55 protein-coding genes and 1 tRNA gene (1 of these 56 only partly in view) are annotated in these 55,125 nt (G+C 72.5%); 21 read left to right on the forward strand and 35 right to left on the reverse strand.

The window, feature by feature from the left end; translation table 11 throughout:
* Nucleotides 1–64: 64 nt before the first annotated feature.
* Nucleotides 65–739, reverse strand: a complete 675-nt coding sequence (locus ACNQOV_RS01450) for a GntR family transcriptional regulator (RefSeq protein WP_416393041.1) — start codon at nt 737–739, stop codon at nt 65–67.
* Nucleotides 740–888: 149 nt separating this feature from the next.
* Nucleotides 889–2,346, reverse strand: coding sequence for an MFS transporter (locus ACNQOV_RS01455; RefSeq protein ID WP_022907706.1), 1,458 nt, complete (start codon nt 2,344–2,346; stop codon nt 889–891).
* 321 nt (nt 2,347–2,667) lie between these two features.
* Between ACNQOV_RS01455 and ACNQOV_RS01460 the strand changes: the two genes are divergently transcribed.
* Nucleotides 2,668–4,053 carry a magnesium chelatase gene (locus ACNQOV_RS01460; RefSeq protein WP_416393043.1) on the forward strand — a complete coding sequence of 462 codons (1,386 nt, stop codon included), beginning with the start codon at nt 2,668–2,670 and terminating at the stop codon, nt 4,051–4,053.
* Nucleotides 4,046–6,058 (forward strand): vWA domain-containing protein, encoded by a 2,013-nt coding sequence (locus ACNQOV_RS01465; RefSeq protein ID WP_402267467.1) that lies wholly within the window; start codon nt 4,046–4,048, stop codon nt 6,056–6,058. Before ACNQOV_RS01460 ends, ACNQOV_RS01465 begins: the two co-directional genes overlap by 8 nt.
* A 362-nt stretch (nt 6,059–6,420) precedes the next feature.
* Here ACNQOV_RS01465 and ACNQOV_RS01470 read toward each other — a convergent pair whose 3' ends face one another.
* Genes ACNQOV_RS01470 through ACNQOV_RS01490 form a run of 5 tightly spaced genes read right to left on the reverse strand, consistent with a single transcriptional unit; the run spans nt 6,421 to nt 10,296 of the window.
* Nucleotides 6,421–7,194 (reverse strand): SCO1664 family protein, encoded by a 774-nt coding sequence (locus tag ACNQOV_RS01470; RefSeq protein WP_416393044.1) that lies wholly within the window; start codon nt 7,192–7,194, stop codon nt 6,421–6,423.
* A complete protein-coding gene (locus ACNQOV_RS01475; RefSeq protein ID WP_022907702.1) occupies nt 7,191–7,718 on the reverse strand; it encodes a DUF3090 domain-containing protein in 528 nt (175 codons plus the stop codon). Before ACNQOV_RS01475 ends, ACNQOV_RS01470 begins: the two co-directional genes overlap by 4 nt.
* Nucleotides 7,719–7,752: 34 nt before the next feature.
* Nucleotides 7,753–8,475, reverse strand: coding sequence for a histidine phosphatase family protein (locus tag ACNQOV_RS01480; RefSeq protein WP_022907701.1), 723 nt, complete (start codon nt 8,473–8,475; stop codon nt 7,753–7,755).
* Nucleotides 8,476–8,485: 10 nt separating this feature from the next.
* On the reverse strand, nt 8,486–9,211 hold the full coding sequence (locus ACNQOV_RS01485; RefSeq protein ID WP_416393045.1) for an ABC transporter ATP-binding protein: 726 nt from the start codon (nt 9,209–9,211) through the stop codon (nt 8,486–8,488).
* A complete protein-coding gene (locus ACNQOV_RS01490) occupies nt 9,208–10,296 on the reverse strand; it encodes an FtsX-like permease family protein (RefSeq protein ID WP_416393047.1) in 1,089 nt (362 codons plus the stop codon). Before ACNQOV_RS01490 ends, ACNQOV_RS01485 begins: the two co-directional genes overlap by 4 nt.
* Before the next feature lie 149 nt (nt 10,297–10,445).
* Between ACNQOV_RS01490 and ACNQOV_RS01495 the strand changes: the two genes are divergently transcribed.
* From ACNQOV_RS01495 to ACNQOV_RS01510, 4 genes are all read left to right on the forward strand, one after another.
* Entirely contained in the window at nt 10,446–11,615 is a 1,170-nt protein-coding gene (locus ACNQOV_RS01495) for a sensor histidine kinase (RefSeq protein ID WP_416393048.1), read from the forward strand.
* Complete coding sequence (locus ACNQOV_RS01500) at nt 11,612–12,232, forward strand: response regulator (RefSeq protein WP_416393050.1); 621 nt, start codon at nt 11,612–11,614, stop codon at nt 12,230–12,232. The genes ACNQOV_RS01495 and ACNQOV_RS01500 overlap by 4 nt, the downstream gene beginning before the upstream one ends.
* A 63-nt stretch (nt 12,233–12,295) precedes the next feature.
* Nucleotides 12,296–13,504: an MFS transporter gene (locus ACNQOV_RS01505; protein WP_416393051.1), complete on the forward strand. Its 1,209-nt coding sequence runs from the start codon at nt 12,296–12,298 to the stop codon at nt 13,502–13,504.
* Between the two features lie 80 nt (nt 13,505–13,584).
* Nucleotides 13,585–14,013, forward strand: a complete 429-nt coding sequence (locus ACNQOV_RS01510; protein WP_416393052.1) for a BLUF domain-containing protein — start codon at nt 13,585–13,587, stop codon at nt 14,011–14,013.
* An 18-nt stretch (nt 14,014–14,031) separates the two neighbouring features.
* Here the strand turns inward: ACNQOV_RS01510 and ACNQOV_RS01515 are convergent, their stop codons facing one another.
* Both ACNQOV_RS01515 and ACNQOV_RS01520 read right to left on the reverse strand, forming a co-directional pair.
* Nucleotides 14,032–14,643, reverse strand: coding sequence for a ScbR family autoregulator-binding transcription factor (locus tag ACNQOV_RS01515; RefSeq protein ID WP_402267489.1), 612 nt, complete (start codon nt 14,641–14,643; stop codon nt 14,032–14,034).
* Nucleotides 14,644–14,737: 94 nt separating this feature from the next.
* The gene (locus ACNQOV_RS01520) at nt 14,738–16,288 is read right to left on the reverse strand and encodes an alpha-L-fucosidase (protein ID WP_416393054.1); all 1,551 of its coding nucleotides are present in this window, start codon (nt 16,286–16,288) and stop codon (nt 14,738–14,740) included.
* A gap of 120 nt (nt 16,289–16,408) precedes the next feature.
* Between ACNQOV_RS01520 and ACNQOV_RS01525 the strand changes: the two genes are divergently transcribed.
* Genes ACNQOV_RS01525 through ACNQOV_RS01535 form a run of 3 tightly spaced genes read left to right on the forward strand, consistent with a single transcriptional unit; the run spans nt 16,409 to nt 18,848 of the window.
* Nucleotides 16,409–17,401, forward strand: a complete 993-nt coding sequence (locus ACNQOV_RS01525) for an aldo/keto reductase (protein WP_416393055.1) — start codon at nt 16,409–16,411, stop codon at nt 17,399–17,401.
* The gene (locus ACNQOV_RS01530) at nt 17,398–18,420 is read left to right on the forward strand and encodes a LacI family DNA-binding transcriptional regulator (protein ID WP_022907692.1); all 1,023 of its coding nucleotides are present in this window, start codon (nt 17,398–17,400) and stop codon (nt 18,418–18,420) included. Before ACNQOV_RS01525 ends, ACNQOV_RS01530 begins: the two co-directional genes overlap by 4 nt.
* Nucleotides 18,420–18,848: an RbsD/FucU domain-containing protein gene (locus tag ACNQOV_RS01535; protein ID WP_416393057.1), complete on the forward strand. Its 429-nt coding sequence runs from the start codon at nt 18,420–18,422 to the stop codon at nt 18,846–18,848. Before ACNQOV_RS01530 ends, ACNQOV_RS01535 begins: the two co-directional genes overlap by 1 nt.
* Nucleotides 18,849–18,872: 24 nt before the next feature.
* Here ACNQOV_RS01535 and ACNQOV_RS01540 read toward each other — a convergent pair whose 3' ends face one another.
* From ACNQOV_RS01540 to ACNQOV_RS01555, 4 genes are all read right to left on the reverse strand, one after another.
* Complete coding sequence (locus ACNQOV_RS01540; RefSeq protein ID WP_416393058.1) at nt 18,873–19,343, reverse strand: BLUF domain-containing protein; 471 nt, start codon at nt 19,341–19,343, stop codon at nt 18,873–18,875.
* A gap of 92 nt (nt 19,344–19,435) precedes the next feature.
* Nucleotides 19,436–20,809, reverse strand: coding sequence for an ABC transporter substrate-binding protein (locus ACNQOV_RS01545; protein ID WP_416393060.1), 1,374 nt, complete (start codon nt 20,807–20,809; stop codon nt 19,436–19,438).
* A 10-nt stretch (nt 20,810–20,819) separates the two neighbouring features.
* Nucleotides 20,820–21,773 carry a carbohydrate ABC transporter permease gene (locus tag ACNQOV_RS01550; protein WP_402267504.1) on the reverse strand — a complete coding sequence of 318 codons (954 nt, stop codon included), beginning with the start codon at nt 21,771–21,773 and terminating at the stop codon, nt 20,820–20,822.
* Between the two features lie 30 nt (nt 21,774–21,803).
* On the reverse strand, nt 21,804–22,748 hold the full coding sequence (locus tag ACNQOV_RS01555) for a carbohydrate ABC transporter permease (RefSeq protein ID WP_402268011.1): 945 nt from the start codon (nt 22,746–22,748) through the stop codon (nt 21,804–21,806).
* Nucleotides 22,749–22,975: 227 nt separating this feature from the next.
* Here ACNQOV_RS01555 and ACNQOV_RS01560 point away from each other — a divergent pair, with 227 nt between their 5' ends.
* On the forward strand, nt 22,976–24,247 hold the full coding sequence (locus ACNQOV_RS01560) for a Gfo/Idh/MocA family protein (protein ID WP_416393301.1): 1,272 nt from the start codon (nt 22,976–22,978) through the stop codon (nt 24,245–24,247).
* A 73-nt stretch (nt 24,248–24,320) separates the two neighbouring features.
* On the forward strand, nt 24,321–25,334 hold the full coding sequence (locus ACNQOV_RS01565) for a LacI family DNA-binding transcriptional regulator (RefSeq protein WP_402267510.1): 1,014 nt from the start codon (nt 24,321–24,323) through the stop codon (nt 25,332–25,334).
* A gap of 148 nt (nt 25,335–25,482) precedes the next feature.
* Here the strand turns inward: ACNQOV_RS01565 and ACNQOV_RS01570 are convergent, their stop codons facing one another.
* Nucleotides 25,483–25,929, reverse strand: coding sequence for a winged helix-turn-helix transcriptional regulator (locus ACNQOV_RS01570; RefSeq protein WP_416393062.1), 447 nt, complete (start codon nt 25,927–25,929; stop codon nt 25,483–25,485).
* Between the two features lie 81 nt (nt 25,930–26,010).
* Between ACNQOV_RS01570 and ACNQOV_RS01575 the strand changes: the two genes are divergently transcribed.
* Nucleotides 26,011–26,706, forward strand: coding sequence for an SDR family oxidoreductase (locus ACNQOV_RS01575; protein ID WP_022907683.1), 696 nt, complete (start codon nt 26,011–26,013; stop codon nt 26,704–26,706).
* 403 nt (nt 26,707–27,109) lie between these two features.
* Here the strand turns inward: ACNQOV_RS01575 and ACNQOV_RS01580 are convergent, their stop codons facing one another.
* Entirely contained in the window at nt 27,110–27,670 is a 561-nt protein-coding gene (locus tag ACNQOV_RS01580) for a GrpB family protein (protein WP_022907682.1), read from the reverse strand.
* An 83-nt stretch (nt 27,671–27,753) separates the two neighbouring features.
* On the opposite strand from ACNQOV_RS01580, the gene mtnN reads away from it, so the two are divergent.
* Nucleotides 27,754–28,476 (forward strand): 5'-methylthioadenosine/S-adenosylhomocysteine nucleosidase, encoded by a 723-nt coding sequence (mtnN, locus tag ACNQOV_RS01585; protein WP_022907681.1) that lies wholly within the window; start codon nt 27,754–27,756, stop codon nt 28,474–28,476.
* On the opposite strand, the gene ACNQOV_RS01590 is transcribed toward mtnN, so the two are convergent.
* From ACNQOV_RS01590 to serS, 5 genes are all read right to left on the reverse strand, one after another.
* Nucleotides 28,473–29,960, reverse strand: a complete 1,488-nt coding sequence (locus ACNQOV_RS01590; protein WP_416393064.1) for a family 20 glycosylhydrolase — start codon at nt 29,958–29,960, stop codon at nt 28,473–28,475. The two genes, mtnN and ACNQOV_RS01590, sit on opposite strands and share 4 nt — an antisense overlap.
* Nucleotides 29,961–30,043: 83 nt before the next feature.
* Nucleotides 30,044–30,577 carry a GNAT family N-acetyltransferase gene (locus ACNQOV_RS01595; protein WP_416393065.1) on the reverse strand — a complete coding sequence of 178 codons (534 nt, stop codon included), beginning with the start codon at nt 30,575–30,577 and terminating at the stop codon, nt 30,044–30,046.
* Nucleotides 30,577–30,664: transfer RNA gene (locus tag ACNQOV_RS01600), tRNA-Ser, on the reverse strand. The genes ACNQOV_RS01595 and ACNQOV_RS01600 overlap by 1 nt, the downstream gene beginning before the upstream one ends.
* 52 nt (nt 30,665–30,716) lie before the next feature.
* Nucleotides 30,717–31,571: an HAD family hydrolase gene (locus ACNQOV_RS01605; protein ID WP_416393066.1), complete on the reverse strand. Its 855-nt coding sequence runs from the start codon at nt 31,569–31,571 to the stop codon at nt 30,717–30,719.
* Complete coding sequence (gene serS, locus ACNQOV_RS01610; RefSeq protein ID WP_416393068.1) at nt 31,568–32,833, reverse strand: serine--tRNA ligase; 1,266 nt, start codon at nt 32,831–32,833, stop codon at nt 31,568–31,570. Before serS ends, ACNQOV_RS01605 begins: the two co-directional genes overlap by 4 nt.
* Before the next feature lie 174 nt (nt 32,834–33,007).
* Between serS and ACNQOV_RS01615 the strand changes: the two genes are divergently transcribed.
* On the forward strand, nt 33,008–34,078 hold the full coding sequence (locus ACNQOV_RS01615; RefSeq protein ID WP_402267582.1) for a diacylglycerol/lipid kinase family protein: 1,071 nt from the start codon (nt 33,008–33,010) through the stop codon (nt 34,076–34,078).
* Nucleotides 34,079–34,135: 57 nt separating this feature from the next.
* Here the strand turns inward: ACNQOV_RS01615 and pheA are convergent, their stop codons facing one another.
* From pheA to ACNQOV_RS01635, 4 genes are read right to left on the reverse strand one after another with little or no spacing between them, the layout of a single operon-like run.
* Entirely contained in the window at nt 34,136–35,092 is a 957-nt protein-coding gene (gene pheA, locus ACNQOV_RS01620) for a prephenate dehydratase (protein WP_416393070.1), read from the reverse strand.
* 52 nt (nt 35,093–35,144) lie between these two features.
* The gene (locus tag ACNQOV_RS01625) at nt 35,145–35,690 is read right to left on the reverse strand and encodes a MarR family winged helix-turn-helix transcriptional regulator (protein WP_022906312.1); all 546 of its coding nucleotides are present in this window, start codon (nt 35,688–35,690) and stop codon (nt 35,145–35,147) included.
* 28 nt (nt 35,691–35,718) lie between these two features.
* On the reverse strand, nt 35,719–36,156 hold the full coding sequence (locus ACNQOV_RS01630) for a hypothetical protein (RefSeq protein WP_022906313.1): 438 nt from the start codon (nt 36,154–36,156) through the stop codon (nt 35,719–35,721).
* Nucleotides 36,153–37,487 carry a molybdopterin-dependent oxidoreductase gene (locus ACNQOV_RS01635; protein ID WP_416393071.1) on the reverse strand — a complete coding sequence of 445 codons (1,335 nt, stop codon included), beginning with the start codon at nt 37,485–37,487 and terminating at the stop codon, nt 36,153–36,155. Before ACNQOV_RS01635 ends, ACNQOV_RS01630 begins: the two co-directional genes overlap by 4 nt.
* Before the next feature lie 54 nt (nt 37,488–37,541).
* On the opposite strand from ACNQOV_RS01635, the gene ACNQOV_RS01640 reads away from it, so the two are divergent.
* Genes ACNQOV_RS01640 through ACNQOV_RS01650 form a run of 3 tightly spaced genes read left to right on the forward strand, consistent with a single transcriptional unit; the run spans nt 37,542 to nt 40,278 of the window.
* On the forward strand, nt 37,542–38,987 hold the full coding sequence (locus tag ACNQOV_RS01640; RefSeq protein ID WP_416393072.1) for a glycosyltransferase 87 family protein: 1,446 nt from the start codon (nt 37,542–37,544) through the stop codon (nt 38,985–38,987).
* A gap of 5 nt (nt 38,988–38,992) precedes the next feature.
* Entirely contained in the window at nt 38,993–40,036 is a 1,044-nt protein-coding gene (moaA, locus tag ACNQOV_RS01645; protein WP_416393073.1) for a GTP 3',8-cyclase MoaA, read from the forward strand.
* A 2-nt stretch (nt 40,037–40,038) separates the two neighbouring features.
* Nucleotides 40,039–40,278 carry a MoaD/ThiS family protein gene (locus ACNQOV_RS01650; RefSeq protein ID WP_022906317.1) on the forward strand — a complete coding sequence of 80 codons (240 nt, stop codon included), beginning with the start codon at nt 40,039–40,041 and terminating at the stop codon, nt 40,276–40,278.
* A 28-nt stretch (nt 40,279–40,306) separates the two neighbouring features.
* On the opposite strand, the gene ACNQOV_RS01655 is transcribed toward ACNQOV_RS01650, so the two are convergent.
* The 5 genes from ACNQOV_RS01655 to ACNQOV_RS01675 all read right to left on the reverse strand — a co-directional run bounded on the left by ACNQOV_RS01655 (nt 40,307) and on the right by ACNQOV_RS01675 (nt 44,623).
* Complete coding sequence (locus ACNQOV_RS01655; RefSeq protein ID WP_416393074.1) at nt 40,307–41,338, reverse strand: ABC transporter ATP-binding protein; 1,032 nt, start codon at nt 41,336–41,338, stop codon at nt 40,307–40,309.
* The gene (locus tag ACNQOV_RS01660) at nt 41,335–42,105 is read right to left on the reverse strand and encodes an ABC transporter permease (protein ID WP_416393302.1); all 771 of its coding nucleotides are present in this window, start codon (nt 42,103–42,105) and stop codon (nt 41,335–41,337) included. Before ACNQOV_RS01660 ends, ACNQOV_RS01655 begins: the two co-directional genes overlap by 4 nt.
* Before the next feature lie 102 nt (nt 42,106–42,207).
* Nucleotides 42,208–43,029: a molybdate ABC transporter substrate-binding protein gene (gene modA, locus ACNQOV_RS01665; protein ID WP_416393075.1), complete on the reverse strand. Its 822-nt coding sequence runs from the start codon at nt 43,027–43,029 to the stop codon at nt 42,208–42,210.
* Complete coding sequence (locus ACNQOV_RS01670; RefSeq protein WP_416393076.1) at nt 43,026–44,216, reverse strand: ThiF family adenylyltransferase; 1,191 nt, start codon at nt 44,214–44,216, stop codon at nt 43,026–43,028. Before ACNQOV_RS01670 ends, modA begins: the two co-directional genes overlap by 4 nt.
* On the reverse strand, nt 44,213–44,623 hold the full coding sequence (locus tag ACNQOV_RS01675) for a TOBE domain-containing protein (RefSeq protein WP_416393078.1): 411 nt from the start codon (nt 44,621–44,623) through the stop codon (nt 44,213–44,215). Before ACNQOV_RS01675 ends, ACNQOV_RS01670 begins: the two co-directional genes overlap by 4 nt.
* Nucleotides 44,624–44,715: 92 nt before the next feature.
* On the opposite strand from ACNQOV_RS01675, the gene ACNQOV_RS01680 reads away from it, so the two are divergent.
* Nucleotides 44,716–46,389, forward strand: a complete 1,674-nt coding sequence (locus ACNQOV_RS01680; protein ID WP_416393079.1) for a glycosyltransferase family 39 protein — start codon at nt 44,716–44,718, stop codon at nt 46,387–46,389.
* Between the two features lie 33 nt (nt 46,390–46,422).
* Here ACNQOV_RS01680 and ACNQOV_RS01685 read toward each other — a convergent pair whose 3' ends face one another.
* The 5 genes from ACNQOV_RS01685 to ACNQOV_RS01705 all read right to left on the reverse strand — a co-directional run bounded on the left by ACNQOV_RS01685 (nt 46,423) and on the right by ACNQOV_RS01705 (nt 52,536).
* A complete protein-coding gene (locus ACNQOV_RS01685) occupies nt 46,423–47,355 on the reverse strand; it encodes a 4-(cytidine 5'-diphospho)-2-C-methyl-D-erythritol kinase (RefSeq protein WP_416393081.1) in 933 nt (310 codons plus the stop codon).
* A 9-nt stretch (nt 47,356–47,364) separates the two neighbouring features.
* Complete coding sequence (locus ACNQOV_RS01690) at nt 47,365–48,669, reverse strand: O-acetylhomoserine aminocarboxypropyltransferase/cysteine synthase family protein (protein ID WP_416393082.1); 1,305 nt, start codon at nt 48,667–48,669, stop codon at nt 47,365–47,367.
* Complete coding sequence (locus ACNQOV_RS01695; RefSeq protein WP_416393083.1) at nt 48,669–49,721, reverse strand: LLM class flavin-dependent oxidoreductase; 1,053 nt, start codon at nt 49,719–49,721, stop codon at nt 48,669–48,671. Before ACNQOV_RS01695 ends, ACNQOV_RS01690 begins: the two co-directional genes overlap by 1 nt.
* A gap of 90 nt (nt 49,722–49,811) precedes the next feature.
* Complete coding sequence (locus ACNQOV_RS01700) at nt 49,812–50,810, reverse strand: ATP-grasp domain-containing protein (RefSeq protein WP_416393084.1); 999 nt, start codon at nt 50,808–50,810, stop codon at nt 49,812–49,814.
* An 883-nt stretch (nt 50,811–51,693) separates the two neighbouring features.
* On the reverse strand, nt 51,694–52,536 hold the full coding sequence (locus tag ACNQOV_RS01705; RefSeq protein ID WP_416393085.1) for a helix-turn-helix transcriptional regulator: 843 nt from the start codon (nt 52,534–52,536) through the stop codon (nt 51,694–51,696).
* A gap of 54 nt (nt 52,537–52,590) precedes the next feature.
* On the opposite strand from ACNQOV_RS01705, the gene ACNQOV_RS01710 reads away from it, so the two are divergent.
* Nucleotides 52,591–53,382, forward strand: coding sequence for an SDR family oxidoreductase (locus ACNQOV_RS01710; RefSeq protein ID WP_416393086.1), 792 nt, complete (start codon nt 52,591–52,593; stop codon nt 53,380–53,382).
* A 72-nt stretch (nt 53,383–53,454) separates the two neighbouring features.
* Here ACNQOV_RS01710 and ACNQOV_RS01715 read toward each other — a convergent pair whose 3' ends face one another.
* Nucleotides 53,455–53,898, reverse strand: coding sequence for a hypothetical protein (locus ACNQOV_RS01715; RefSeq protein ID WP_416393087.1), 444 nt, complete (start codon nt 53,896–53,898; stop codon nt 53,455–53,457).
* 132 nt (nt 53,899–54,030) lie between these two features.
* Here ACNQOV_RS01715 and ACNQOV_RS01720 point away from each other — a divergent pair, with 132 nt between their 5' ends.
* Both ACNQOV_RS01720 and ACNQOV_RS01725 read left to right on the forward strand, forming a co-directional pair.
* Nucleotides 54,031–54,501: a YbaK/EbsC family protein gene (locus ACNQOV_RS01720; protein ID WP_416393088.1), complete on the forward strand. Its 471-nt coding sequence runs from the start codon at nt 54,031–54,033 to the stop codon at nt 54,499–54,501.
* Nucleotides 54,501–55,125: the 5' portion of a pentapeptide repeat-containing protein gene (locus tag ACNQOV_RS01725; RefSeq protein ID WP_416393089.1), read on the forward strand. 293 nt of this gene lie beyond the right edge of the window; only the first 625 of its 918 coding nucleotides appear in the window; the start codon lies at nt 54,501–54,503; its stop codon lies beyond the right edge, outside the window. The genes ACNQOV_RS01720 and ACNQOV_RS01725 overlap by 1 nt, the downstream gene beginning before the upstream one ends.

A 55,125-nucleotide genomic window follows, 5' to 3' on the forward strand; every position in this document is an offset into this window, starting at 1 on the left:
CCGCCGCGGCGCACCAACCGCACCAGCCGTCCGCGCGGGCGCACAGGCGCGCGCGCGGGAGCCGTCAGGCGGCTGCCCGGAACCGCTCCGGCAGCGCGATCAGGGCGTCCGCGAGCTCGACCAGCACCGCCGCACACTCGTCGAGCGCATCCCGCTCGGCCGCCACGGTCGCCCGATCCGCCAGCACCCGCCGCTCCCGCCGCGCGACCACGGCGTCGATGCCGTTCGCCAGCGCCACCTCGTCCGTGAAGAACGCGTCGAGCACGGCACGCTGCGACAGGAGCCAGTCAGCACTGACCGCCGCACCGCTCCGGCGCAGCCACCACGAACCGATCTCGACGAACACGCCACCCTCGGTCGCGCACGTCCGCAGCCAGGCGACGTCGAACCGGTCCGCACTCCGGGCCGACCCCGCCGAGGGCTCGGTGATCATCGTCCGCGCGATGCGGATGCGCTCGATCATGTGGTCGACGGTCCAGTGCGCGACGACGACCCCGACGTACCGCTGCACCGACACGAGCCGCAGGTTCTCGAGCGGCACGAGCGCTTCGCGGACGGGCGTCCGGGACACCCGCATGTCCGCCGCGATGGTATCCAACCGCATCCGCTGCCCACGCCGGTACACCCCGCGCAGCACGTTGTCGAGCAGTCGGGCGAAGACGGCGTCGCGCAGCAGACTGCGTCGGATGCCGAGCGGGTCGTCGTCGTCACGACCCGGCTGGTGCTGTGCTCGCTCCATGGCGCCAGGATCACGCACGGCCCACGCCGCCGGCTTCGCGAGTGGTCGGACCGTGGACCGTGCGGGACACTGTCGTGCTGTGGAGGACTGCCATGCGAGGACGATGACAGACCCCGCAACTCGGTGCTAAACACTTCGCATACGGAATACTACTTCCGCGCCGTGTCCGCCTCCTTGGTCAGGACCGAGAGCGGTTGGGTGACGTCCTCGAGCCCCTTCCGGGCCGCGTCGACCCCGAAGACCAGCGCCACCACCCCGCCGGCGATCATCACCGCGGAACCGAGCAGGTACCCCCAGAACAGCGGTTCGCGGGAGGACCCGTCGCCGATGAGCGCACCGTAGATCAGCGGGGCGATGGCACCGAAGATCTGCGCCAGCGCGAAGAAGTACGAGATCGCCTGCGACCGGAGCTCGAGCGGGAAGATCTCCGACACGGTCAGGTAGGCGCTCGACGCCCCCGCCGAGGCGAAGAAGAACGACACGCACCAGAAGACGACCTGCACGGTGGCGCTGATCGCGTCGGCCTGGAACAGGAACGCCGAGGTGGCGAGCACGAGACCCGAGACGAGGTACGTCGAGAAGATCATCTGCCGACGACCCCAGGTGTCGAAGAACCGCCCGAGGATGATCGGGCCGAGCAGGTTGCCGATCGCGAACGGGAAGAAGTACACGCTCGTCTCGGCCGTCTTCAGGCCGAAGAAGTTCGTGAGCACCAGGGCGTAGGTGAAGAAGATCGCGTTGTAGAGGAACGCCTGGGTGATCATCATCGTCGCGCCGACGAGGGTCCGGGTCGGGTACTGCCGGAACAGCACCTTCACGATCGTCCGGAACTTGACGTTGTCGGTCGGGGTGACGGTCATCGCCTTGGACTGGTCGACCTCCGGCAGCCGGTGCCCGGTGGACTGCTCGACCGATTCCTCGATCTGCGTGACCGTCGCCTCGGCTTCCTCCTCGCGTCCGTGCGTCATGAGCCACCGGGGACTCTCCGGGATGTGCCGCCGCAGGAAGATGATCGCGATGCCGAGCACCGGGCCGAGGAAGAAGCCGATGCGCCAGCCGATGTTCTCGGCGAAGTTGGCCGTGTCGAGCAGGTAGATGTTCGCGAACGCGCCGAGTGCCGCGCCGCCCCAGTAGGTGCCGTTGATCGCGATGTCGACGTGCCCGCGGTACTTCGCCGGGATGAGCTCGTCGATCGCCGAGTTGATGGCCGCGTACTCGCCGCCGATGCCGAGACCCGCCACGAACCGGAAGGCCGCGAGGAACCAGAAGTCCTGCGCGAGCCCGGCGATGCCGGAGCCGATCAGGTAGATGGCCAGCGTGAGGATGAAGAGCTTCCGCCGCCCCAACCGGTCGGACATCCGGCCGAAGACGATCGCGCCGACGACCTGCCCGATGAGGTAGATGGTGCCGAGCGACGTCACCTGCTGCGTCGACAGGTCCAGGTCCGCCTGGAAGCCGGCGTTCGACACGATCTGGATCTCGAGGCCGTCGAGGACCCACGAGACGCCGAGTCCCACCACGACGCTCCAGTGGAACCGTGTCCACGGCAGTCTGTCCATCCTGGCGGGGACCAGGCTCTTGATCGCCCCGTTCGTCGTGCTGCTCACGAGAGGGGAACGTACGCCCAGATCGACGAGATGGTTCAGATCCGGAAACGAACGGGTTCCGGGCCCGGAGCCGGATCCCCCTAATCGAATCCGGCTCCGATGCCGGAGTCCCAATCATTGCAAGTGCTTTGAGAACTCACAAGCAGGATGCCGGGAGGGGGGGGGGGGGGCGCGGCCCCGCCCCCCCCCCCCCCCCCGGGCGCCCGCCGCCGTCCCCACCTCCATGGCCCTTCTCTCTCCCCACCCCACGCCGGGGGGGGGGGGGGGGCGGGCCCCCCCCCCCCCCCCCCCCCCCGGCCCGAAGGGCGTAGCGTCGGACAGGTGACCCGACCCACCATCAGAACGGTCGGCGAGCTCCGCACCTCTGGCCACGTCCAGAAGACGGTCCGCGCCGAGATCCGCGACAACCTGATCAGCGCCCTCCGCGAGGGCCGCGACCCGTGGCCCGGCCTGCACGGCTTCGAGACCACCGTGATCCCGCAGCTCGAACGCGCCCTGATCGCCGGGCACGACGTCGTCCTGCTCGGCGAGCGCGGCCAGGGCAAGACACGCCTGCTCCGCACCCTGCAGGGCCTGCTCGACGAGTGGACGCCGGTCATCACCGGCTCCGAGCTCGGCGAGCACCCGTACGAACCGATCACGACCGCGAGCATCCGGCGGGCGGAGGACCTCGGCGACGCCCTGCCGATCAGCTGGCGCCACCGGGACGACCGCTACGTCGAGAAGCTCGCGACGCCGGACACGAGCGTCGCCGACCTCATCGGCGACGTCGACCCGATGAAGGTGGCGGAGGGACGCAGCCTCGGCGACCCGGAGACGATCCACTTCGGGCTCGTCCCCCGCGGCCACCGCGGCATCGTCGCCATCAACGAGCTCCCCGACCTCGCCGAACGCATCCAGGTCGCGATGCTCAACGTGATGGAGGAGCGCGACGTGCAGATCCGCGGCTACGTGCTGCGGCTGCCGCTCGACGTGCTCGTGGTCGCGAGCGCGAACCCCGAGGACTACACGAACCGCGGCCGCATCATCACGCCGCTCAAGGACCGCTTCGGCGCCGAGATCCGGACCCACTACCCGATCGAGCTCGAGGACGAGATCGCCGTCATCCGCCAGGAGGCGCGGCTCACCGCCGACGTGCCGGACGCGCTCGTCGAGATCCTCGCGCGGTTCACGCGGGCGCTCCGCGCATCGAGTGCGGTCGACCAGCGCAGCGGCGTCAGCGCCCGCTTCGCGATCGCCGGCGCCGAGACCGTCTCCGCCGCCGCGGTGCACCGCGCCGCACGGCAGGGCGAGGAGCACGCGGTCGCACGGCCGATCGACCTCGAGACCGCCGTAGACGTCCTCGGCGGCAAGATCGAGTTCGAGAACGGCGAGGAGGACCGGGCCGACGAGGTGCTCGAGCACCTGCTCCGGACCGCGACCGCCGAGACCGTCCGCGCGCGCTTCCGCGGACTCGACTTCGCGGTCCTCGTCGAGGCCCTCGACGGCGGCACGATGGTGACCACGGGCGAGCAGGTCAGCGCCCGGACCTTCCTCGAGGGCCTGCCGTCGATCGGTGAGTCCGACCTGTACGACCAGATCGGCGAACGACTCGGAGCGACCGACGACGGCGGACGTGCCGGGGCCATCGAACTCGCGCTCGAGGGGCTCTACCTCGCGCGGCGGATCAGCAAGGAGTCCGGCGGGGGCGAAGCCGTCTATGGCTAGGGCGAACCGGCGCCTGACCCGCGACGCCCGCTACGGGAAGTACGAGGACGGGCCGGACCCGCTCGCTCCCCCGGTCGACCTGGCCGAGGCGCTCGACGCCATCGGCGAGGACGTGATGGGCGGCACCTCGCCCGAGCGTGCCCTCCGGGAGTACCTGCGCCGGGGCGGTCGGGACCAGCGCGGCCTCGACGACCTGGCACGCCGGGTGGCCGAGCGACGGCGGGAGCTGACGGCGAAGCACAACCTCGACGGCACCCTGCAGCAGGTCAAGCAGCTGCTGGACGAAGCCGTGCTCGCCGAACGCGGACAGCTCGCCCGGGACACCGAGATCGACGACGGCGACCGGGCCCTCGCCGAGATGCAGCTCGACAGCCTCTCGCCGTCGCCGGCCACCGCGGTCCAGGAGCTGAACGGCTACGACTGGACGAGTCCGGCCGCGCGGCAGAAGTTCGAGGAGATCAAGGACCTGCTCGGCCGCGAGGTGCTCGACCAGCGCTTCGCCGGCATGAAGCAGGCGCTCGAGGGCGCCACGGACCAGGACCGCGAGGACGTCGCCGCGATGATGCGCGACCTCACCGCGCTGCTCGAGGACCACCGTGCAGGGACGGACACGCAGGAGCAGTTCGACGCGTTCATGGCCGAGCACGGCCGGTACTTCCCGTCGGCCCCGCAGAACGTCGAGGAGCTGCTCGACGACCTCGCTGCCCGGGCGGCCGCGGCGCAGCGGATGCGCAACTCGATGACCCGGGAACAGCGCGACGAACTCGACGCCCTCGCGCAGCAGGCGTTCGGCTCCCCCGACCTGATGGGACAGCTCGCCCAGCTCGACGACACCCTCCGCTCGCTCCGGCCGGGCGAGGACTGGGGCGGGTCCGAGCGGATGGAGGGCGAGCAGGGACTCGGGCTCGGCGACGGCACCGGGGTGTTCCAGGACATCGCCGACCTCGACGCCCTCGCCGACCAGATCGCACAGGCCGGACCGGGCTCCGACCTGGACGACCTCGACCTCGACGCCCTCGGCCGCCAGCTCGGGAACGACGCCGTCGTCGACGCGACCACCCTGCAGCGGCTCGAGAAGGCCCTGCGGAACTCCGGGGCGATGCGCCGCGGCGCCGACGGGCAGCTCCGACTCACACCGAAGGCCATGCGGCAGCTCGGGAAGAGCCTGCTCCGCGACGTCGCCGAGCGGATGTCCGGTCGCCAGGGAGCCCGGGACCTCCGGCGGTCCGGCGCGTCCGGGGAACCATCGGGCGCGACACGGCAGTGGCAGTACGGCGACACCGAACCGTGGGACGTCACCCGGTCGATCACGAACGCGCTCACCCGCACCGCGGCCTCGGGCCGGACGGGCCCGGGGGTCCGCCTGCAGATCGACGACGTCGAGGTGCAGGAGACCGAGGCTCGGACACAGGCCTGCGTGGCGCTGCTCGTCGACACCTCGTTCTCGATGGCGATGGAGGACCGCTGGGTGCCGATGAAGCGCACCGCGCTCGCGCTCCACACGCTCGTGTCGACCCGGTTCCGCGGCGACGACCTGCAGCTCATCGCCTTCGGACGCGAGGCCGAGGTGATGGACATCGAGCAGCTCGTCGGCCTCGACGCGATGTGGGACAAGGGCACGAACCTGCACCACGCGCTGCTCCTCGCGAACCGGCACTTCCGGAAGCACCCGACCGCCCAGCCCGTGCTGCTCATCGTCACCGACGGCGAACCGACGTCGCACCTCGAGCCGAACGGCCAGGTGTGGTTCGGGTACCCGCCGGACCCGATCACGATCGCGCTGTCCGTCCGCGAGCTGGAGAACGCCGGACGACTCGGCGCGCAGACCACGTTCTTCCGGCTCGGGGACGACCCGGGGCTGGCGCGCTTCGTCGACGCCATGGCGAGACGCGTGGACGGCACGGTCGTCGCGCCGGAGAACGACGACCTCGGCGTCGCGGTCGTCGGGTCGTACCTGGGGTCGCGTCGCGGCGGAGCGTTCCCCCGCGACGACTGGACGATCTGACGTGAAGGGCCTGGTCGCCAGGGCACCCGTCGTCGTATGCTGACGTCACAGCTGCCCCGGACCTCGGCCGCCCATCACCGCTCCACCAGACCGACATCGTCGGCCGGGTGGTGTCGGCCGTCCGAGTGCACCTGATCCGTCCTCGGCCGGTCGACCCCCGTGGGGTCCCGGAACGCAACGGCGCGGTTCGGTCGACCTCGCGGGCATCCGCGTCCCGGCAGGCGGGACGCGGTGGGGTCGGTGGGCTCCGGACCCGACGGAGCCTGCCGACCCGATCCCTCCCGGTGCGCCCGGGACCGACGCGACCCGAGTCCGACGCAGCACAGGACGTGTCCGCTGGGACCGTCGTCGCCCACTGCTCGCTAGAAGAGCGGCCAGGGCACGGCCGGCCCGTGTCCGGGCGGCGGCGGGAACACCCCGACGGCCCGGAGCGCGGCGCAGCGGGCCCGGAGCGTGTCGACCTCGGCGACGGTGAGGTGCTCGTCGAGCGCCGCACCGAGGTCGCCGTCGAGCGCCTCGGTCACCCGGTCGATGCCCTCGAGCTCGTCGGCGTCGAGCGGTTCGCCGATCCAGCCCCAGAGCACCGAGCGCAGCTTGTGCTCGACGTGGAAGGTCAGGCCGTGGTCGACGCCGAAGCGGTGGCCGTCCGGCATCGCGAGGACGTGACCGCCCTTGCGGTCGGCGTTGTTCACGACGACGTCGAACACCGCCATCCGCCGGAGTGCCGTCGTGTCCTCGTGTACGAGGGTCACCGGGCGGTCCTGCTCGTCGATCGCCTCGAGCACCGGCAGCCACCGGGGTGCCGTGGCGTCAGCAGGGTCGGCGTCGGCGTCCTCGGTGGGGACGAGGTCGACGGCGTCCTGTTCGGGGTCGACCTCCTGCCAGCGCTGGAGCATGCCGCGACCGAACGGTCCGTCGCCCATCCACGTCGGGGGCACGACGTCCCACCCGAGCGTCTCGGACACCAGGTAGGCCGCGACCTCGCGGTCGGCGAGCGTGCCGTCCGGGAAGTCCCAGAGCGGGCGCTCCCCCTCGATCGGCTTGTAGACGACCGCCTCGCCGTCGAGGTCGGCGAGGAACGTGGCGTTCGAGGCTTCCCGGATGCGTGCCCGGATGGACACCGATCCGTGGCTCATGCGGCCCCTGGTGGGCGGCCGGCTGCCACGATCTCCCGGGTGCGCTCGACGAACGCGCGGGCGGTGCCGACGGGGATCTTCACCTGGAACAGCTCGGCAGGCTCGGGGATCTCGACGACGGCCTCGATCTCGTCGCCGTCCTCGCCCGTCTCGGCGACGATCTCGAGCTCGTCGTCGATCGGGTACGCCTCGATCACGACCTGGGCGGTCGCGGGGTCGAACCCGAGGCTCAGCGCACCGGCGCGGAACTCGGCCTCGACCGGCTGGTCGAGCGGTCCGCCGTCGCGGAGTTCGGCGGGAGCGGTGGGCGGGACGCTGAAGCGGTTGTCCTCGACCGTCGCGACCTCGTCCAGGAGCTCGTCGATCTTGTCCGCGAGGACGGCCGACTGCTCCTTCTCGAGGGCGACGCTCGTGACGCGGCGGCCGTCGCGCGCCTGGATGTAGAAGGACCGCTCGCCCGGGCGGCCGACGGTCCCGACGACGAGACGGTCCGGCCAGTCGAAGCCGTGCACGATGGTGGGCATACCCCGCATTGTAGGAGGGCCGGACGACACTCGTTCAGGCTCCGGCGGGAGCGGCTCCGGACGAGGCGTCGTCGTGGCCGGCGCCGCCCCCGACCGCGGCGTCCCCGGTCGGCGCGGGCGCGGCGGCCAGCCAGGCGAGGTCGCCCGACTCGGTGTTCGACGCGACGACCTCGGGGCGGTGCTCGCCGTAGCGCACGATGGACACCGAGGCCGGTCCGACCGCGATCCGCTGGAAGAGGTCGAGGTGCATGCCGAGGGCATCGGCGAGCACCGACTTGATGACGTCGCCGTGGCTGACGGCGACCCAGACGGCGGACGGGCCGTGCGCGGCCTCGACCTCGGCGTCGATCCGCCGGATCGCCGCGACCGCACGGGACTGCATGCCCTGCATGGACTCGCCGCCGGGGAACACGACGGCGCTCGGGTTCGCCTGCACCGTCCGCCAGAGGGGCTCCTGCGCGAGGTCCTGGAGCTTCCGGCCCTGCCAGTCGCCGTAGTCGCACTCCGTGATCGCCCGTTCGATGCGGGTCCCCGGCTCGCCCGTCTGCCGTCCGAGCACCGCCCGGGCGGTCTGCCGGCACCGTTCGAGCGGGCTGGACACCACCGCGGCGAGCGGCACGGCGGCGAGGCGCTCGGCCGTCCGCGCCGCCTGCTCGCGGCCGACCGCGTCGAGCGCGACCCCTGCCGTCCGTCCGGCGAGGACGCCGGTCGCGTTCGCGGTGGTGCGTCCGTGCCGGACGAGGAGGACGGTCGCCATGTGCCCGATCCTAGGCGGCGATCGACCGCTCGCTCGTCGTCCGGTCGGACAGCACCCGTCCGTCCACGACCGTGACGAGCGAGTCGAGCGCGTCCCGGTGCACCAGGTCGTGCGTCACGAGCATCGTCGCCGTGCCGCGCTCGTGGGTCAGCTGCGCGATGAGCGCCATGATCGCCGCGCCGCGCTCCTGGTCGAGGGCGCTCGTCGGTTCGTCGACGACGAGGACCGCGGGCTCGTGGACCAGGGCACGGGCGATGGCGATCCGCTGCCGCTGGCCCCCGGACAGCTGGGCCGGCCGCTTGTCGGCGTGCCCGGCCAGCCCGACGGCGTCGAGGAGGTCGTCCGCCCGGCGCCGGAGCTCCGCCGCCCGGCGTCCGACGCGCGGCCCGCCGAGGTGCGCCATCACGAGGAGCTGCTCGCGGGCGGTGAGCGCGGGCAGCAGGTTCGACTGCTGGAACACGATGCCGATCCGCTCGCGGCGGAGCGCGGTGGCCTCGTCGCGGGACAGTGCGGCGGCGTCGACCCGAGCGCCCGCGGCGTCGGTGAGGTGCACGTGGCCGGAGTCCGGCCGGATGAGCGTCGCCGCGACCGCCAGGATCGAGGACTTGCCGGACCCGGACGGGCCGGTGATGCCGGTGACCTCGCCGGCGCGGGCGGTCAGGGACACGTGGTCGACCGCGGTGACGCGGCGGTCGCCGTCGGGGAAGGTGAGGGTGACGTCGTCGAGGGTGATCATCGGTTGCTCCCGAGTGCGGTGAGGGGGTCGGCTGCGGTGACGGTCCGGAGGGCGACGGCGGCCCCGGCGAGGCCGAGGAGTGCCATCGCGGTCGCCGGCACCACGGTGGTGAGCGGGCTGAGGAGGAACGGCAGCGCTCCCCCGGCGAGCGCCCCGAGTCCGACGACCGCCGCGGTCCCGACGCCGATGCCGACGACGAGCACGACGAGCGCCTGGCCCAGAGCGTCGCCCACGAGCGACCGGGTGCTCGCACCGAGCGCCTTCAGGACGGCGACGTCGCCCGCGCGCTGCATCGTCCACACCGTGAAGAAGGCGCCGACGACGAGGGCGGAGACGCCGAAGAGCATGGCGATCATCAGGGCGAGCGAACCGACCTCCGAGCGGAAGGTCTCGAGCGCCGTGAGCGACCCGAGGTGCGAGGCAGCCGACGTGTCCGTGCGGGCGGCGACGGCGTCCCAGTCCGGCGACCCGCTGACGGCGAGCACCGTCGGGTCCCCGTCGCCCCCGAGCCGACGGTCCGCGGCCGACCAGGCGTCCGGCGTCATCGCGAGCACCGGGGTGTGGCTGTACCAGGCGTCCCCACCGACCGAGGCGACCCGGTAGGTCGTGCCCGTGATCGTCACGTGGTCGCCGACCGCGACGCCCAGGTCGGACGCGGCGCCGGTGGAGAGCCCGACCTCGTCGTCGTGCGCCGGTGCGAGCGCGGCGACCGTCCCGGCGTGGTCGCCGGCCGACGGCAGCCCGAAGAGCGCCACCCCGACCGCAGACCCGTCGTCGTGGGCCGACGTCGCCCGTCCCTGCACGATGCCGACGGGGACCACCTCGTCGACGCCGGCCGCGTCCTGCCAGCCGACCCGCGCCTCCCGGCCGATGGTGGACTCGCCGAAGGACGGCTGCCCGTTGGCGGGCTGCTGCAGGACCAGTCGGTCGCCCGGCAGGGCGAGCACGGCGGAGACGTTCTGGGCGGCGAGTCCGCCCGTCAGCCCCGCGAGGAAGCCCACGAGGAGGGTGATGAGGGCGACGACGGAGCCGATGAGCACGAAGCGTCCGCGAGCGAACCGGAGATCGCGCCAGGCGACGAACACGGTGTTCCTTCCCGAGGTCGCGGACCGTCCGTGACCTCGCACCCAGCCTCGCCGCGGCCCTCGTCCCGGACATCGCCGACGGGGTTGGTCCCCGGATCGAACTTTCGGTTGATCCGGTCCCGCTGCCGGCTCCGTACGCTGGGAGGGACATGGCCCACAGCACGCTCACCCCGGTCTTCGTCGGTCTCCGCACCGGCCTGCACGTGCTGTCCGCCGCGCTCCTCGCCCTCGTGGTGGTCCGGATCCTGGTGGGCGACGGCCCCCGCCCGTGGGTGCCGCTCGGGCTGAGCGTCGTCTTCGCCGGCGTCTACCTGCTCGGTGCCGTCGCGGCCCGCACCGCGCCCCGTCGTCGGCGGGTCGCGGGCGCGCTCTGGCTCGTGGCGCTGAGCCTCGTCTGGATCGCCCTGCTGGTGGTCGTGCCCGAGGCCGCCTACCTCGTCTTCCCGCTGTTCTTCCTGTACCTGCACGTCCTGCCCCGGGTCGTCGGTCCGGTCGCGGTGGTGGTCGCCACCCTCGTCGCGGTCGTCGCACTCGGGCTGCACGGCGGCTTCACCGTCGGCGGGGTCGTCGGACCGCTCGTCGGCGCCGGGGTGGCGCTGCTCATCGGCCTCGGGTACCGCGCCCTCGCGCGCGAGGCCACGGAGCGCGAGGCGCTCGTCGCGGAACTCCTCGCCACCCGGGACCGGCTCGCCGCGACCGAGCGCGAGCAGGGCGTCCTCGCCGAGCGGGCGCGGCTCGCCCGCGAGATCCACGACACGGTCGCGCAGGGCCTGTCGAGCATCCAGATGCTGCTGCATGCCGCCGAGCGTGCGGACGGCGACCGGCCCGGGGTCGAGCACATCCGGCTCGCGCGTGCGACGGCGGCGGACGGCCTGGCCGACACCCGGCGCTTCATCCGCGAGCTGACGCCGCCGTCGCTCGACCGGGGGCTGCCCGCCGCGCTCGGCCGCCTCGCCGAGCAGCAGTGGTCCGGCGACGGTCTCACCGTGACCGTCGCCGTCCCCGACGTCGCGCTGCCGATGGACGTCCAGACGGCGCTGCTGCGCATCGCCCAGGGCGCGGTCGCGAACGTGGTGCAGCACGCGCACGCCACGCACCTCACGGTGTCGCTCGCGGTCACGGGCCAGGAGGCGCGACTGACGGTCGCCGACGACGGCGTCGGGTTCGACCCGGTCACCGCCGCGGCAGGGGCCGGCTCGTCCGACTCGTTCGGGCTGCGCGCGACCCAGGACCGCGTGGACCAGTTCGGCGGCCGCCTGGAGATCGACTCGGCCCCCGGGCGGGGCACCACGCTCGTCGCCGTCCTGGAGGTGCCGTGATCCGGGTCCTGATCGCCGACGACCACCCGGTCGTGCGGGCCGGCCTCCGCGCGCTCCTGGACGGCGAGGACGGGATCGAGGTCGTCGGCGAGGCGGCGACACCGGGCGCGGCGGTCGACCTCGCCGCGACGCTGTCGCCCGAGCTCGTCCTGATGGACCTGCAGTTCGGCCAGGACACCTCCGGCGCCGACGCCACCCGGCGGATCCGCGCGCTCGACGCCGCGCCGTACGTCCTCGTGCTCACGAACTACGACTCCGACGGCGACATCCTCGGTGCGGTCGAGGCCGGCGCGAGCGGGTACCTGCTCAAGGACGCCCCGCCGCACGAGCTGATCGCGGCCGTGCGGGCGGCGGCGTCCGGGCAGAGTGCGCTCGCGCCGGCGATCGCCGGGCGCCTGATGGCCCGGATGCGGACCCCGCAGGTGTCGCTCTCGGCGCGGGAGATCGAGGTGCTCCGGCTCGTCGCCGACGGCGCGGCGAACGGCGAGGTCGCAGCGCGCCTGCACATCAGCGAGGCCACGGTGAAGTCGCACCTCGTGCACGTCTTCTCCAAGCTCGGGGTCGCGTCGCGGACGGCGGCGGTGTCCGCGGCGCGCTCCCACGGCATGCTGCGCTGACGCCGTCCGCGGGTTCCGTGCCGTTCCCTTGACGTGGCCCTGGTGGCACGTTCTGATGGACCCATGATCGGGCGCCACCGCGCGGCACTCTTCGCCACGTCGACGATGACCGGGTTCGGGATCGCGTCGTGGATCACCCGCACACCCGCGATCCGTGACGAGCTCGGTGCCTCGATCGAGGCGATGGGCATCGTCATCCTCGGGCTCTCGATCGGCTCGATGATCGGCATCCTCGGCGCCGGCGTGCTCGTGCGGCGGCTCGGCACCCGGCCGCTCGTCGTGCTCGGCGGCGCCCTGCCCGTGACCGGCATGCTCCTCGTCGCCCTGTCCACCCCCGCGCAGCTCGCCGTCGGGGTCTGGGGCGGGCTCTTCCTGATCGGCTTCGGGTCCGGGGTCGCCGAGATCGGCCTCAACGTCGAGGCGGCGGCGGTCGAGCGGCGGATCGGCCGGCCGGTCGTCCCGGTCCTGCACGCCTGCTTCAGCCTCGGCACGGTCCTCGGTGGTGTGGTGGGCATCGCGGTGACCGCGGTCCGCACGCCCGTCCTCGTGCACCTGGTCGGCGCCACGATCGTGATGGCCGCCCTCGCCGCGTTCGCCGCCGTGGGCCTCCGTCCGGTCCCCCGCGACGCGCCGGAGCCGACGACCGCCGGTGCGCCGGTCCCGCGGCTCCGCGCGGTCCTGACCGTGCAGGTGCTGCTCATCGCCGTGATCACGCTCGCGATGGCCTTCGCCGAGGGCGCCGCGAGCGACTGGCTCCCGCTCCTCATGACCACCGACCACGGCGCCCCCGAGGCCGTCGGGTCCCTGGTCTTCACCGGGTTCGCCCTCGCGATGTTCGTCGGACGGTCGGCCGGCACGCCCCTCGTCGCCCGATTCGGGCGCGCGCCGGTCGTCCGGGTGTGCGCGGCCGTCGGGGTGGTCGGCGTGCTGCTCGTCGTGGTGTCGCCGAACCCGGTGCTCACCGCGGCCGCCGCCGGGGTGTGGGGCCTCGGGATCGCCCTCGGGTTCCCGCTCGCGATCTCGGCCGCCGGGGACCACCCGACCGACGGCGACCGGCGCGTGTCCGTCGTCGCGACCGCCGGCTACATCGCCTTCCTCGCCGGTCCCCCGGCACTCGGGTTCCTCGGCGAGCACCTCGGCCTGCAGGCGGCGATGCTCGTCCCCGCGGGGCTCCTGGTCGTGGCGCTGCTCGCCGCGCCGGCCACCCGTGCCCGCGTCGCCACCGAGGTGGGACGGGCGCCGGTGCCCGCTCCGACGCCGTCCGCCGAGTGAGCGGCACGGGGACCGCACCGGCGGACTACGTGTTGCGGACACCATTTCGTGTCCCGCCTGCCCCACGCCAGGATGGGAGCGTGCTCGTCTCCATCGTCTACATGAGCCGGGCGGCCACCCCCTTCGACGACGCCGCCCTGGCCGAGCTCCTGCGTGCATCGCGGCTCCGCAACGAGGCGCTCGGTGTCTCCGGTCTGCTGCTCGCGAAGAACGGCCGCTTCATGCAGCTGCTCGAGGGTCCGGCGTGGAGCGTCGACGACCGCTTCGCCGCGATCGCCCGCGACCCGCGCCACGCCGAGCTGAAGTCGCTCGTCCGCGAGGACATCGACCGGCGCCGGTTCGACGGGTGGTCGATGGCGTACCGGGCGCTGGACGACGCCGACGTCGCGTCGGAGGAGGGCTTCAGCCCGTTCCTCACCGAGGGCATCGACTTCCCGCCGTCGTTCGACCGCACGAGCGCCGCGTGGCTGCTGAAGTGGTTCCGCGACCGCGAGCTCCACGACCGCTGACCCGCACCCCGGACGGCGTCAGTCGGCCGTGCCGAACGCGTCCTCGACGACCCCCAGCAGACGGGGTCGGTGCCGTGGGTCCGCGACCGCGGTGAGGACGACCCGCCACATCGTCGCGACCGCGGGGAACAGGTCCTGCCGTCCGGTGCGCACCGCGGACACGAGCTGCACGCCGGTGAACATCGGGACCACGGTCGCACCGAGCTGCTCGGGGGTGAGGTCCGTCCGGAGCTCACCGCTCGCGACGGCGAGTCGGAACAGGTCGCTGATGCCGCCGATCCACCGGTCGTAGAACGCCGCGGTCGCGGCAGCGAACTCGCCGCGTTCGAGCGACAGCCGGATGCCCGCACTCACGACGGGGTCGGTCAGCAGCATGCCGGCGATGCCGCGGGAAGCGGCGACGAGCGCCTGGGTCGGTGACGTGTCGTGCAGGCTGACGACGTCGAAGGTCCGCACGTTCTGCTCGTCGATCACCCCGAGGGCGAGTGCGAGCTTCGTCGGGAAGTGGAAGTACAGGGCGCCCTGCGAGACCCCCGCGCCGCGGGCGACCGCGGCGACCGTCGTGGCGGCGTAGCCGACGCGCTCGAACTCACGAGCGGCGGCCTCCAGGATCTGTGTGCGTCGTTCCACGGGTCCAGTGTCGCGGACGCCGGGCGCGGTGCGGCCCCGCACCGCGCCCGGAGTCCGCGTCCGCGTTCGCGTCCGCGTTCGCGTTCGCGTTCGCTCAACCGTGCAGCGAGTCGTGCCGCTCCTGCCGCTCCGCAGGGCGCAGCCAGACCTTGACGACCGGGCCGGAGTCACCGGACGTCTCCCCACGGACGACGACCTCGAGTGCCGTGGCGGTCTGCGTCCACTCCGCCTCGCCGTCGACGCCCAGCACCTCGACGCTGCGGACGGCCCGCCCGAGCAGGTTCGCCCCGCTGCCGAACGCGCGGACGCGGGCGACACCGTCCTCGGGGTCGGCGAGCAGGACGGCGTAGACGTACTCGCCGGTGACGTCGCGGCGGGTGGTGAAGCGGACGTCCTCGGCCGTGTACGCCGGGGCCTCGCCGTCGACGAACGACCCCGCCCTGACCTGGGTCGGCCCCTCGCCGAAGACCCGCCAGGGACGTGTGCCGTAGATCGCCTCGCCGTTGACGACCAGCCACCGTCCGACGGCCTCGAGCAGCCGCTGCTCGGGTTCGGCGATCGTGCCGTCCGGCTTCGGACCGACGTTGAGCAGGAGCACGCCGTTCTTCGCGACGACGTCCACGAGCTCGGCGACGAGGTCGCGGGTCGTCTTGTAGTCGTGCCCCTCGATCCAGCACCAGGCGCTCTTCGACACCGACGTGTCGTTCTGCCAGACCACGGGCGGGATCTCCCCCATCGCACCGCGTTCGATGTCGTAGACCGCGGAACCGTCGGCGAACGCCTCCCACTTGTAGTTGATGACGACCTCGCGCCCCCACTCGGCGGCGCGGTTGTAGTAGTACGCGGCGAGGGTGCGCAGCCACGGCTCGAACGCGGGCTGCTCGATCCACCAGTCGAACCACAGCACCTGGGGCCGGTACTTGTCGATGACCTCGACCGTCCGGAGGAGCCAGTCCTCGAGGTGCCGCTCGTTCGGCGCGGTCTCCTCACGCTGCGCGGGGCCGTAGAAGTCGATGAAGCGGGGATCGAGGACGTCGGAGTCGAACCGGGCGCCGCCGTTCATGAAGAACCAGTGCTCGGCCCGGTGCGAGGACGCCCCACGGACCATGAACGCGTCGTCGACGGCCGTCATCAGGTCCCCGAACACGTCGCGCTGCGGGCCCATCCGTGCCGCGCTCCACCGGGAGCGGTCGGTGTCGTACATCGCGAAGCCGTCGTGGTGCTCGGCGACGGGGACCACGAACTGCGCGCCCGCCCGACGGAACAGGTTCGCCCAGGCACCCGGGTCGAAGTGCTCCATCGTGAAGGACGGGATGAAGTCCTTGTAGCCGAACTCGGATTGCGGCCCGTAGGTGGCCACGTGGTGCTCGAACTCGGGCGTGCCCTCGCGGTACATGTCGCGGGAGTACCACTCGTTCCGGAACGCGGGCACCGAGTAGACGCCCCAGTGCAGGAAGATCCCGAACTTCGCGTCCTGGTACCAGCGCGGCGGCGTGTACCGGCGGAGCGACTCCCAGGTGGCGTCGTACGGACCGGTGGCGACGACCGCGGCGACGGCGGCGAGCGCCGCGGTGTTGTCGCTGACGTCGACCGGCTCCGGCAGCGCTGTCGGGTCGAGCCGTGGCAGGTCGTGGGGTTCGGGCATGACTCCTCCTCGAGTCGAGCGAAACGTTTCGTCCTGGGGACGGTTCTACGGTAGCGTGCATACGAGCCCGATGGGTGAAACGTTCAGTGATGCGCGACGACGCGCAGGAGGAGGACCACCGTGGACGTCCTGACGAGCCGACCCCTGCGGACCGGCGCGCACATCCCCTCGATCGGGCTCGGCACCTTCGGCTCGGACCGGTACACCCCGGACCAGGTGGCCGCGGCCGTGCGCGGTGGCCTCGACGCCGGCTACCGGCTGGTCGACTGCGCCTCGGTCTACGGCAACGAACCCGAGGTCGGGGCGGCCATCGCGGCGAGCGGGGTCCCGCGCGAGGACCTCTTCGTGATGTCGAAGGTGTGGAACGACGCACACGACCCGGCGGACGCGGTCGCCTCCGTCGAACGGTCGCTCCGGGACCTCCGGCTCGACCACCTCGACGCGGTCTTCGTGCACTGGCCGTTCCCGAACCACCACGCGCCGCACGCCTCGGTCGAGGACCGCGACGGATCCGCCCGCCCCTACGACCACGCCGCCTACCTCGCACTGTGGCGCGCGCTCGAAGGCCTCGTCGACGCCGGCCTCGTCCGGCACCTCGGCACGTCGAACACGACGATCCCGAAGCTGCGCCTGCTGCTGGACGACGCGCGGGTCCTCCCCGCACTCAACGAGATGGAACTCCACCCCACGTTCCAGCAGCCCGAGCTGTTCGACTTCTGCCGCGCGAACGGCATCCAGCCCGTCGGGTACTCGCCGCTCGGGTCACCGTCCCGCCCGGAGCGCGACCGCGAGGACGACGACCCGGTGGACGTCGACCACCCGGTCGTCCGACGCATCGCCGAAGCACACGGCGTCCACCCGGCGATCGTCTGCCTGAAGTGGGCCGTCGCGCGCGGGCAGGTCCCGATCCCCTTCGCGGTGAAGCCGGAGCAGTACCGCGCGAACCTCGCCGGGGCGTCGGCGGACCCGCTGACCGCCGACGAGCTCGCCGCCATGGCGGACGTCGACCGCGGCGCACGGCTCATCAAGGGGCAGGTGTTCCTCTGGTCGGGCGCCGACAGCTGGCACGACCTGTGGGACGAGGACGGCACGGTCACCGGGAGGGCCGGGTGACGGCGACCTACAAGGACCTGCAGCGGGCGACCGGCCTCTCGCTCGCGACGATCTCGAAGTTCTACAACGGCGGCACCGTCCGCGACGAGAACGCACACGCCATCGAAGCGGCCGCGGCGACGCTCGGGTTCCGTCCGAACGGGTTCGCGCGGAGCCTGCGGTCGCGGCGGTCCGGCACCATCGGGGTCCTGCTGCCGGCGCTCGACAACGACTTCCACCTCACCGTGATCGCCGGCGTCGAGAGCGCCCTGCGCGACCACGGGATGAGCGTCATCGTCTCGTCGAGCCCGGACGCACGAGCCGGCGCCGTCGACCTGCTCCTGCGCCGGATGGTCGACGGGATCATCGCGGTGCCGTCCGACCACGACGTCGCGGCACTGTCCCGTGCTGCCGAGCGCGTCCCCGTCGTGCAGATCGACTGGCGCGCGGACGCCCTCGGCACCGACGGCGTCTTCCTCGACAACCACGGAGCCGGCGCGCTCGCCGCCCGGCACCTGCTCGACCACGGCCACCGCCGGGTCGGCGTCGTCGCGGGCGACCCGACGATCTCGACCATGCGCGAACGGACCGCGGGCTTCCGGTCGGTCATCGAGCGGGACGGCGGCGTACTCGCCCCGGACGCCGTGGTCGAGGGGCCCCTCACGGTGCGCCACGGCCAGGCGGCGATGCAGCGGATCCTCGTGCTGCCCGATCGTCCGACGGCGGTCTTCTGCGCGAACTACGAGCTCACCCTCGGCGCCGTCATCGCGCTGAACGAGTCCGGCCTCACCCTCGGCCGGGAACTCTCGGTCCTCGGGTTCGACGGCCTCGAGCTCGCCCAGGTCACCGTCCCGAAGCTCACCGTGATCGTGCAGCCCACGCACGAGCTGGCGGTCCGGGCGGCGGACCTGATCCGCTCGCGGCTCACCGCACCGGACGACGACCAGGCGCCCGTCGACGTCGTCGTCCGCCCCCGTCTGGTCGCCGGTGGATCCGTCGCCCGACTCCCCACCGGACCCGTCACCGCCACGGAGGCATGATGCTGCGCTACACCCTCACCCACCAACCGACGCTCAGCGCGCTCGCGTCGCTCGGGCACGGCTCGAAGGTCCTGATCGCCGACGGCAACTACCCGTTCGCGACCGCGATGCGCCCCGGCGCCGCGCTCGTGCACCTCAACTTCCGACCGGGACTGCTCGACGTCGACGAGGTCCTCACCACGCTCCTCGACGCGGTGCCGGTCGAGGCGGCGACGGTGATGGAGCCGCCGGTCGACACCGTCGTCCAGGCGCACGAGGGCTACCGGCGGATCCTCGGTGCCGACGTGCCGCTCGGCACCCTCGACCGGTTCGGGTTCTACGAGGCGGTGCGCGCCCCCGAGACCGGGTTGGTCATCGCGACGGGTGACCAGCGCTCACACGCGAACCTGCTCCTCGAGATCGGGTTCCACCAGGCGCCGGAGCGCTAGCCGCCCGCGGAGCCGGCCACCCCGTCAGGCGGCGTGCCTGGCCAGGGTGATCCGCGCCTCCTGGACGTCCCGGAGCTCGCGTCCGCGGAACCAGCGGAGCAACCAGTCGGCCGGCGAGCCCGCCACCCCGGCCGGCAGGCCGGTGCGCTCGGACAGGAAGGTGCTGAACCCGGGTTCGGCGCGGACCTCGGGGTCGGAGGGGTTGCCGAACGCCATCGCCCAGCCGTCGAACCGGCGGGTCGCGATGCGCTCGCGGGACAGCGACCTGACGTCCAGGTGGCGGGGATCACGCTCGATCGCGGCGAAGCGGTCCTCGACGCTCCACGCCGGCCCCTCGAGGACCTGCATGAACCGGCCGCCCTTCGCGAGCAGCAGACCGGAGACGCCGAGCGCCTCGTTGCGGAGCCGCGCTTCGCGCAGCATGGCGACGAGCTGGTCGTCGGTGAGGTCGTCGACGGCGACGGACATGTACACGAGCGATTCGAGCGAGGTCATCGGCGTCAGTCTCGTTCCACAGTGGAACCGCCGTCAACGCGGTCGTCCACGGACCGCACCGGACCCGTGGACGACCGCGCCTGCGGGACGGCTCAGGTGAGGCCCAGCAGCGTGTTGACCTGCTCGTTGACCCCCGTGAGCGACGAGATCGGCGCCCCGTTGGCGTAGATGGAGTCGAACGCCGGCTGGACGAGCGCCTGCACGTCGGCGGGGTTCCGCGTGACCGGGAACAGGAACGTCGTGCCCTCGTCGACCTGCTCGGTGAACGCCGTGACGTCCAACCCGCGTTTCGCGTAGGCGGCGACCGCCGCGTCGGTCCCGGACCGCCGGGCGGGGAACACGATCCCGGCCCGGCCGACGATCTCCTGCGCGGTCGCGCCGCCGAGGAACGCGACCCACTTCGCCGCGGCCTCCGGGTGCTTCGCCTGCTTCGTGATCGAGTCGCCCAGGCCGTTGAACATCGAGGCGCGGTGCCCGACGGGTCCGGCCGGGGTCGGCGCGATGGCGACGTCGATGCCGGGCAGGTTCGCGTACGTGCCGATCATCCACGACCCGTTAAACGACAGCGCCACCTTCCCCGAGCCGAGCTGCACGTCCGGTCCGGTGGTCGTCGAGAAGACGCCGTACTTCGGCATGTAGCCCTTCTCGGCGAGCCCGAAGTACCACGAGATCGTCTTCTGGAACGCAGCGTCGTCGTAGCGGAACCGGTTCCCCCACGGGTTCCGGTTCGTGTAGAACCAGTCGATCGACCCGGTGAAGGGCGACCACTGCGTCTGCCCGAAGCCGTCGCCGCCACTGCCGTTCGCGCTCATCCCGTAGACGGCGACGTCGTCCTTGTCGAAACCGCGCTCGTCCCCGCGACGGCCCTTGCCGTCGATCGTGAGGTGCGCGACCGCCCGCTCGAAGGTGCCGCCGTCGTCCGGGTTCCACGACAGTCCGGCGAGGTCGTCGGCGCTGTACCCGGCCTTCGCGACGACCTTCGGGTCGTAGAACATCGCGATCGTGTCCCAGTCCTTCGGCGACCCGTAGCGGTGTCCGTCCCGGCCCTTCCAGAGCTGGGCGAGGCCGGACTGGTAGTCGTCGTCGCGGATGGAACTCGTCGCCTCGAGCTCGTCGAGCCGGTAGAGCACGTCGAGGTCGGCGAACTGGGGGAACTTCGACAGGTGGTCGGTGAACACGTCCGGCGCGGTGCCGGCGATGAACCCGGCGGTGAGCTTCGTCCAGTAGTCGGCCCAGCCGAGCTGGGTGATCTTGATCCGGATGCCCGGGTTCTCCCGCTCGAAGGCCTTCGCGACGGCCTGGTAGGCGGGCAGCTGGTTCGCGTCCCAGAGCCAGTACGACACGGTGCCGGTCGCGCCGCTCCGCGGGTTGGGCGTGCTCGGGCTCGAGCAGGCCGCCAGCGCTCCGAGGGCCAGGGCCGAGGCGCCGCCGGCGAAGAGGGACCGGCGGGTGATGGAGTTCGTCATGAGCTGGTCCCTACTTGATGCCGGAGAAGCCGATGGAGTTGACGATGCGCTTGGCGAAGAGGCCGAACAGCAGCATCATCGGGAGCGCCGCCACGAGGGTCGCCGCCATGAGACCGGCCCAGTCGGTGCCGGACTGCGGGGACTGCGACTTGAAGACGCCGAGCGCGACGGTGAGCACGCGGGAGCTGTCCGTGTACGAGACCATCAGCGGCCAGAAGTAGTCGTTCCAGGCGGTGATGTACGTCAGCACGGCGAGCGTCGCGATCGGGGCGGACGCCATCGGCAGGATCAGGCGGAAGAACACCCGGACCTTGCCGGCGCCGTCGATGAGCGCGGCCTCCTCGACCTCGCGCGAGATGCCGAGGAAGAACTGGCGGAGGAAGAACACCGCGAACGGGGTCATCAGCATCGACGGCAGCGAGATCCCGAGCAGGGTGTCGACGAGCCCGAGCGACTTGATGAGGGTGAAGTTCGGCAGGAGCGTGAAGATCGTCGGGACCATGAGGCCGGCGAGGAACACCCCGAAGACCCGGTCGCGTCCGGGCCACCGCAGGCGTGCGAAGGCGTACGCGGCGCCGGCGGAGAAGAACACCTGGCCGACCGTGATCATCGTCGCCGTGACCACCGAGTTGAGGAGGTAGCGCCAGAAGTCGATCGCGGCGCCCGAGCCTCCCTGGGCCAGGGCCTCCTTGGTGGACTGCAGACCGAACACGCGCTCGAACCCGCCGAGGCTGAAGCCGGTCGGCAGCAACGAGGTCGGGTCGGCCGAGATCGCGCCGTTCGAGGACAGCGCGGTGCGGAGGATCCAGTAGAAGGGGAACAGGGTCACGACGATGACGGCGATCATCGCGATCCAGGCGATCACGCGGCCGACCGAGGGCTTCCGACGCGGCGGGCGGGTGCCGCGGGTGGTGATCGCGCGGGTGGTCTGGGGCTCGACCACCGGGGGCAGGGTGCTGGTCATCTTCGACTCGCTTCCGTGTGCGCTCGGCCGTCAGTCCAGGTCGCTCTCGCCGGAGCGCGAGAGTCGGTACTGGATGACCGTGATGATGCTGAGGACGATGAGGAGGGCCACCGAGACGGCGGACGCGTAGCCGAACTGGAACCGGCCGAACGCCAGGTTGTAGATGTAGTTCTGCACGACGTTCGTGGCGTTCGCCGGGCCGCCCTGCGTCGCGATGGCGACGGTGTCGAACACCTGGAACGAGCCGATGATCGTGATGATGAGCACGAGCGACAGGATCGGGCGGAGGAGCGGCACGGTGATGCGCCAGAACATCTTCCACTCGCTCGCACCGTCGATGCGGCCGGCCTCGTAGACCTGCTCGGGCAGCGCCTGGAGCCCCGCGAAGATGAGCAGCGCCGTGTAGCCCACGTTCCGCCAGACGTTGATGAACGCGATCGTGGGGATGCCCCAGAAGTCGCTCTGCAGGAACGGGATGCGGCCGACGCCGATCGCGGACAGGATCTCGTTGCCGATGCCGAGCTGCGTGTCGAGGATCCAGAGCCAGATGAGAGCGGCGACGACGTTCGACACCAGGTACGGCGCGAGGACGATCCCGCGGACGAAGGTGGACTTGGTGAGCCGGTGCATCATCACGGCGATGAACAGCGCGAGGATCGTCTGGAAGCCGATGTTGAGCAGGACGTACTCGACCGTCACGGCCATCGAGTGCCAGAAGATCGAGTCCTGCACGAGGCGGACGTAGTTCTGCAGGCCGGTGAACACCGGCGGCGTCAGCAGGTTGTAGGTCGTGAAGCTCAGGTAGATGCCGCGGACCGTGGGCCACAGCAGGAACACCGCGAAGCCGACGCTGGCCGGGGCGATGAATACCAGCGCCAACCAGAGGTCGTTCCTCGGTCGGCGGCGCGGGGAGGTGGTGCCGGCACGAGCGAGGTCGGCGGACCGACTCCTGCGTCTCGTGCTGGCCGTCGTCAAGGGTGACGACACGGGGCTCTCGGTGGCCATCGCGACTCCTTCGTCTGCGGTGGACTGGCGTGCGGCAGTCCGTGAGCCGGGAATCTACACGTGGGGACTGCTGCTGGCAAGAGGTTCTGATGCAGGAATATTCGGGGGTTGTCACGTGTAGACCTTCCGTGTCAGGATGACGACCGTTCGCATCGGAGCGACCTGCCCGGCGACGCATCCAACACCTGGAAAGGTCACTGATGATCTCTGTCGGAATGGTCGGCGCCGGCCAGTTCGCCCCCCAGTTCGCCAAGCTGTTCAAGCTGCACCCGGACGTCGACCGCGTCTACGTCACCGACCTCGTCGACGACCGCGCGTCGGACCTCGTCGAGTCGCAGCACCTCGACGGCACCTTCCCGGACTTTGACGCGGTGCTCGCCTCGGACGTCGATGCCGTCGCGATCTTCACGCAGCGCTGGACTCACGGCCCGCTCGTCGTGCAGGCACTCCGCGCCGGCAAGCACGTCTACTCGGCCGTGCCGATGGCGATCTCCGTCGAGGAGATCCAGGCCATCATCGAGGCCGTCCGCGAGACCGGGCTCACCTACATGATGGGTGAGACGAGCTACTACAACCCGGCGACGGTGTTCGCCCGGTCGAAGGTCGCCGAGGGCGCCTTCGGACGTGTCTTCTACGCCGAGGGCGACTACGTCCACGACATGGACCTCGGCTTCTACGCCGCCTACCAGTTCAGCGGCGGCGACGACTGGAAGCGCACCGCCAGCTACCCGCCCATGCTCTACCCGACGCACTCGGTCGGCGGGGTCCTCGGGGCGATCCCGGGGCACGCGGTCAGCGTCAGCTGCATCGGCGTCCGCGACGACCGCGGCGACGGTGTCTTCGACAAGGACGTCAGCCAGTTCGACAACGACTTCTCGAACGCCACCGCCCTGTTCGAGCTCGACAACGGCGGGGTCATGCGGATCAACGAGATGCGCCGTGTCGGGTACCCGTCGCACATCCGCGAGTCGCGGTTCCGCTACTTCGGCACCGAGGCCAGCTTCGAGCAGCTCGCCAAGGTCAGCGTGTGGCAGGACAAGGAGGACTCGCACGACATCAGCGACCAGATCGACACCCAGGCGACGATGGAGCTGGACGACCCGCGCCTCGCCGGGGTCGACCCCTCGCTGCGCGACGCGTTCGTCTCCGGCTACGCGGCCGTGCACGACACCGACCGTCTGCCGGCCGAGTACGCCGGGGTGCCGACCGGACACGAGGGCAGCCACCAGTTCCTCGCCGACGACTTCGTCCGCGCCGTCGTCGACCGGACCCTGCCCCCGGTGAACGCCTGGACCGCCGCCCGGTTCACCCTGCCCGGGATCGTCGCCCACCAGTCCGCACTGCAGGGCGGGATCCGCCTCGAGGTCCCGGACTTCGGCGACGCCCCGACCCCGGCCGACGCGACGACGTCCGGCGCAGCGGCGTCCGGCGGCGCGACCGGTGCCGGGGGTCCGACCGCTGCCGTCTAGGATTCCAGCAACAACCGTCGTTCGGGTGCCGGTCCGTGTGGACCGGCACCCGAACGCCATCGAGGAGGCGTCCGTGACCAGCCCGACCACCCCGAGGGCGGTCACGCGCGCGGACGTCGCCCGGTACGCGGGCGTCAGCACCTCGGTCGTCAGCTACGTCGTGCACGACGGCCCCCGTCCCGTCGCGGCCGCGACCGCCGCCCGGGTCCGCGACGCCATCCGCGTGCTCGGGTACCGGCCGAACGCCAGCGCCCAGGCCCTCCGCACCGGGTCCTCGAAGATGCTCGGCCTGATCGTCCCCGAGCTCGACAACCCCTTCTGGTCCGAGCTCGCGGTCGCGGTCACGCACGCGGCGACCGCGCGCGGCTACGACGTCCTGCTCGCGAACAGCGACGGTGACGCGGCCGGCGAACGGGACCGGCTCCGCACGCTCTCCGCCCGGCAGGTCGACGGGATCATCGTCACGAGCATCATGACGCGCCCGGACCTGTCGACCGTCTCCGACCCGGGCATCCCGATGGTGCTCCTCAACACCTTCTTCGAGGTCCCCGACTACGCGAGCATCGGCGTGGACGCGCTCCGCGGCGCCCAGGACGGGACGCGGCACCTCATCGAGCACGGCTACCCGTCGATCGGGCTCGTGATGGGACACGCCGGCGGCTTGGAGCTGCGCGAGCAGGGCTGGATGCGGGCACTCCGCGACGCCGGTCGCCCCGACGGCCCGATCGTCCGTTGCGACTTCACCCGCCGCGGCGGGTACGAGGCCGGGCTCCGCATGTTCGGCGACGGCGCCGGCCCGCGTGCCGTCTTCGTCAGCTCCGACATGCAGGCGATCGGGCTCATGCGGGCCCTCTGGGAGCTCGGGCTCCGCGTGCCGGAGGACGTCGCGATCGTGTCGTTCGACGGCGCCGCCGAGTCCGACTGGACGAACCCGCAGCTCACCACGGTCCGGCAGCCGATCGAGACGATGGCGGTCGCCGCGGTCGACCGGGTGCTCGGACTCGACCTCGACAACCAGTGGCACCGGGACCTCGTCCCCGCCGAGTTGGTGCTCGGCGCGAGCTGCGGGTGCGACGTGCGTCGCTGACGCACCCGCCTGTCCGGGAGGCGCGGTGCGGGCCCGACCCGCGCCTCCCGTCCGACGGCGGTCCCGTCCACGGACCGCACCGCACTGCCGACATCGCGCGCGTCGGTCGACGCGCGCGTCGTCGCAGAGCGCGTGCGGAGCAGCGCGGTCAGCCCAGTGCCGCCGCGAGCTGGTCGCGAGGCACGATGCGTCCGGTCGCGGGGACGACCGCGGCCGACTCGACGGTGTCGCCCGTGCCCACGTCGACGAAGCGCAGGTCGGACGACCGCTCGGACGGTCGGTGCCGGTCCGCCCAGCCGCCGAGGGCGAGGAGCACGAGCGAGAGGTCGCGGCCGGCGTCGGTGAGGACGTACTCGTCACGGACGCGGCCGCCGTCCGGCTTGTAGGCGTGACGCTCGAGGACGCCGCCCTCGACGAGGGAGCCGAGGCGCGCCGTGAGGACCTCGCGCGGGATCCCGAGACTCTGCTGGAACTGACTGAACCGGGTCGCGCCGGCGAGGGCGTCGCGGACGATCATGAGCGTCCACTTCTCGCCGAGGACGTCGAGGGATCGCGCGATGGGGCAGCGCTCGTCGCCGCCGAGGATGCCGAGCATGGATCCATCCTACCTGGGTTCGGAATCCAGACACATCGTGCTAGGTTCACTTTCCGTACTCAACATTCGACAGGAGAACCCATGACCACCCTCACCGACGCCGTCGTCCTCGTCACCGGAGCGAACGGAGGCCTCGGCACCGCGTTCGTCCAGCAGGCCCTCGACCGTGGTGCCGCCAAGGTCTACGCGACAGCCCGTTCCCCGCGCACCTGGGACGACGAGCGCATCGTGCCGCTCGTCCTCGACGTCACCGACCAGGCGAGCGTCGACGCCGCCGCACGTGCAGCAGCAGACGTCACGATCGTCGTGAACAACGCCGGCATCGGCGGCTCCGCGCCGCTCCTCGAGACCTCGGTCGACGACGTCGAGCGAGTCTTCGCCACGAACGTCTTCGGCGCGCTGCGGGTCGCCAAGGCCTTCGCGCCGTCACTCGCCGGAGGCGCCCTCGTCGACGTGCACTCGGTCCTCAGCTGGATCGCGCTGGCCGGGGGCTACTCCGCCTCGAAGGCCGCGTTCTGGTCGATCACGAACTCCCTGCGGCTCGAGCTCGCCCCGCAGGGCACCCAGGTCGTCGGGGCGCACCTCGGCTACACCGACACCGGCATGACCGCCGACCTCGACGTCGACAAGGCCGACCCGGCAGACATCGTGGCGGCGATCTACGACGCCCTCGAGGCCGGCGAGCACGAGGTCCTCGCCGACCAGATCAGCCGCGACGTCCGCGCCGGCCTGAGCGCCCCGCTCGCTGCGCTCTACCCGGCACTGGCGACCGCCTGATGCTGTGCCGGCCGGCTCCTCACGCCGGACACTGGCCGGCGCTGGCGACCGCCTGACGCCGGCGCTGGGCGGCTCCGCACACCGGACACTGGCCGGCTCTCACGCCGGGCGCTGACCGAATCCGCACGCCGGGCACTCGCCGAATCCGCACGCCGGGCACTCGCCGACTCCGCACGCCGGGCACTCGCCGGCTCCGGACGCCGACGACGACGCGCGGGGAGCCGGACAGTCCGGGGCACTGCCTCGTCACCACCGCGGGACGGGGTGTTCCGCGGGACGGGGCGTTCTGCGGGACCGCTGACCGTTCCGGTTCACGAAACCCGCGATCTGTGAACCGGAACGGTCACACCCGCGGAAGGATGCGGGCTGCGCCACGCCTCGGGTCAGCCGCAGGCACCGCGGGTCACCCGTGTGCGCCGCGGCTGGTGATCCCCGCGGTGTCGGCGGCGATCGCGGCGCGCTCCGACGCTGACAACCCCGCCCGGCGCAGCGCCCGGTCGAGGACGGCGGACTTCTGCACGAGGTACGCGTCGATGTCCGACGCCTCGGCCGCGGCCCGGCGCTTCACGGCGGCGTACTCGTCGCGGAGGCCGTCGTCCGCGCGCAGGGCATCGCGCACGCCCAGGTGGTTCCGGAGCGCGAGCGACCCGTCTGCGACCACGTAGGTGTTGCTCGGGGCGAAGCGCTCGGGCGTCCGGAACGCCTGACGACCGGGGATGCCGAGATCGCCGCGGGGCACGAACCCGATCGCGGCGAGCGCCTCGACGGCAGCGGGCACGGCGGACTCGTCGACGACCACGTCGACGTCGATCACGGGCTTCGCGGCCAGCCCGGGGACGGCGGTGCTCCCGACGTGCTCGATCCGGTGCGGGACACCCGCGGCGAGGAGAGCACCGGTGTACGCGGTCCGGAGCACCACGAAGCGCCGCGGCCACTCCGCCCGGTACTCGACGACCTCGACCACACCGCTCCCTCGTCTCCGCGTGCACCGAGCACGGTACGCGCACCGGTGTCCCGACGGTCAGCGCGGCGTGCGAGGATCGATCAGTGCAACTCCCTCCCCCGGTCGCGATCGTCATCGCCGCCATGAGCGAAGAGGTCTCGGCGTTCGCCGGCCTCCTCGGTGGCGTCCCCATCCTGGACGGTCCGGTCGGCGGCCACGACGAGCACCACCTGCTCGACGTCGCCGGTGCGACGGTCGCGGTCCGACGCAGCGGGATCGGCTTCACGAACGCCACCGCCGCGGTCGCGCACGCCTTCCACGACTTCGGCTCGGGCATCCCGGTGATCAGCGTCGGCACCGCAGGTGGGCTGATGCGCGGCGTCGAGATCGGCGACGTGATCGTCGGCGACCGCTACGTCAACCTCAACGCGGACGCCACGGCGTTCGGCTACGCGCTCGGCCAGGTCCCGGGCATGCCGACCGGGTACGCACCCGACGACCGGCTCGTGTCGCTCGCCCTCGCGTCGGACACCGGGGACCGCCTCCGCGCCGCGACGATCGGCTCGAGCGAGATCTTCGTCACCGAGGGTCGTGCCCGCGCGCTCCGGACCGCGTTCCCGTCCGTCGCCGCGGTCGACATGGAATCAGCGGCGATCGCGCAGTTCGCCCACGTCCACGACATGCCGTTCGTGTCGGTGCGGTGCATCAGCGACCTGTGCGCGCCGGACGGCGACGAGTTCAAGGAACACCTGGACGACGCGGCGGCCCGTGCCGCCCGGGTGGTGCACGACGTCGTGACCGGGCTCGCCGCACGAGCGGAGTCCTAGCGCGCGGCGGTCTCGAGCATCGCGACCACGTGCGGGGTGCTCCAGCGCAGGAGTGCCGCGCCAGGCGGGTGCTCGAGGTCCTCGCCCCAGATCGCGACGGCCGCACCGGACATCGGAGCGGCGAGGCGCTTCCCGGAGTCCCCGTCCCAGTCGCGGAGTGACCAGTGCGCACGGAGATCCTCGGCCGCGTACCGACTGTCGGCCGGGTCCAGGTCCGTCGGCACCTCGTAGAGGTAGTACGAGTCGTAGTTCAGCAGGTCGATCCCGGCCGCGGCCAGGTCGGGCGCCGACGCTCGCCGCTCCCGCCGTTCGCGCCGTTCCGCCTGGTCCTCGGTGTCGCCGTCGAAGCTCCAGTACGTGACGTGGATGCGGGGGTCCAGCCGGCCGATGGCCGTCCGGTCGATCCCGTCGTTCCAGGCCCAGACCTGCCGGTCGCCGGCCGCGGCGGCCATCGTGTTCAGCCAGCGCACCCGCTGTGCGGCGGTGACGTCATCGCCCCACTCGTCCCCGCCGATGTGCACGGTCCGGCTGGACGGGAACGTCCGGGTGACCTCGGCGATGACTCGGGCCGCCAGCGCGGAACTCTCCGGCGCCGACGTGTCGAGTTCGCTCGCACCCGCCCGGAGCCGGTCGACAAACGCCTTCCCGTGCCGGGCCTCGAGGAGGGCGAACGCGGCAGCCATGTGGCCCGGGGTGTCGACCTCGGGCACGATCGCGATGCCCCGGCGCGCGGCGTGCGCGGAGATCGCTCGTGCCTGCGCGACGCTCAGGAACGGTCGCCCGGTGACTCGACTCGTCCAGACGCCGTGGTCGAGGTCGGCGTCCGCGAGCGTCTGCCCGAGGACCGCGCTCTCGATCCCGACGTTCTGGTCGTCGGTGAGGTGCAGGTGCAGGAAGCGGCCGCCGTGGTCGGCGAGCAGGTCGATGTACCGCTCGATGAGCGGTACCGAGTAGTACGCGCGAGCGACGTCGAGCATCACGCCGGTCTCGGGGCGTGCGCCGGTCGCGCGCGTCGTCGTGACGCTCCGAGCCGAGGCACCGCAGTCGGGCAGTGAGAAGACCCCGGTGCAGGCGAGGACGGCGTACGTCCCGGCCGGCACGCGCTGCGGAGCAGAGTGCGTCGCCCGGACCGTGGCGCTCGCACCCGGTGCGAGCGACCGGACCGCGACGTGGCCGAGGGTGTACCTGCGGCTCCCGGCCGTCAGTGCGAGCCAGGCGTCGACGGCCGGCTTCCGCACCGTGGTGGTGTTCTCGACGGTCACCGCGGTGCGGACCGTGGTGCCGGTCGCGGTGGCGGCGCTGGTCGCGGTGACCTGCACGACCGTCAGCCGCGGTGCCGCGGACCCGACGGCGGTCTCCGGCGGTCCGGCGATCGCGTCGACCCCGACCACGACCCCGGCAGCCAGGGCGATCGCGAGCCCGACGGCGACGGTCCGCCGCAGGACGCGAGGTGTTCCGCCCCGATCACGTCTCCCAAGCTGCACAGCGCACCGCCCTCGAACCCGCACCTCGTGCTCCCGCGCCCACACCAGCAGGCCCTCGGAGCGTACCGGATCACCCGGCGTCGTCACCTGCCCCGCCCGCCTGTGGCGAGGAGCTGGAACATGACGTGGTCCCGCCACGCCCCGTCGATCCGGAGGTACTCGGGCGCGAGGCCGTAGCGCTCGAACCCCGCAGCGAGCAGCGCCCGCTGGGAGCCCAGGTTCTCGGGCAGCGTCTCGGCCTGGACGCGGTGGAGCCCGAGCACCTCGAACGCATGGGCCGCCGCGGACCGGACCGCTCGCGAGGCGTGTCCCTGACGAAGCCGATCGGCGCGGATCCAGTAGCCCATCGCGCACGACTGCAGCGCTCCGCGGGTGATGCCGCTCAGTGTGATCCGGCCGAGCAGTTCACCGTCGCCGGACTCGATCACGAACGGGACGGACGTGCCGGCGCGCTCGGCGGCGAGCGCCTGGACGATGACGTCGTGCTGCCCCGCCTCGGTGAAGTACGACCGCGCACGCGTCGGTTCCCACGGCCGCAGGTGCTCGACACTCGCGGAGACCACGGCGGCGAGCGTCCCAGCGTCGTGGACGCTGATGAGCCGCAGGCGTGTGTCCATGGCGGAGGGTGTGGGATTCGAACCCACGAGACATTTCTGCCCACCTGTTTTCAAGACAGGCTCCATCGGCCGCTCGGACAACCCTCCAGCGACGCGACCACGTGGCGAGACGTGATCGCGTCCCGGGAAGTCTACCGGGCTAGCGCGGCAGGGAGTCGAGCGCGGCCGCGAGGCCGTCGTCGGTCACGCCACCGGTGATCTCGTTGCCCGCGTCGACGACGTCGTCGGGCGCCTGGCCCATGACGACCCCGCGGCCGGAGGTCGACGCCCACCGCAGCATGTCGATGTCGTTGCGGCCGTCACCAGCGGCGAAGACCCGGGAGCGCGGGATGTCGAGCCACTCGCGCACGCGTTCCATCGCGGTGGCCTTGGTGACACCGAAGGGTGCGATGTCGAGCCACGACGTCCAGCCGACCGAGTAGGACACCTTGTGCAGCCCCATCTGCTCGACGACCTGCAGGAAGTCCTCGGTGTCGTGTCCCGGGGAGATGACGACGACGCGGGTGGCGTCGACGCCGAGCAGCTGCTCGAACGGCACGTGCTCACCGGCGACGGTCATCGTGTCGTCGGGGAAGTTGCCGGAGAGCAGGAAGTGGCCGGTCTGGTCCTCGACGCCGAACGCGGCGTTCTCGAGGGCACCGTGGATCGTCCGGAGGACCTCGCTCGGGTCGAACTGCTCGACGTGCACCCGCTCGTAGGACCCGTCGGGGCGGCGGGCGAGGGTGAGCGCACCGTTCGCGCAGACGAGGTACTTCGGCTCGATGCCGAGCGTGTCCAGCAGCGGCACGGTCATGCCCTCGCTGCGACCGGTGGAGAGCATGACCTCGTGCCCGGCGGCCTCGGCAGCGTGCAGTGCGGCGATCACGGCGTCGGTGACGACCCCGTCCTCGCGCATGGTGGTGCCGTCGATGTCGAGCGCCACCAGCCAGCGCTTCGTGCGGGCGGGCGCTCCCGCATCGGCCGCGCCGTCGACGAACCGACCCTGCGTGCTCATCGGGGCTCGATCACCTCGACGCCGCCGAGGTAGGGACGGAGGACCTCGGGCACGACGACCGAGCCGTCGGCCTGCTGGTGGGTCTCGAGGATCGCGACGATCCACCGGGTGGTCGCGAGCGTGCCGTTGAGGGTCGCGACGGGCGCGGTCTTCCCGCTCTCGGTGCGGTACCGGATGTCGAGGCGACGTGCCTGGAAGGTCGTGCAGTTCGACGTCGAGGTGAGCTCGCGGAAGGTGCCCTGCGTCGGGACCCACGCCTCGATGTCGTACTTGCGCGCGGCGCTCGTGCCGAGGTCGCCGCCGGCCACGTCGATCACGCGGTAGTGCAGCCCGAGGTCCTGCAGCATCTGCTCCTGGTACCCGACGAGCTTGGCGTGCTCGGCCTCGGCCTGGTCCGGGTGGACGTACGCGAACATCTCGAGCTTGTTGAACTGGTGCACGCGCAGGATGCCGCGGTTGTCCTTGCCCGCCGACCCCGCCTCGCGGCGGTAGCAGGTCGACCAGCCGGCGTAGCGCAGGCCGTCGCCCTCGTCGAACGACAGGATCTCGTCGGCGTGGAACCCGGCGAGGGCGACCTCGCTCGTGCCGGTCAGGTAGAGGTCGTCGGCCTCGAGCCGGTACACCTCGGCCGCGTGCTCGCCGAGGAAGCCCGTACCGGCCATGGTCTCGGGGCGCACGAGCGTCGGGGTGATGAGCGGCTCGAACCCGGCGGCGATCGCGCGGTCGAGGCCGAGCGACATCAGGGCGATCTCCAGCCGGGCGCCGAGGCCGCGCAGGAAGTAGAACCGCGAGCCGGAGACCTTCACGCCGCGCGGGATGTCGATGATGCCGAGGTGCTCGCCGAGGTCGGCGTGGTCCTTCGGCTCGAAGTCGAACTCGGGCTTCGTGCCGACGGTGCGGAGCGTGACGAAGTCGTCCTCGCCGCCCTTCGGCACGTCCGGCAGCACGACGTTGGGGATGCTCCGGACCACCGCGTTGAAGGACTCCTCGGCGGCGGTGACGGTCGCCTGCGCCTCCTTCACCTGCGCGGCGAGCGCCTGGGCCTGCTGCACGAGCGCGGCCTTCTCGTCCTTCGGGGCCTTCGCGACGGTCTTGCCGAAGGCGTTCTGCTCGGCCCGGAGGGACTCGAACGAGGTGATCGCGCTCCGCCTGGCCGCATCGGCGGCGACGGCCTCGTCGACGACGGCGACGGAGGCGCCGCGCGCCTCCTGCGAGGCCTTGATGACGTCAGGGTTGTCGCGCAGGAGCTGGGGATCGATCACCGGATCATCCTAGCCAGCGCCGGTTGCGGGCCGGGTGCGAGGCGGGTCCGAGGTGGGTGCGAGGTGGGTGCGAGACGGCCTGGAGGCGCGGTGCGGGCCCGCCCCGCGCCTCCAGGCCCGCGACGGGTCGATCCCGGCATCCCCTCGCAGCATCCGATCGGTACCGTTGGCTGCATGTCGACCCCATCGGAGACCGCGTCTGCGGGCCAGGACGCCCTCCAGACCGAGCAGCGGACGGCCGCGGTGGTCTACAACCCGGTCAAGGTCCACCTGCCGACCCTCAAGCGCACCGTCGAGAAGCACCAGCAGGAGGCCGGCTGGGCCGAGACCCTCTGGTTCGAGACGACCGAGGAGGACCCGGGCGGCGGGATGGCCCGCGCAGCGCTCGAGGCCGGAGCCGACGTCGTCGCCGCCGCCGGTGGGGACGGCACCGTCCGTGCCGTCGCCGAGGTGGTGCACGGGTCGGACGCCTCGCTCGCGCTCCTGCCGAGCGGCACGGGCAACCTCCTCGCGCGCAACATGAAGCTGCCGCTGGACGACCTCGGCGGGATGGCGAAGGCGATCTTCGTCGGGCACGACCGGCCGATCGACTTCGGGCTCCTCGGCGTCGAACGTCCGGACGGGTCCCGCGACAAGTACGGGTTCGTCGTGATGGCCGGTCTCGGGCTCGACGCCCGCATGATCGCCAACACCCGGCCCGAGCTGAAGAAGCGCGTCGGGTGGCTCGCGTACCTCGACTCGCTGCTCCGCTCGGTGCGCGACGCCGACGGCTTCGAGTTCAAGTACCGGCTGGACGAGTCGGCGCGCAACGGCTCCGTCCGGGCCCACTCCGTCATCGTCGGCAACTGCGGCATGCTGCAGGCCAACGCCATGCTCCTGCCCGACGCCGAGATCGACGACGGTGTGTTCGACATCGTCGTGATGCGCCCACGCGGCTTCTTCGGCTGGGTCCGGATCGGCGCCCGGGTCTTCTGGGAGAACGCGATCCTGCGGTCGTTCCGTCGGTCGGCCCTGTCCGACACGCTGATCGGCCGCCGGATCACCACGGCCGCGAAGCAGGAGCGCCCGCTGCGGTACATGCGCGGCGAGGAGTTCACGCTGCGGCTGTCGAAGCCGGACGAGTTCGAGATCGACGGCGACCCGGTGGGCGAGATCGTCGCGTTCCGGGCGCGGATCGACCCCGGGTCGCTCGACGTGCGGGTCCCCGACGTCGAGCCGAGCCCGGCGCGCGGTCGCCGGCGCTGACGCCCGGCGCGCGGTCGCCGGCGCTGACGCGCGGCGGCGCCGTGGCCGCTGCGCGGCTCAGTCCGCCTGGGGCTCGCCGGACACGATCGCGCGCAACCAGTCGCGCGCCTCGACGAACGCGACGTCCGAGTAGCGGGCGGGCACCTCGGGGCGCACCCCGTCGGCGCGCGGGTACGACCCGAGGAACGTCACGCGCGGGCTGAACCGCCGCAACCCGAGCAGGGCGTCGGCCACGCGCTCGTCCCGCACGTGCCCGTCGAGGTCGATGACGAACCGGTACCGCCCGAGCTCGTCGCCGATGGGCCGCGAGGACAGCAACCCCATGTTGATCCCCCGCGTCGCGAACTGCTCGAGCATGTCGACGAGGGCGCCGGGGTGGTCGGCCGGCAGCTCGACGATGACGCTCGTCTTGTCGGCGCCGGTCGGTGCGGGCAGCGCCAGGGTCTTCGACACGAGCACGAACCGGGTGACCGCCGAGGCGTTGTCCCCGATGGACGACGCCAGGACCTCGAGCGCGTAGTGGTCGGTGATCCCCGGGGGTGCGACGGCGGCGTCGGCGGTGGAGTGCTCGTCGAGCAGGGCGGCCGCGGCGGCGACGTTCGAGGACGCCGGGATGTGCCCGTGTCCGCGGACGTTCGCCTCGAGCCAGTGGTGGGTCTGGGCGTAGGCCACGGGGTGGGCGTTCACGGTCCGGACGTCGGCGAGCGCGGTGCCGGGCCGGGCGACGAGCACGAAGTCGACGGGGACGAGGTACTCCCCCACGATGCGGACGCCAGGGATCCGCGCGAGGGCGTCCTGCGTCGCACTGACACCGCCGTCGACGCTGTTCTCGATCGCGATCACGGCGCCGATCGACCGGCCGCTGACGACGTCGTCGAGCGCTTCCCCGACGTTGTTCACGCTCCGCCAGGGTTTGCCCGCCGCCGCGTCCACGAGCTTGAGCGCGGCCTCGGTGAAGGTGCCGGCGGGTCCGAGGTAGGAGTACGTGTCGGACGGCGCGGCGGACTCGGTCATGCCGCGAGCCTATTGCAACGCCCGCGGCCCGCAGGCGTGCGTGCCGGTGGCGTCAGTCGGTCGCCGTGCCGGTCAGTCGGGCCTCGCAGATGGCGGGCTCGTCATCGTCGCGCGGGTAGGTCAGCGCGGCAAAGCGCCCCTCGGGGTCGAGCCGGCTGAGGAGCGCCGCGGCGATGCCGTCGAGCTGCCCGACCTGCTCGTCGCTCAGCGCGTCGATCACCATGCGGCGAGCGGTCCGGACGTGGTCCGGCGCCGCGTCCACGATGGTCGCGTAGCCGGCGTCGGTGAGCCGCACGTCGGTCGCTCGCCGGTCGTCGGTCGAGGGGCAGCGCGAGACGAGTCCGCGCTTCTCGAGCCGGGACACCACGTGCGACAGCCGCGGCAGCGAGGCGTTCGTCGCCGAGGCGAGCGCCGACATCCGGAGCGTCCGGGAGTCGGTCTCCGAGAGCATCGCGATGACCATGTAGTCGAAGTGCGTCAGGTCGGCGTCACGCTGGAGCTGCTGGTCGAGCGCTGCGGGCAGGAGCTCCATGACCGCGACGAGCTTCATCCACGCGCGCAGCTGGTCGCGGGTGAGCCACGGGGTGTCGTCGGTCATGCTCCCACCCTACCGAAAGGTTGTCGGTTCAACCAGTGGTCACGCGGGGTCGGGCCGGACGCCGCGCTGCGACCACGAGCACCGCCACCACGACGAGTAGCAGCACCCCCTCGACGATGAGCAGCCGGGCACCGTAGTCGAACGGCAGCACGGTCGGGTTCTTCTGCCCGTGCGCCTTGGCCGCGATCTCGGGCAGGACCACCAGGGCGAGCACGCTCCCGAGGACGACGACCGCCTGCACGACGACGAGGGCCCACGCCCGGATCGTCCGCCCGGTCCGGCGCAGCAGCAGTCCCGCGCCGACGACGAACGGCGACAGGATCGCGTCGTGCAGGACCACGGCCCCGAGGAGCCAGGTCGCCAGCCCCCAGATCCGGTTCGGTCGGACGGTCGTCACGAGGACGTACGCCCCGAACGCGATGACGAGCACGCCGACCACGACGAGCACGATGCGTGCGGCCCTCATGCGATCACCTCGATCTTCTCGATCCACTTCGTCTGCAGCACTCCGGGTCGTCCGGGAGCGATGATCCGCGCCGGGAACCCGTGGTCGAGGTCGAGCGTCGCGCCGTTCAGCTCGAGCGCGATGAGCGTGGTCGGGTCCTCGGCGTACTCGGGGCCCATCTCCATGATCCGGTAGCCGCCGTGCCGCTCGAGGCTGGTCACCCGTACGTGCGATCCCGGCGCCGCCTGCACGGCCGCGAGCAGGTCGACCATCCGCACGCCCTTCCAGGTCGCCATCTGGCTCCAGCCCTCGACGCAGGCGATCGGGAGCCGGGCGACGGCCCCTCCGAGCGCCACGAGCTCCGCCCGCGAGAAGGTGCGGCTGACGTCGTGGCCGACGACGGTCAGGGTCCAGTCGGCCGCGGTGGCGGTGGCCAACACGCCGGCGGCGCGGGCCGTGCGGTTCACCGGCAGGTCGTTCGGACCGCGGTGCCGCTGCCGGGCACCGAAGACGTTGAACGGCTCGGCGAGCACCGAGGACTGTCCCGCGGTCAGTGCGACGACCCCGACGGTCGCCGCGGCGACCCCGGCGAAGAACCCGCGACGTGCGACCCGCTGGCGGCGTCCGTCCGCCTGCCCGGCGGTGGTCCGGGAGGCGCGGCTCGGCTCCGCCGCGTCGGCCGGCGGTCCGGCAGGCGTTCCGGCCGGCACGCCGTCGACCCAGCGGAGCACGCGGCCGGTGAGGCCGCGGGGGTATCGGGTGCCCGGCTGCGCGCCCGGAGCCGACGCGGCGGGCTGCGCCGGGACCGGCGGGAGCAGCTCGCTCCCCGCGTCGGGATCGACCACGAAGCGTCCGTGCTCGTCGTAGGAGTCCCGCTTCCGCCAGTACCGGGTGATCAGGCGGAGCTTCACGCCGATGTGCAGCACGAGCGACCCGATGAGCACGTACGCGAGCGCGTTGTGGACCTGCTTGAACGGGAACGGCCACGGGTACCACTGGTAGGTGTTCAGCAGGCCGGTGGTCACCTGCACGATCGCCGACGCGACGAACACCGCGATCGACAGTCGCTCGAGCAGGTGCAGCGGCCCGCGGACCGGCGGGGTCTGCAGGAGCGCCGGCATCACCGTGTTGAGCTTCGCGAGCAGCAGCGGGATGATCGCGATGCCCGCCGTGATGTGCACGCCCTGCGTGACCTGGTAGAGCTGCACGGGCCGGGTCGGGAAGCGCATCCACGACAGCGGCTCCTGCAGGAAGTAGCTGAAGACACCGGTCCCGAAGCAGACCAGGAAGGCGATGCCGAGCAGCCGCCCGAGCACGACCGCCGACCGCGCGTTCCGGTTCGGGGACGCCATCACGGATCGTGCATCCAGCAGCAGCCCGCGGACCATGGATAGCCTCGACGGACCATGAGTGAACGACGTCGCCCCGGCCGACTCCTGCCGACCGTGCTGGCCGTGGTCGGCGTGCTCGCCCTGTCGGGCGTCATCGCCTTCGGCGTCACGCATCTGGGGTTCCTCCGGTCCGGTCATCGTTCCCCATTCGTTGCGTGGACCCTGATCGCTTGGGCGGTGTTCGCCGCGGCGGTGCTCGCGTTGCGGTTCGTGCCGGCGAAGTGGATGACGTGGCTGGTGGTCGGAGGTGGTCTGGTCGTGGGGCTCGCCGCCATCGCCGGGCCGCCGAACACCAGTACCGACTCTGCACGCTACGCCTGGGACGGCATCGTGCAGCACGCCGGGATCTCACCGTACGCGCACACGCCCCAGTCGACGGCGTTGTCCGGTCTGCGCCCCGACTGGCTGTTCCCGGACAAGGTCGACGGCACGTGCAAGCCGCTCGAACCGCGCTTCCGCGGGCTCGGCGACGGTGCCGACGGGCACTGCGTCGCGATCAACCGGCCGGACGTCGTGACGATCTACCCGCCGATGGCCCAGCTCTGGTTCGCCCTCGTCCGGGCGTTCGTACCGGCCACCGCCCAGTACATGCCGTTCCAGGTCGCCGGGCTGGTCGTGTCGCTCGGCGTCACCGTCGGGCTCGTCGCGGTGCTGCGGAAGCTCGGTCGTCCGACCTGGTGGGCGGCGCTCTGGGCCTGGTCGCCGCTCGTCGCCTCCGAGGCGGTGACGAACTCGCACGTCGACGCACTCGGGGCCGCCCTCGCGACCGCCGGTGCCGTGCTCGTCGTCTTCGGCCGGCCGATCTGGGGCGGGATCGCCCTCGGCGCGGCGACGGCGACGAAGCTCATCCCCGCGATCGTGTACCCGCCCCTCCTCGGCCGGTGGCGGCACTGGTGGGCGATCCCGGTGGGCATCGCGTTCTTCGGTCTGCTCTACGTGCCGTACGTGCTGTCGACCGGCCTCGACGTCCTCGGCTACCTGCCGGGGTACCTGTCGGAGGAGGGCTACGAGGACGGCTCCCGGTTCGCCCTCGTCTCGCTCGTGTTCCACGGCGACGCGGCGACGATCGTGGTCGGCCTGCTCGTGCTGGCGGCGGCCTTCGTCGCCTGGCGCCTGTCCGACCCGTCGCGTCCCTGGTCCGGCGAGGTCCTCATGATCGGCGTCACGTTCCTCGCGGTGACCCCGCGCTACCCCTGGTACGCCCTGCTCCTCATCCCGTTCGTGGTGCTCTCGGGCCGCTGGGAGTGGCTGTCGATCGGACTCGCGATCGCCCTGCGCGGGGTGTGGCCGTCGGCGGACGCCTACCGGTGGTGGCTCGCCGCCGCGATCGCCGTCATCGTGGTCGTCACCCTGGTGCGCACCCGGCGTGCCGACTGGGGGCGCTGGGGTCGCCGGCTCGCCTTCCGGGAACGCGCGATCGCGCAGTCGTCAGGTGCCGGGGCCGCCGAGGACGTACGCTGACGCCCATGGCACCAGCGACCCTGCTCGGCTCCTCCGACGGCCTGCTCGACCGGTTCGGACGGCGCGCCGTGGACCTGCGCGTGTCGCTGACCGAGCGCTGCAACCTCCGGTGCACCTACTGCATGCCGGCGGCTGGCCTGCCGTTCGCCCCCGACGACGCCCTGATGACCGCGGCCGAGATCGAGCGCCTCGTCCGGCTCGGCTCCGAGCGCTTCGGCGTGCGCAAGGTCCGGTTCACGGGCGGCGAGCCGATGCTCCGCCACGACCTGGTGGACGTCATCGCCCGCTGCGCGGCCCTGCCCGACGCCCCCGAGCTCTCGCTCACGACGAACGCGATCGGGCTCGCCCACCGCGCGGCCGCCCTGTACGACGCCGGCCTCCGACGCGTGAACGTCTCGCTCGACACCGTCGACCCGGACGTCTTCGCCACCGTCACCCGGCGCCCGTTCCTCGACAAGGTCATCGCCGGGCTCGAGGCCGCTCGCGCAGCGGGTCTCGCGATCAAGGTGAACGCGGTGCTGCTGCGCGGCGTGAACGACCACCTCGCACCCGACCTCATGCAGTGGTGCCTCGACCGTGGCTACGAGCTCCGGTTCATCGAGCAGATGCCGCTCGACCCCGACCACGCCTGGGACCGCACGTCGATGGTGACCGCGGCCGAGACCCGCGCGATGCTGTCGGACACGTTCGCCCTGGTGCCGGACGAGGCACCCCGCGACGGTGCTCCCGCCGAGCGCTTCCGCGTGCTCGCGCGGACGGCCGACGGCGGTGTCGGTGCCGAACTCGGCACGATCGGGATCATCGCGAGCATCACCGAGTCGTTCTGCGCCGACTGCACCCGCACCCGTCTGACCGCCGACGGCAACGTCCGGAGCTGCCTGTTCTCGGACGACGAGACCGACGTCCTCGGTCCGATGCGCGCCGGTGCCTCCGACGACGAGGTCGCCGAGCTCTGGCGTCGGGCGATGTGGGCGAAGCCCCGCGACCACGGCGACGACAGCGACGGCCTCGTGCACCCCACCCGCGGCATGAGCGCGATCGGGGGCTGAGCGTGACGACGATCCGGTTCTTCGCGGCGGCCCGTGCTGCGGTCGGCGCGGACGAGGTCACCGTGCGGGCCTCGGCGCTCGACGACGCGCTGCGGTCGGTGACGGCCGAGGACCCCGACCGCTGGCGGGCACTGCAGGAACGGTGCTCCTACCTCGTCGACGGGGTGACCACGCGCGACCGGTCGACCCGGCTCGACGGCGTGGCGGTCGTCGACGTGATGCCGCCCTTCGCCGGCGGCTGAACCGGTCCGTCCCGCGCAGAGCGTCGGGTCAGGCGGGCGGGTAGACCGTCAGCTCGTCCGGCGGCACGGCGATGCGCACGACGTCCCCGGGGACGAGTCCGAGCGTCGCCGCGACCGCCACGGTGACGTCGGCCACGAGGGCACCGGCCCGCACCCGGACGAGTCCGTCCCGCGGCTCGAGCGCGGTCACCCGGCGCGTCGGTCCGGCGCCGTCGCGGGTCACGACGGCGACCGTCGGGTGGTAGGCGGCGAGGGCGGGCGACCCGGGAGGCACGGTGTGCGTCGTCGAGACGAGCTCGCCGCCGTCGACCGGTGCGATCCCACCCCGGGTGGCGGTGCCGCCGACGAGCGTCAGCCCCGAGAAGGACGCCGCGAACGCACTGGTCGGACGACCGAGGACGGCGGCGGTCGGTCCCTGCTCGACCACCCGGCCACCCGCGAGCACGACGATGCGGTCCGCGAGGCCGACGGCCTCGAGCGGGTCGTGCGTGACGAGGACCGTCGGTCGACCGGTGCGGGCGGTGCCCAGGGCGGTCCGGACCTCGGCGCGGGCGTCGACGTCGAGCGCCGAGGTGGGCTCGTCGAGGAGCAGGAGCACGGGGTCGGTGGCGAGTGCCCGGGCGATCGCGACGCGCTGGGCCTGTCCGCCCGAGAGCGTCCCCGGGGCGCGGTCCGCCAACCCGGCCACGCCGACGGCGGCGAGGGCCGCGTCGGACCGGTGTCGCGCCTCCCGGCTGCCGGAACCGGTCGCGCGCGGTCCGTACGCGACGTTGCGGGCGACCGACAGGTGCGGGAAGAGGTCGGCGCGCTGCGCGACGAGGCCGACGCCGCGGCGGTGTGCGCGGACGCCCGTCAGGTCGCGCCCGCCGAGGACGACCGCGCCGGACCGGACCCGCAGCAGGCCGGCGAGGGTCTCGACGACGGTGGACTTGCCCGCGCCGTTCGGACCGACCAGCGCGACGCACTCGTCCGGGGCGACATCGAGTCGCACGTCGACGCCGCGGTCCGGCACCACGACGTGGGCGCGGAGGCCGCCGTGTCCCGGGTGGTCGCTCGTCATGCGATCACCGTCCGGGTGCGGACCGCGGACGCACCGATGACCACGAGCGCGACGACGACCAGCACGAGGGCCAGCGCGACCGCCGTGTCCGGGTCGATCTCGCGCTGCAGGTAGATCTCGAGCGGTAGCGTCCGGGTCACGCCCTGCAGGCTGCCCGCGAAGGTCAGGGTGGCCCCGAACTCGCCGAGCGCGCGGGCGAAGCAGAGGACGAGGCCGGCGAGGATCCCCGGCAGCACGCGTGGTGTCGTCACGGTCAGGAACGTCCGGGTCGGGGACGCGCCGAGCGTCGCGGCGACCCGCTCGAACCGGTCGCCGCCGACGCGCAGCGCCCCCTCGATGGACGACACCAGGAACGGCATCGCGACGAAGGTCTGGGCGATGACGACCGCGGTCGTGGTGAAGGCGATGCGGAGGCCGTGGTCGTCGAGCCACGCGCCGACCACGCCGAGTCGACCGAACGCCGCGAGGAGCGCCAGTCCCCCGACCACCGGCGGGAGCACGAGCGGCAGCAGGACGAGTGCCCGGGCCGCGCCGATCCACCGCGACGTCGACCGGGCGAAGAGCACGGCGAGCGGGTACCCGAGCACGAACGCGATCCCCGTCGCGGCCGCCGCGGTGCCGAGGCTCAGCCCGAGGGCCGTCAGCGACGCGGGTGAGGTGACGAGTGCGCCGAAGGAGCCCCAGTCGACGCGGCCGACCATCGCGAGGACCGGCACCACGACGAACAGGCCGCCGAGCACCGCCGGGAGCGGGAGCCACCACGGCACCGGCGTCCGGACGGCGCGGACCGCCCGCGGCCCGGCGGCGCGGACCGCTCGGTCGGGGGTGCGGCCGGCGTCACCGGTCGGCTCGGTCGCCTCGGGCACGGGTCAGGGGGCGCCGAAGCCGGCGGCGGTGAGGACCTCCCGGCCGGCGTCGGAGCGCACGTACGCGGTGAACGACGCCGCGAGGCGGGGGTTCGCCGCGTCCTGCAGGACACCGATCGGGTAGGTGTTCACGGCCTTCGACGCGGCGCCGAAGCGCACGCCGTCGACCTTGCCGCCTGCGCCCTCGACGTCGGTGACGTAGACGAGTCCGGCGTCCGCCTGCCCGGACTCGACCTTCCCGAGGACGTCGGTCACGGACTGCTCCTCGCTCACCGGGCGGAGGTCGACGCCGCTCGCCCGTCCGACCTTCGCGGTCGCGGCGCCGCACGGCACCGGGGTCGCGCACGTGACGAGCTGCACGTCCGACGCCGTCAGGTCACGGAGGCCGGTGATCCCCTTCGGGTTGCCGGGGGCCACGGCGATCTCGAGGACGTTCGTGGCGAAGTCGTGCGCGGAGCCGGCGGCGACGTCGGTCCCCACGAGCTTCTGCATGTTCGCCTCGTCGGCGGAGGCGAAGACGTCGGCGGGGGCGCCGTTCTGGATCTGGGTGACGAGGTCGCTCGACCCGGCGAAGGAGAAGGTGATCGTGGTCCCCGGGTGGGCGGCCTCGTACTGCTCGCCGAGGGTGGTGAAGGTCTTCTGGAGCGACGCCGCCGCGAAGACGGTGATCGCGCCGGTCGGACTCGCCGATGCGCTGCCGGACGACGCGGTGCGCGCGCTCGCGCTCGGGGCGGCCGTGCCGGTCGTCGCACATCCCGCGAGGCCGACGGCGGCGAGTGCGGCAGCGGCGAGCAGGAGGGCGGCGTTCCGCACGTGCGTCGTCATTCCGCGATCGTACCCGCATCTGCGGCCGATGCGGGGATGGTCATCGGTAGTCCCTCGCGCTGCCACGCCTGGATGCCACCGTCGAGCACGGTCGCGTCGAGCCCGGCGGCGCGGGCGGTGCGCGCCCAGGCGGTCGCGCGGACGCCGCTCGCGCACACCACCACGAGGGGCCGGTCGTCGTCCGCGGGGAGGTCCTCCGGACGGAGGCTGCCGGGGACGATGCCGGTGGCCCGTTCGGCCGGGGTGCGCACGTCGACGAGGACGGTCGCGCCCGACGTGCCGTCGGCCGACCGGCTGTCGTCGTCCATGCTGCCGTCGTTCGTGCTGCCGTCGTTCGTGCTGCCGTCGCTCGTGCTGCCGTCGTCCGTGCTGCCGTCGCTCGTGCTCCCGTCGGCCGACCGGCCGAGTCGCGCGGCGAGGGCGGCCGGTGCGATCCGGGGCGGGGCGTCGTCGACCGTCGGGGCCGGGCGGCGGGACCCGGGGCCGCGGCGGAGCGTGCTCTCGGTCCACCGCCAGCGCCGGGCGTCGACCGTCAGCACCCGACCGGTCAACGGTTCCCCGATGCCGGCGACGAGGGCCGTCACCTGCGCCGCCATCACGCTGCCGACGGCACCGCAGAGCGCGGGGAGCACGCCGTCGAGCGCGCAGGACCCCTCGTCCGGCAGGGCGTCCGGGTGCAGGTCGTGGAAGTCGATCGGTTCCGGGCCGGTGTCGTGGAACACCGACACCTGCCCGTCGGTCCCGAGCACGGTCCCCCAGACGAACGGGATCCCGGCCGCGGCGCAGGCGTCCGAGATCGCCCGGGTGACCTCGACGCTGTCCGCGGCGTCGACGACCACGTCGTGCCCCGTGACGTGCTCCGGGCGGAACGGCTCGGCGATCGCCACCACCTCGAGCTCCGGGTCGACGCCACGGACGCGCTCGGCCGCGCACTCCGCCTTGGGACGGCCGACGTCCGCCCGGGCGAAGAGCGTCTGCCGTGCGAGGTTCGACGTGTCGACGACGTCGAGGTCGACGATGGTGACGCGGCGGAGCCCCGACCCGGCGAGGTAGGTCAGCGCGGGCGCGCCGAGGCCGCCGGCCCCGACGACGAGGACGCTCGCCTCGGCCAGCGCCCGGACGGCCCGGTCACCGGCACCCGCGAGCGCTGCGGTCCGCGACAGCAGCCGGCGTCGGTCGTCGGTCATGCGTCGGCCAGTTCCGCCGGCACCTCGACCGAGACCATCGTCGCCTTGACCGAGGCCACCGCGACGGTGCCGACCTCGAGCCCGAGGTCGCGGACGGCCTCGGCGCTCATCAGGGACACGACGCGGTGCGGGCCGCTCTGCAGCTCGACCTGCGCCATCACCCCGTCGACGACGAGGTCGGTGACGATCCCGACGAACCGGTTGCGGGCCGAGCTCCTCGCACCGGACGGGTCGTCGAGCTGGGCGGCGGTCCCGCGGATGTGCGTCGCGAGCTCGCGACCGTCGACGACCGTCCGGCCGGAACCGTCCGTCGACCGGGTGAACACACCGGCGTCCACCATCCGTCGGACGGTGTCGTCGCTGACGCCGAGGTACCGCGCGGCGTCGCGGATGCGGAGCTTCGTCATGGTCCTCGGCACGATACCGGTATGGGGAACTCTCAGTCTCGCCTGCCGGGACGCCGGGCACCTGCTCAGCCGCCGCGGATACCGTCCTCACCGTGACTGCACCACGGACCGGCACCATCAGCATCCCCCGCTCCCCGGGGATCGCGCCGGTCCGTGCCCGCTTCCGGACGCGCCTGCGCGGCCTCGCGTCGAGCGCCGGTGCCGCCGTCGTCCGCACGCCGGAGCTGACGGTCGGCGCGTTCGGCGTCCTCGTCGGTGCCGCGTTCGCCTGGGTGCCGTCGCTCTGGTACGACGAGGCCGCCACGGTGACGAGCGCCACGCGCAGCTGGCCCCAGCTCTGGGCCGAGCTGCACAGCGTCGACGCCGTGCACGGCCTGTACTACGCGCTGATGCACGTCTGGTTCTGGCTCGTGGGGTACACGCCCTTCACGCTCCGGTTCCCGAGCGCCCTCGCGATCGGGGTGGCGGCCGGGCTCCTCGTGGCCCTCGGCCGTCGACTCGGCGGGCGCCGGCTCGGCATCACCGCCGGTTTCGTGTTCATCGCGCTGCCGCGGGTGCAGTGGGCCGCGTCCGAGGGGCGCCCCTACGCCACGATCACGACCCTCGCCGCCTGCCTCACCCTCGTCGGCCTGACCGCGGTCCGCCGGACCCGCACCGGGCGCAGCCTGCACTGGTGGGCGGCCTACGGGGCACTCGCGCTCGTCTCGGTCACCTTCAACGTCTACCTGTCGCTCGCCGTCGTCGCGCACGCCGTGACCCTGCTGTGGACGCTCCTCGCCCGACGCGCCGCCGTGCGCCGCACAACGGTGTCCCGCGGTGGCCCCGACCTCGGCCCGGCACTCGTGACCCGCGGGGTCGTCGTGCGCTGGGCGATCGCGTCCGCGATCGCCGCCGTCGCCGTCTCGCCCCTCGTCGTCGAGGTGGCGTCGCAGTCGAAGCAGGTCGCGTGGATCGCCGGCATCGGGGAACGGACCGTCGCCCAGGTGTTCGCGACGGCGTGGTTCGGCGGTGTCGACGTGTACGCCGCCGGCGCCTGGGCCCTGATGCTCGGCGGCACGGTGCTCGTCCTGGTCGAGGCACACCGACGGTCCGCGACCGTCCGGTCCCTCGTGCGCGCTCAGGCCGTCCGGGTCGCCCTGCCGCTCGTCGTGATCCCGACCGCCGCGCTGGTCCTCGCCACGGCGATGGGCAAGCACCTGTACTCCCCGAAGTACGCCTCGCTCAGCCTGCCGTTCGTCGCGCTGCTCATCGCCCTCGCGCTGACGTTCGTCCGTCCGAAGGCCCTGCTCGCCGCCGTCGTCGCCGCGGTCCTCGTGCTGTCCGTCCCGACGGCCGTCGCCGTGAAGGAGCCCCTCGCGAAGCAGGACTCCACCTGGGCCCGTGCCGCCGCGATCATCTCGGCCGAGCGCAGCAGCAACCGGGCCGACGCCGACGAGGGCGTCGTGTTCGGCAGTGTCTACGGCCACCCCGGCACCACGGCCGACATCATCCGCATCTCGTACCCGACGGCGTTCACGGGCATGACGGACCTCGGCGTCCGCAAGCTCGGGACCGAGTCGGGTGTCCTCTGGAACCAGACGGGCGACCTCGCCACCACGATCCCGAGCCGCCTGGGCGACATCGACACGGTGTGGTTCGTCGGCGGGACCGTGAAGGCGCGCAACATCGAGCCCGAGACCGCCGCGGTGCTCGCCGAGCACGGGTTCACCGCGAAGGAGCACTGGAAGACCGGCACCGTCGTCATCACGGAGTACGTCCGCAGCTGATCGACGCCGAGCGCGTGCCCGAGCGCCTGCCCGTCAGTGCAGGAGGCGGGCGCCGTGCACGGGACCGGCGGCACGCACCGCGACCATGCCGGCGGCACTGAGCTCGACCTGCACCTCGAGTGCCGCGTCGCGGTCGGCGACGAGGAACGCCACGGTCGGCCCGCTGCCCGAGACGAGTCCGGCGAGGGCACCGGCCTTCTCGCCGATCTCAAGCGTCGTCGCGAGCGTGGGCTGCAGGCGCATCGCCGGGGCCTGCAGGTCGTTGTGCAGGCAGTCCGCCAAGAGGTCGGGGTCGCCGGCGCGGAGGGCCTGCAGCACGTTCGCCTCGACCACGGGCGTCGTCGGCGCGGGGGCGATGTCCGCGCGGTAGCGCTCGCGGTGCTCGTCGAGGGCGCGGTACACGGCCGGCGTCGACAGGCCGGCGTCGCTCAGGGCGAGGACCCAGTGGAACTCGCCCTTGGCCAGGGCCGGGCTCAGCTCGTCGCCGCGACCGGTGCCGACCGCGGTGCCGCCGGCGAATGCGAACGGCACGTCGGCGCCGAGCTGCGCGGCGAGCCGGAGGAGCTCCTCACGCCCGAGCGCCGTCCCCCACAGCGTGTCGACGGCGAGCAGGGTCGCGGCGGCGTCGGCGGATCCCCCGCCCATCCCGCCGGCGACCGGGACCTGCTTGTCGATGGTCAACCGGACGCCCCCGCGGTACCCGGCGGCGTCGGCCACGAGCCGGGCGGCACGGATCGCGAGGTTCGACTCGTCGACCGGCACCGCGCGCGTGTCGATGGATCCGGTGAAGGTCACCGAGAAGTCGTCGGCCGGTTCCGCCGAGACGTCCTCGTACAGCGAGACCGCCTGGTACGCCGTCGCCACGTCGTGGTAGCCGTCGTCCTGCAGGGCGCCGACCGACAGGTAGACGTTGATCTTCCCGGGGGCGCGCGTCCGCACGCGGGTCGGTGCGGCCAACGTGGTCATGCCCCCAACCTATCCCGACGCAGCCGCGAAGCCGCGCGCGAGGTCCGCGAGGATGTCGTCCACGTGCTCCAGCCCGATCGACAGGCGGATCAGCCCGTCGCCGACGCCCGCGGCCGCACGCTCCGCCGAGGTCATCTGCACGTGCGTCGTCGACGCGGGGTGCACGACGAGGGAGCGCACGTCGCCGATGTTCGAGACGTGGTCGAACAGCTCGAGCGCCGCGACGAACCGCCGTCCGGCGTCGACGCCGCCGTCGAGGTCGAAGGCGAGCACGGCGGACGGTCCCGCCGGCACGTACCGCTCGGCCAGGTGGTGCCAGGGCGACGTCGGCAGTCCGGCGTAGTGCACGCCGAGCACCTGGTCGTGCGCGTCGAGCCACGAGGCCACCGCGGCGGCGTTCGACACGTGCCGCTCCATGCGGAGCGAGAGCGTCTGGATGCCCTGCAGCACCAGGAAGGCGTTGAAGGGTGCGATCGCCGGTCCGAGGTCGGCGGACAGCTTCGACCGGGTGCGCTGGATGAACGCGCGACGGCCGAACTTCGACGCGAAGTTCGTGCCCGCGAACCCGGACTGCTCGGTCGTCGTGAGCTGCGGGTACCGCTCGGCGTGTGCCGCCCAGTCGAAGTTCCCGCTGTCCACGATGAGCCCGGCGATGGCGCTGCCGTGCCCGGAGAGGTACTTCGTGGCCGAGTGCACGACGATGTCCGCACCGTGCTCGATCGGCCGGACGAGGTACGGGGTCGCGATCGTGTTGTCGACGATGAGCGGGACGCCGTGCTCGTGCGCGACGCCGGCCACCCCCTCGAAGTCGAGGACGTCGCCGCGCGGGTTCGGGATCGACTCGCCGAAGAACGCCTTCGTCTCCGGTCGGACCGCCGCGGCCCACTCGTCGAGGTCCGTCGGGTCCTGCACGAAGGTGAACGAGATGCCGAGGTCGCCCAGCGTGGAGTGGAACAGCGTGTAGGTCGCGCCGTACAGGGACGCACTCGACACCACGTGGTCGCCGGCACGGGCGAGTCCGAGCACCGCGAGCGACGTCGCCGCCTGCCCGGACGCGAGTGCGAGGGCGCCGACACCGCCCTCGAGGTCGGCGATCCGACGCTCCAGCGCGGCCGCGGACGGGTTGTTCACCCGCGAGTAGGTGTGCCCCGGTGCGTCGAGCAGGAACCGGGCGGCGGCGTCCTCACCCGACGGGTACACGAAGGCGGCGCTCTGGGCGATCGGCGGGACGTTGGCGCCCCAGCCCGGGTCGGCCTTGTAGCCGGCGCGGATCTGCCGCGTCTCGAACGCCCAGTCGTCCTCGGTGGCCCCCATCAGGCGCCCGCCCCGGACGGCACCGTCACCGCGGGGCGGACCAGGGGGATGACCTGCTCGCCGAACCGGTCCATCTCCTCGAGCTGCGGCGAGAACTGCAGCAGCAGCGTGTCGACCCCGGCGTCCTCGAACTCCCGGATCCGCGCGGCGACCTGCTCGGGCGTGCCGACGAAGCCGGGGCGGAGGCCGCGGTTCGACACCGAGTAGTCCTCGAGCGACGGGACGTGCTCGAGCTGCGACTTCGAGATGAAGTCCTGGTAGGACTCGTACGCGTGGCCGTGCTGCACGTCCGTGATCCGGGCGAGCTCGGCCTGCGCCTCCTCCTCGGTCTCGCGGACGATGACGTAGGCGGCCATGCCGAACGCCTCGAACGGCGGCAGCCCGGCGTCGACCCGGCGCTGCTTCATCTCGGCGATCTTCGTCCGGAGTTCCTCGACCGTGCCGCCGTGGGTCACGTACGCGTCCGCGTAGCCCGTGATCGCCGCCTTGCCGGCCTCGCTCTCGCCGCCGGCGTAGATGCGCGGGGTGACCCGGGGCTTCGGCTCGAGGTGGCTGTTCTCGATGTCGTAGTACTCGCCGTGGAAGGAGTACGGCGTCTCCCGCCAGAGCCCCTTCATGACCTCGACGAACTCCGCCGTGCGCTTGTACCGGTCGTCGTGTTCGGAGAAGATCCCGCCGTACTGCTTGGCCTCTTCCGCCCACCACGCGCTCACCACGTTGAACGTGAACCGGCCGCACGAGATGTCGTCGATGGTCGCGGCCTGCTTCGCGGTGACGGCGGGCAGGTGGTACCCGGGCCGCATCGCCGCCATGATCTCGAGGCGCTCGGTCGTCGCCGCGATCCCGGCGGCGAGCGCCCACGCCTCGAGGCTCGGTGCCGCGGTGCCCTTGATGTCGTTGAGGTTCAGCTCCGGCACGAGCGTCAGGTCGAAGCCGATGCGCTCGGCGCGCTGCGCCAGTCGCTTGACGTAGTCGAAGGTGACCGGCATGTGCTCGTTGTCGACGTTGCGCAGCCAGCCGCCGAAGAGCGGGGTCCAGTATCCGAATCGCACGGGGTGAGTTCCTTGGGGAGGTGGGGATTGACGGCCTGGAGGCGCGGGGCGGGCCCGCACCGCGCCTCCAGTCCGGTGGGTCTTGCGTTCTCAGGCCGTCAGGTGCGCCGCGTACTGCGTCTCCAGCAGGCCACCGAGGTACCGCGCGATGGAGCGCGGGCCGGAGGCCGGCGCGGTCTCCTCGACGGCGGGGTTGTAGTTCGTGTTCGTGTTGATGTCGTAGACGACCGTGCGACCGTCGGTCGTCTCCATGAACTCGACGCCCGCGATCTGGATGCGCTGGTCGGCGAGGAACGTGCGGAGCTGCTGGACGAGCGGGTGCTCGGCCGTGACCTCGGTGCGGACGCTGAACGCCGGGGGTGCGCCGACGGCCTCGGTGCCGGGCACGTCGCAGACCGCCCCCGCGATGACCTGCGGGACCTCGCACGCGTCGGCCGGGCAGAGCTCGAAGCTGCCGGCGCTCGTGTCCACGCGGACGGCGTAGACGAACTCGCCGCCGACGAACTCGACGCGGGTGATGAACGGCTCGCGGGCGGTGAGGTACTCCTGCAGCAGGGTGATGCCGTCGACCGGCTCCTCGAACTCCGGGCTGTCGACGTAGGCGTCGAACTCGGCGAGCGAGTCGAAGCGACGGACGCCGAGGCCCTTGCCGCCCTGGTTGTGCTTCGTGATGAAGGGCACGTCCTGGCCGCCGGTGAAGTCGTGGGCGGCCTGCTTGAGCGTCGTGCGCCCGAAGACGGCGGTGGTGCGGGGGACGTCGAACCCGGCGTTCCGGAGCAGTCCGTGCTGGGCGACCTTCGACACCTCGAGCTCGAGGACGTGGCTGCCGCCGACGACCTGCCGGCCGGCGCGCTCGAGCCAGCCGAGGACCGCGCGGGTGTACTCCTTGCTGTGCTCGTGCCCGCGGGTGTGGGAGCTCGCCGACATCCGTGACCAGTACACGCCCGGCTCGGGCTCGGCGGCGAGGTCGATCCGGCCCTCGGTGAGGAGGATCTCCTCGACGGGGACCCCCTCGGCCTCGAAGGCAGCGGCGAGCGGCGGGAACCACTCGGGGTTCTCGTGGATGACGTACACGCGGGGAGTGCTCACCTCGCCACCCTAGGCACGGCACCCTGGAGTCGCCAGGTGTGTGACGCGGCGTTGCTCGGTGGGTGGGGTGTTGCTCGGTGGGCGCGGTGTTGATCGGTGGGTGGGGTGTTGTCGTGGGGTTCGCCGGACTCGCACGGTGCGACCTTGTCCGATCCGTGCGCCGCTGATGGCTCGGTGCGAGGTTGTAGGGCCGCACCGAACGGTCGCGACGGCACCCGGTGAACAACCTCGCACGGTGCGCGGCCGGCCGAACTCGCACGGGCCGGACGGAGCCTCCTGAGCCGACGGACCCGCACGGTTGGACGAAGCCGCACGGTGCGACCTTGTCCGATCCGTGCGCGGCTGATGGCTCGGTGCGAGGTTGTAGGGCCGCACCGAGCGGTCGCGGCGGCACCGGGTGGACAACCTCGCACGGTGCGCGGACGGCCAAGCTCGCACGGGCCGGACGGACCCGCCCGGACCCACACGGCCGGACGAATCCGCACGGTGCGACCTTGTCCGATCCGTGCGCCGATGGTGGCTCGGTGCGAGGTTGTAGGGCCGCACCGAGCGGTCGCGGCGGCACCGGGTGGACGACCTCGCACGGTGCGCGGACGGCCGAGCTCGCACGGGCCGGACGAAGCCTCCGGAGCCGACGGACCCGTACGGCCGGACGAAGCCGCACGGTGCGACCTTGTCCGATCCGTGCGCCGCTGATGGCTCGGTGCGAGGTTGTGGGGCCGCACCGAGCGGTCGCGGCGGCACCGGGTGAACAACCTTGCACGGTGCGCGGACGGTCAAGCTCGCACGGGCCGGACGGACTCGCACGGGTCCGGACAAAGCTGCACAATGCGCGGCCGAACGGAGCCGCACGGGCCGGACGGACCCGCACGGTGCGCAGGTCTCAGCCGGAGAAGACCTGCCGACCCACGACCCTGAGGAGCTCGAGCTTCTGCGCGGCCTCACTGCCCGCCGGCGCCGTGAAGAGCAGCAGCGCCTGCGTCTGGCTCGTGGTGTGCAGCACCTGGCAGTCGACCGTGATCCGACCGAGCTCGGGGTGGACGAACGTCTTGTGGTCCTCCCAGCGGCTGGCCACCTCGTGCAGGGACCAGAGCGCCCGGAAGTCCGCGCTGCCCGCCTCGAGGTCGGCGATCAGCCGGGCAGCCCGACCGTTGCCCGGCCCGGCGGCGCCGACGGCGGCGCGGAGAGCTGCGACCTGTGCCCGAGCGAGCCGTTCGTGCTCCTCGGGCGCGTACCTCGCCCGCTCGTACTCCGTCATGAACCACCGCCACGGCTGGTACCGCTCGTTGCCGGGCAGGCCGGTGGTCGTGCCGACGAGTGCGGCTCCGAGCTCGTTCTCGACCAGGGTCTCCCCCAGGTCGTTGACCACGATGGCCGGGGTGTCCTCGAGACGGTCGAGCACACGGAGGATCGCGGGGTCGACGTGGTCGGAGCGGTGCACCCGTGCGGGTGCGTTGTGCCCGGCGAGGCGGAACAGGTGGTCGCGCTCGTCGAGGGTGCAGCGGAGTGCCCGGGCGATCGCTGCGACCATCTGCTCGGACGGCTGGGGCCCGCGCTGTTGCTCGAGTCGGGTGTAGTAGTCGGCGGACATCCCCGCCAGCGCGGCCACCTCCTCGCGCCGGAGCCCCGGCGTCCGGCGGCGCTGCCCGGAACCGAGTCCGACGTCCTCGGGGCGCAGCAGTTCTCGGCGGCGACGGAGGAAGTCGGCGAGCACAAGTCGGTCCATGGTCATCATCGTGCCCCCGCGGCGCGCCACGTGCCAGGGATCGGCGGTCCCCCGATGACCGGGCTCTGGATGCTCCTGGAGCGTCGCACCACGGTGGTGGACATGGACATCACGAACTCCATCGTCTTCATCCCCGGCGCGACCTCGGGCATCGGCCTCGGCCTCGCGCTCCGCCTGCAGGCAGCGGGCAGCACCGTCGTGATCGGCGGCCGACGCCGGTCGTTGCTCGACTCGCTCGCCGCCGAGCACGGCTTCGGTACCGTGCAGCTCGACGTCACCGACCCGGCGTCGATCACCGCTGCGGCCGCCGCCGTCACCGAGGCGTACCCCGCGCTCGACGCCCTGATCACGATGTCGGGCATCATGCGCACCGAGGACCTGCGCTCGTCGGAGCACCTGCGCGACGCCGTCGCCGTCGTCGAGACGAACCTGCTCGGGACGATCCGTCTTGTCGACGCGTTCCTGCCGCACCTGCTCACCCGTCCCGCGTCGACGATCGTCACCGTGACGTCGGGGCTGGCATTCACCCCGCTCACGGCGACGCCGACGTACAGCGCGACGAAGGCCGCCGTGCACTCGTACACGCTCTCGCTCCGGCAGCAGCTGTCCGGGTCGCCGGTCGCCGTGCTCGAACTGGCGCCGCCGGCGGTCGCGACGGACATCATGGGAGAAGGAGTGGACTTCGGCGGGATGCCGCTCGACGACTTCCTGACCGAGGTCGTCGACCTGCTGCGCTCGGGTGCCGCCCCGGAGATCCTCGTGCAGAACGTCCTGCCGCTGCGGTGGTCGGAGCGTGACGGGACGCAGCAGCAGCTCATCGAGGCGCTGGCGTCGCGCGGGCACTGACGACCGGCTCACCGTCCCCGCCGCCGGGCCGGCGGCGGGCGGCGGGTGACGGGTGACGGGTGGCGGGCGCGCTCAGTCGGTGGCGCCGTCCGCCTCGCCGCGAGCTCCGCGCCGCCGGATCACGCCGTCGAGGAACCGGTTGACGAGCCGCCACGCCGGCCAGGTGAGGGCCCCGATCAGCGCTGTGTCGACCGGCCGACCGAGCGCGCGGATCACGACGTAGGCCCCCGTCATCGCCAAGCCGGTCGACAGGGCGGCGTTGAGGCGACGGGGCGTCCAGATCGACGCACGAGGATCGTCCCGGTCGTGGCCCTCGCGGTCGTCGTCATCGTCGGGGAGCCGGTCGAAGGTGATCCCCCACGCGACGAACATCGCGCCCAGCGCGACGGCCACCCACGCGGCGTCGGCGGACGGATCCCGGAGCAGCGCGCGCACGGCGACGACCACGATGGCGCAGCCTCCGACCACTGCCGTGAGCAGGAGGACGAGTGTGGAACGGGAACGCGGTGCAGACACCCGTCGAAGCCTAGGGCCATCCGGTCGGTCCACGCGTGCAGGTCGACGTGCTGGGGATCTCGAGGACCCGTCGCGCGCGTTCGCTGTCGAGGGACTCGCGCTGGACACCAGATCCCACGAAGATGGGCGGTGATGAACGACCGCCTCGCCACCGTCCAGCGCATCGTCGCTGAAGCCGGCATCGACGCGACCGCCCGGGAACTCCCCGACTCGACCCACAGCGCCGCGCAGGCCGCCGCCGCGCTCGGGACCGAACCGGGAGCCATCGCGAGCAGCCTGCTGTTCCTGGCGGACGGTGCACCCCTGCTCGCGATGACCTCCGGTCGGCACCGGGTCGACACCGACCTGCTCGCGGCCCAGATCGGAGCGGCCGAGCTCACGATGGCCACCGCGAAACAGGTCCGCGAGATCACCGGGCAGCCGATCGGCGGCGTCTCCCCCGTCGGCCACCCGGCCCCGATCCGCACCGTGGTGGACGAGGCGCTCCGCGAGTACGACACGGTCTGGTCGGCCGCGGGGACCGCGAACAGCGTGCTCCCCCTGACCTTCGAGCAGTTGCGGTCGCTGACCGGTGGGACGGTCGTCCGGGTCAACGACCACTGATGACGACGCGGACGCGTGTCGAGCTGGGACGACGCGAAGACCTCGGCGCCGACTGCGCGAACTGCTTCGGCCTGTGCTGCGTCGCCCTGGCGTTCACGCGGTCCGCGGACTTCCCGTTCGACAAGGACGCTGGCGACCCGTGCACGAACCTCGACGACGCGGACGGCTGCCGGATCCACCCGCACCTGCGTGAACGGAGTTTCTCCGGCTGCACGGTGTTCGACTGCTCGGGGGCCGGGCAGAAGGTCTCCCGGCACACCTTCGCGGGCCGCTCGTGGCGCGATGACCCCGAGACGCGGCGGTCCATGTTCGCCACGTTCCCGATCGTCCGACGACTCCACGACCTCCTGCGGTACCTCGACGAGGCGATCACCCTCGTGCGAGCGTCACACGACGAGACCCCGTGGGTCCAGGCGTTCGAGCACGTCCGTCTGCTGAGCGACGGGGCGCCGGCAGACCTCGCCACCCTCGACGTCGACGCCGAGTACGACCGTGCCCGCCCGCTCCTGCTCGAGGCGAGTGCGATCGCACGGGGACGGGGTCCGGTCGGCGCCGACGGCCAGCGGGTCGGTCCGGGGACGGACCTCGTCGGCGCGGACCTGCGTGGGGCCGACCTGCGCGGGG

This window comes from Curtobacterium sp. LFS084 (genome assembly GCF_047977705.1).
Taxonomy (GTDB): Bacteria; Actinomycetota; Actinomycetes; order Actinomycetales; family Microbacteriaceae; genus Curtobacterium.

What these genes read in the sequence shown, in the direction of transcription:
- ACNQOV_RS01450 (WP_416393041.1), bottom strand. Translation starts at nt 739, where the DNA reads ATGGAGCGAGCACAGCACCAGCCGGGTCGTGACGACGACGACCCGCTC.
- ACNQOV_RS01465 (WP_402267467.1), top strand. Translation starts at nt 4,046, where the DNA reads ATGGCTAGGGCGAACCGGCGCCTGACCCGCGACGCCCGCTACGGGAAG.
- ACNQOV_RS01470 (WP_416393044.1), bottom strand. Translation starts at nt 7,194, where the DNA reads ATGAGCCACGGATCGGTGTCCATCCGGGCACGCATCCGGGAAGCCTCG.
- ACNQOV_RS01475 (WP_022907702.1), bottom strand. Translation starts at nt 7,718, where the DNA reads ATGCCCACCATCGTGCACGGCTTCGACTGGCCGGACCGTCTCGTCGTC.
- ACNQOV_RS01480 (WP_022907701.1), bottom strand. Translation starts at nt 8,475, where the DNA reads ATGGCGACCGTCCTCCTCGTCCGGCACGGACGCACCACCGCGAACGCG.
- ACNQOV_RS01485 (WP_416393045.1), bottom strand. Translation starts at nt 9,211, where the DNA reads ATGATCACCCTCGACGACGTCACCCTCACCTTCCCCGACGGCGACCGC.
- ACNQOV_RS01495 (WP_416393048.1), top strand. Translation starts at nt 10,446, where the DNA reads ATGGCCCACAGCACGCTCACCCCGGTCTTCGTCGGTCTCCGCACCGGC.
- ACNQOV_RS01505 (WP_416393051.1), top strand. Translation starts at nt 12,296, where the DNA reads ATGATCGGGCGCCACCGCGCGGCACTCTTCGCCACGTCGACGATGACC.
- ACNQOV_RS01520 (WP_416393054.1), bottom strand. Translation starts at nt 16,288, where the DNA reads ATGCCCGAACCCCACGACCTGCCACGGCTCGACCCGACAGCGCTGCCG.
- ACNQOV_RS01535 (WP_416393057.1), top strand. Translation starts at nt 18,420, where the DNA reads ATGCTGCGCTACACCCTCACCCACCAACCGACGCTCAGCGCGCTCGCG.
- ACNQOV_RS01540 (WP_416393058.1), bottom strand. Translation starts at nt 19,343, where the DNA reads ATGACCTCGCTCGAATCGCTCGTGTACATGTCCGTCGCCGTCGACGAC.
- ACNQOV_RS01545 (WP_416393060.1), bottom strand. Translation starts at nt 20,809, where the DNA reads ATGACGAACTCCATCACCCGCCGGTCCCTCTTCGCCGGCGGCGCCTCG.
- ACNQOV_RS01550 (WP_402267504.1), bottom strand. Translation starts at nt 21,773, where the DNA reads ATGACCAGCACCCTGCCCCCGGTGGTCGAGCCCCAGACCACCCGCGCG.
- ACNQOV_RS01570 (WP_416393062.1), bottom strand. Translation starts at nt 25,929, where the DNA reads ATGCTCGGCATCCTCGGCGGCGACGAGCGCTGCCCCATCGCGCGATCC.
- ACNQOV_RS01575 (WP_022907683.1), top strand. Translation starts at nt 26,011, where the DNA reads ATGACCACCCTCACCGACGCCGTCGTCCTCGTCACCGGAGCGAACGGA.
- ACNQOV_RS01595 (WP_416393065.1), bottom strand. Translation starts at nt 30,577, where the DNA reads ATGGACACACGCCTGCGGCTCATCAGCGTCCACGACGCTGGGACGCTC.
- ACNQOV_RS01605 (WP_416393066.1), bottom strand. Translation starts at nt 31,571, where the DNA reads ATGAGCACGCAGGGTCGGTTCGTCGACGGCGCGGCCGATGCGGGAGCG.
- ACNQOV_RS01615 (WP_402267582.1), top strand. Translation starts at nt 33,008, where the DNA reads ATGTCGACCCCATCGGAGACCGCGTCTGCGGGCCAGGACGCCCTCCAG.
- pheA (WP_416393070.1), bottom strand. Translation starts at nt 35,092, where the DNA reads ATGACCGAGTCCGCCGCGCCGTCCGACACGTACTCCTACCTCGGACCC.
- ACNQOV_RS01625 (WP_022906312.1), bottom strand. Translation starts at nt 35,690, where the DNA reads ATGACCGACGACACCCCGTGGCTCACCCGCGACCAGCTGCGCGCGTGG.
- ACNQOV_RS01630 (WP_022906313.1), bottom strand. Translation starts at nt 36,156, where the DNA reads ATGAGGGCCGCACGCATCGTGCTCGTCGTGGTCGGCGTGCTCGTCATC.
- ACNQOV_RS01635 (WP_416393071.1), bottom strand. Translation starts at nt 37,487, where the DNA reads ATGGCGTCCCCGAACCGGAACGCGCGGTCGGCGGTCGTGCTCGGGCGG.
- ACNQOV_RS01640 (WP_416393072.1), top strand. Translation starts at nt 37,542, where the DNA reads ATGAGTGAACGACGTCGCCCCGGCCGACTCCTGCCGACCGTGCTGGCC.
- moaA (WP_416393073.1), top strand. Translation starts at nt 38,993, where the DNA reads ATGGCACCAGCGACCCTGCTCGGCTCCTCCGACGGCCTGCTCGACCGG.
- ACNQOV_RS01655 (WP_416393074.1), bottom strand. Translation starts at nt 41,338, where the DNA reads ATGACGAGCGACCACCCGGGACACGGCGGCCTCCGCGCCCACGTCGTG.
- modA (WP_416393075.1), bottom strand. Translation starts at nt 43,029, where the DNA reads ATGACGACGCACGTGCGGAACGCCGCCCTCCTGCTCGCCGCTGCCGCA.
- ACNQOV_RS01670 (WP_416393076.1), bottom strand. Translation starts at nt 44,216, where the DNA reads ATGACCGACGACCGACGCCGGCTGCTGTCGCGGACCGCAGCGCTCGCG.
- ACNQOV_RS01675 (WP_416393078.1), bottom strand. Translation starts at nt 44,623, where the DNA reads ATGACGAAGCTCCGCATCCGCGACGCCGCGCGGTACCTCGGCGTCAGC.
- ACNQOV_RS01685 (WP_416393081.1), bottom strand. Translation starts at nt 47,355, where the DNA reads ATGACCACGTTGGCCGCACCGACCCGCGTGCGGACGCGCGCCCCCGGG.
- ACNQOV_RS01690 (WP_416393082.1), bottom strand. Translation starts at nt 48,669, where the DNA reads ATGGGGGCCACCGAGGACGACTGGGCGTTCGAGACGCGGCAGATCCGC.
- ACNQOV_RS01705 (WP_416393085.1), bottom strand. Translation starts at nt 52,536, where the DNA reads ATGGACCGACTTGTGCTCGCCGACTTCCTCCGTCGCCGCCGAGAACTG.
- ACNQOV_RS01710 (WP_416393086.1), top strand. Translation starts at nt 52,591, where the DNA reads ATGACCGGGCTCTGGATGCTCCTGGAGCGTCGCACCACGGTGGTGGAC.
- ACNQOV_RS01720 (WP_416393088.1), top strand. Translation starts at nt 54,031, where the DNA reads ATGAACGACCGCCTCGCCACCGTCCAGCGCATCGTCGCTGAAGCCGGC.